Below are 57,460 nucleotides of genomic sequence, written 5' to 3'. Positions count from 1 at the left end.
CCAGTGCCGGTTCTGCGGGGCCGCGTACGCGAACCTGCGCGAACTGCTGCGGCAGCGGGCCGACACGGTGCGGCTGGTGTACCGGCACTTCCCGATCACCAACATGCACCCGTACGCCGAGCAGGCCGCCGAGGCGACCGAGGCGGCCGGCCGGCGCGGGCAGTTCTGGGCGATGCACGACTGGCTCTACGAGCACCAGGACCAGCTCGACCCCGTGCACCTGTCGGTCGGCATGGAGCAGCTCGGCCTGCCCGCCGACGAGGTCGCCGCGGAGGTGGAGCGGCAGGCGCACGGCGACCGGGTGCGGCGGGACTTCGTGGGCGGCATCCGCAGCGGCGTCCACGCCACCCCGACGCTGTTCGTCAACGGCACCCGCCACGACGGCGACTACGACGTCGCGGACCTCCTGGCGGCGGTCGACGCCGCCACCTCCTGACATCCATCCGACCGCCCCGACCCCACCGGACCAACTCCGGAGGCCGGCCTCCGGGCCGCCTCCGGTGGCGCAGTCAGATCAGGTGGAGGTCGCGGGCTCGGCGGACGGCTTCGCGGCGGCGGGTGGCGTCGAGCTTGCGGTAGATGTTGCGTACGTGGGTCTTGACCGTGTTGACCGACAGGGACAACTCGGCCGCGATCTCCACGTTCGACAGGATGCTCTGCAGGTAGCGCAGGATGGTCAGTTCCCGCTCGGTGAGCGGCTCGTCGAGCGCCGCCGCGCCCCGCTCCGCCGGGGCCCGCTCGGCCGGCGTCTCGGTGCCCCGGACCAGGTCGCTGACGGTCGGCCAGTGCGCCGTGCCGGCGTCCAGGTGCGCGGCCAGCAGGTCGCGGACGCCGGGCTCGGCACGGGTGAACGGCCGCCGGAAGCCGTCCGGCCCGCCCAGGTCGAGGGCCCGTTCCAGCAGTCGTCCGGCCCGCCGTTCGTCGCCCGCGAGCCGGGCCAGCGCCGCGTCCAGCACGGCGGCGTCCAGGCGTACGGGCAACGGCCAACCGGCCGCCTCCGCCGAATCCCAGTCGGGCAGCGCGTACCCGGCGGCACGCGGGTCACCGGCGCGCAGCTCGACCCGGGCGAGCGCGACGGCCAGCCACGGAGCGACGGCCGGCGACGCGACGGCCGGCGACGCGACGGCCGTTGACGACGGAGCGACAGCCGGCGACGGAGCGGCGGCCCCCGGCGCGGCGGCGACCCGCGCGGCTGCGGGGCCTACCCGGTCGCCGAGCAGGTCGCGGGCGGCGGTCAGGTCGCCCCGTGCCCCGCGCAGGTCCGCCTCCACGGCCAGCAGCCAGTGCGCCAGTTCGCCGGCCCGGGGCCGGTCGGTCAGCCGCTCCCGCGCCTCGGCCAGCACCCGGTGCCCCTCCGGCAGGTCACCGGCGTCCCGCAGCAGGTACGCCCGGCACAGCGCCGCCACCGCCCCCACCACGGGCTCGCCGCTGGCCGGCCCGGCCAGCGCCAGGTTCGCCTCCGCCTCCCCGGGCTGGTCCCGGTGCAGCGCGACCAGGGCCAGCGCCAGGTACGCGTGGGCGCAGTCCTCCCGGCAGGACCAGCCGTGGCAGGGCGGCATGGCGAGGGCGTCGCGGGCGAGGGTCTCGGCGGCCCGCAGCTCGCCCCGCACGGCGTACAGCAGGGCCGCCCGGCTGGCGCAGACCAGCTCCGTACGCGGCCGTCCGGCCTCCCGGGCCGCCGACAACGACCGGGCGAAGGCGAGGCCGGCTGCGGGCAGGTTCCCGTCCGCCAGGTCGGCCAGGCCGAGCGCGGTGCCGGCCACCGCCCGCACGTCGGCGTCCTCGGCGGCGGCACCGTGCGGCTCCGCCGGCACCTGCGCGGCGAGCAGCCCGTCGGGGGGCCTGCCCGGCGGCGTCGGACGGGTGGCGAGCAGCCGGGCGGCGGCGGCGCGTACCGCCTCGGGGTCGCCGGCCAGCCGGGCCAGGGTGAGTTCCAGCGCGCTGACCAGCCGCCGGAACCGGTCCCGGCGCGGCGCCGGCAGCGTCCGGGCGGCCTCGACCGCGCCGCGCAGGTACCCGGCGGCGGTGGTGGCGTCGCCGGCCCGGGCCCGCTCGGCGGCGCAGGCCAGCCCGAGTTCCGGATCGCGGCGTACGGCCTCCGGCGGCGGGGGCGCGGGCGCCCGGCCGGCGGGCGTCTCCCGGTCGTACGGGACCAGCTCCGGCCAGCGGGCCACGAAGAGCGCGGCGGCCCGGTCGTGGTCGCCGCCGGAGAGCGCGTGTCGCAGCCCCTCCGCGGGTCGCCCGTTGTCGGCGTACCAGTCGGCGGCGCGCAGGTGCAGCTCACGCAGCTCGTCCGCGGGCAGCCGGCCCAGCTCGGCGTGCAGCAGGTCAGCCAGGATCGGGGGGCACCGGTACCAGGGCGGGCGGCTGTCGTCGCGGTGCAGCAGCCCGCCGTCACCGGCCAGGCCGGCCAGCGCCTGCCCGGCGTCGGTACGGCCGGTCAGCGCGTCGGCCAGGCCGGCACAGACGGCGTCCGCGACGGCGGAGCGGCGCAGCACGTCCCGCGTGTCGGGGTCGAGCCCGGCGAGCACCTCCTCGCGCAGGTAGCCGGCCACGTCCGGCTGGTCGCCGCCGAACTGCTCGACCCAGCGGGCCGGGTCCGGCTGCGCGCGCAACGCCAGCGCGGCGAAGCGCAGCACCGCCGGCCAGCCCCCGGTGCGGGCCCGCAGCCGGCGCACCCCGGCTGCCGGCAGCGCCACCCCGTGTGCGGTCAGCAGGTCGGCGACCTCGTCACCGCTGAAGGCCAGCGCGTCGGGACCGACCTCGGTCAGCTCCCCGGCCAGCCGCAGCCGGTGCACGGCCAGGGGCATCCCGGCGCGGGCGCCGACCACCAGCCGCAGCCGCTGCCCGGTGTGGCGGAGCAGGAACTCCAGGCCGGTCAACGCCGCCGGGTCGGTGATCCGGTGCAGGTCGTCCAGGACCAGCAGCACCGGCCGCTCCCGGGCGGCCAGGGCGGCGGCCAGCAGCTCCAACTGGTCGGGGCGGGGCGGCCGGTCGGGCACGGGCGGGCACGGCACGTCGTCGGCGGGTTCCGTGGCCGCGCGCAGCGCCGCCGCGAGGTAGGACCAGAGCCGGTCGCCGTCGTCGCCGGCCTCCACGGAGACCCAGGCCGCCCGGGGCCGGTCGGGTTCCGTCGGAGCGCCCGCCGCCGCGCCGAAGTCGCCCGGTGCGGCACCGGCCGGTGCACCGTCCCGGGCCCCCTCGGCGGCGGTGGTCACCGGCCCCTGCCCGACCCGGCCCCGGTGCGGGCCGGCCTCGCCGGCCGCCCGGAACCAGGAGGCGAGCAGCGTCGTCTTGCCCCATCCCGCCGGGGCGCGGACCAGGGTGACCGGCCCGGCGGTCCCCTCGTCCAGCGCCCGCAGCAGCCGGGGGCGCAGCACCAGCGGCTCCGGCGACGGGGCGGGGCGCAGCCGCGACGCCAGGAGCGGCACGCCGGCCGGCCCGCCCACGACCGCGACGACTCCCGTGTCCCGTACGTCCTCCGGCATCCGGCCCGCCCTCCACCGATGCGTCCACTCCCCCAGGTCCCGCGGGCGGCGGTTACCCGGCGCGGGCCCGTTCACCCCTTCGGGGCGACCCGGCTTCACCCCGCCCCGGGCCACCCTGGGCGTACGTGGGCGACCGGCCGCGCGCACCGGTGCGCGTCCGGTGGGGAAGGCGACGGGAGGCGGGCCGAGGTGGCTGGGCGGGGACGGATGGGACGCCTCGCGGGAACGGCCGGGGTGGCGCTCGCCCTCGCGACGGCGGGCCGGGTACTGGCCGTACGGCGGCGCGGGTCGGCCTGGCCCCGCGCGGCCGGCGCCGATCCGCGCCCGGGACGTTGGCAGGTGGTGACCGTCGACCGCGCCCCCGGGGAGGTGCTGCCCGGTGGTCGCTGGCCGGAGCCCCTGCGCCGGCTCGGCGCGGCGGTGCAGGTCGAGCTGCGGCCGGCCCCCGGCTGCCGGGGCACGGAGCTGGCCGCCCGGCCGGTGCCCGGCGCGGCGGCCCCCGCCGGCCTCGCCGCCCACCTGGTCGGCGACGACCCCGGCCTGCTGGTGCGCCGGGCGTTGCGGGAGACCAAACAGCTCGCCGAGACCGGCGAGGTGCTCCGCGCGGACCGCTGGCCGGCCGACCGCGCGCCGGGGTCGCCGCGATGAGGGCGCTGTGCTGGGTGGGCGCGGGCGAGCTTGCGGTACGGCAGGTGCCCGACCCGGAGCTGCGCAACGGCCACGACGTCATCGTGCGGGTCCGCCAGAGCGCCACCTGCGGCGGGGACCTGCCGCTGCTGGCCGGGCGGGTGCCCTTCCTCGCCGTCGGGGACGTGCTCGGGCACGAGTTCCTCGGCGAGGTGGTCGAGGTCGGGCCGCAGGTGCGCCGGCACCGGATCGGCGACCGGGTGGTGGTCTGCGCGTCGGTGGCCTGCGGCAGCTGCTGGTACTGCCGGCGCGACCTGCCCTCCTGCTGCGACAACGGCAGCGCCGACCCGGCCGTCGCCGAGGCGGCGTGGGGCCACCCCACCGGGGGCGCGTTCGGCCAGCCCCGGGCGATGGGCGGCTTCGCCGGCAGCCACGCCGAGTACGTCCGGGTGCCGTACGCCGACGTCGGCGCGTTCACCGTGCCGGAGCCGGTCAGCGACGACCGCGCGCTGTTCGCCTCCGACGCCGCCCCGGCCGGCTGGATGGGCGCCGACCTGGGCCAGGTGCGCCCCGGCGACGTGGTGGCGGTGTGGGGCGCGGGCGCGGTCGGGCAGCTCGCGGCGCGGGCCGCGCGGCTGCTCGGTGCGGAGCGGGTCATCGTCGTAGACGCCGAGGAGGAGCGGCTGCGGATGGCCGAGCGGCACGCCGGCGCGGAGACGATCGACCACCGGTTCGCCGACGTCACCGCCGAGCTGCGCGAGCGCACCGGCGGGCGGGGCGCGGACGTGTGCGTGGAGGCGGTCGGGGCGGCCTGGAACGGGCACGGGCCCCGGTCGCTGGCCGAGCGGTTCAGCGGGGGCGCCGAGCGGCCGGCCGCGGTACGCGAGGCCGTGCACGCCTGCCGCAAGGGCGGCTCGGTCTTCCTGCTCGGCGAGTTCACCGGCTTCGTCGACAGCTTCCCGCTCGGGGCGGTGACCAACAAGGGGCTGACGGTACGGGGCGCGCGGCAGCACGGGCAGCGCTACATCCCGATGCTGCTGGAGCGGATGGCCCGCGACGAGCTGCGTACCGAGCACCTGGCCACCCACCGGCTGCCCCTGGAGCGGGGCGCGCAGGCGTACGCGCTGTTCCGGGACCGGGCCGACGGCTGCGTCCGGGCCGTGCTCAGCCCCGACCTCCGACCCGCCGACGGCTGAGGCACAACCGCTGCGCCCCGCCGCGCCGGGTGGCAGACTCGGCGGATGCGTGAACAGCGGACGTACGACATCGTCCTGTTCGGGGCCACCGGCTTCACCGGGGGGTTGACCGCCGAGTACCTGGCCCGCAACGCCCCGCCCGGGCTGCGGTGGGCGCTCGCGGGTCGCAACCCGGGCAGGCTGGCCGCCGTACGGGACCGGCTGGCCGCGATCGACCCGGAGCTGGCCGGGTTGCCCCTGCTCACCGCCGACGTCACCGATGCCGGCTCGCTGCGGGCGGTCGCCGAGAGCGCCCGGGTGGTGGCCACCACCGTCGGCCCGTACGTGCACCACGGGGAGCCGCTGGTGGCCGCCTGTGCCCGCGCCGGCACCGACTACCTCGACATCACCGGTGAGCCCGAGTTCGTCGACCTGATGTACGCGCGCCACCACGCCGAGGCCGAGCGCACCGGGGCGCGGCTGGTGCACGCCTGCGGGTTCGACTCGATCCCGCACGACCTGGGCGTCTGGTTCACGCTGAAGCACCTTCCGGACGACGGGCCGATCACCGTCGACGGCTTCGTCCGGGCGGGCGGGCGGTTCTCCGCCGGCACGTACCACTCGGCGCTGACCGCGTTCTCCCGTACCGCCGAGGCGTCCCGGGCGGCCCGCGAGCGGCGGCGGGTCGAGCCGCGACCGACCGGGCGGCGGGTACGCGCGGTGCCCGGCCGCCTCGCCCGCTCGAAGGAGCTGGGCATGTGGATCGTGCCGCTGCCGACCATCGACCCGCAGGTGGTCCGCCGCTCGGCCGCCGCCCGCCCGGAGTACGGGCCGGACTTCCGCTACCGGCACTTCGCGGCGGTGAAGCGGCTGCCCACGGTGCTGGCGGGTGGGGTCGGGCTGGGCGGCCTGATGGCCCTGGTGAAGCTGCCGCCGACGCGGCGCTGGCTGTTCGGCCGGCTCGCCTCCGGGCAGGGGCCGACGCCGCAGCAGCGGGCGAAGTCCTGGTTCCGGGTCCGGTTCGTCGGCACGGGCGGCGGGCGGCGGGTGCTGACCGAGGTGGCTGGCGGCGACCCCGGTTACGACGAGACGGCGAAGATGCTCGCCGAGTCGGCGCTCTGCCTGGCCGGCGACGACCTGCCCGCCACGGCGGGGCAGGTCACCCCCGTGACGGCGATGGGCGACGCGCTGCTGGACCGGCTGGTGCGGGCGGGCCTGACCTTCCGGGTGCTGGACACCCCGCGCTGAACGGGGCCCGCGTCGGCGGGTTGACCCTCGACCAGGTTGAGACGACAGGATCACCGTCGTGGAGAGCGACCTGCGCAGCATCGGCGAGCTGGCCCGGGCCAGCGGGCTGACGGTGAGCGCCCTACGGTTCTACGACTCGGCGGGGGTGCTGATCCCGGCCCTGGTGGACCCGGTGACCGGCTACCGCTGGTACACCGGCGACCAGGTGGCGCCGGCCCGGCTGGTGGCCGGGCTGCGCCGGGTCGGCATGCCGGTGACCGAGATCGCCGCCGCGCTGCGGGTCGAGCCGGCACAGGTGCACCGCCTGCTCGACGCGCACCTGCGCCGGCTGGAGGACGGCCTCGCCGACGCCCGCCGCGAGCTCTCCCGGATCCGTACGCTGATCGATTCCGAGGAGCCCGTCATGACCACCTGTCTCGTGATGTCCCGTGCCGACCTGGCGGCGGCCGTGGACGCCGTCCGCTTCGCGGTCGGCACCGACCCCGACCTGCCGGCGATGGCCGGCGTGCTCTTCGAGTCCGACGCGGCCGGCGTGTGGCTGGTGGCGACCGACCGCTACCGGCTGGCGGTGGCGCGGGCAGCCGCGCGGGTCGACGGGCCGGCGGTGCGGGTGCTCGCCCCGGTCACCTTCGTCGACGAGCTGCGTGCCCTGCTCGACGGCGGCGTGGGGCGCACGACCGAGGCGCGGCTCACGGTGACCGCCGGCACGATCTCGTTCGCCACCGCCGGCCACGCGCTCGACGCCGCCGCCATGCCGTACGACTTCCCGGACCACCGCCGACTGGTACGCATGGCACCCGACGGGCCGGCGCACCGGCTGACGATCGACACCGCTGCCCTGCGAACGGCCCTGACCAGCGCCGATGCCCCCGTCGTCACTCGCCGGCACGACGGCGCCCCGCTGGCGGTGACGGTGCTCGGCCCGGACGGCCGGGGCGGGGTGCGGCTGCTCGGGGCGGACGAACTGACCCGGCAGGAGGACACGTTCCGGATCGGGGTCAACGGCGGCTACCTGCTCCAGGCGCTCGACGCGGCCGGCCGGGGCCAGCTGCTGCTGGAGTTGGACGGCCCGATCGCGCCGTTGGCGGTGCGCCGCCCCGACGACGCCGACGCCTTCTCCATCCTGATGCCGATCCAGCTCTGACCCTGCCTCCGGCCCTCGCCAGGTGTAAGGAAGGGTCCCTTCCTAACGCTATGCGTTAGGAAGGGACCCTTCCTTACACCTCTCCGGCGGCGGGGCTGATGGAGACCGGGCCGGGCGCGACCGGGCCGCGACGGTAGCATCGGTGGGTCCACCCGACGTCCGGACGGAGCGTACGCAGCAGCATGCTCGACATGGAGTTGATCCGGAAGGATCGCGAGGCGGTGGCGACCGCGCTGGCGAAGCGACTGGATCCCGCCGAGGTCAACCGCGCCCTGGACGAGATCCAGCGGCTCGACCAGGAACGCCGCGCCCTGATCAGTGGGATCGACGGCGAGCGGCAGCGTCGCAAGGCCGAGGCGCGCGCGTACGCGGCGGCGAAGCGCGCCGGCACCGAGCCGGAGGTCTCCGCACCGGAGGCCGGCCGCAAGCAGCTCGCCGAGCTGGAGTCCGAACTGGACGAGGTGCAGGCGCGGCTGCGCGGCGTGATGAGCGAGCTGCCCAACCTCCCCGCCGACGACGTGGTGCCCGGCGGCAAGGAGGCCAACCGCATCGTCCGGGTCTTCGGCGAGCCGCCGACGATCGAGAAGGTCCGCGACCACGTCGAGCTGAGCCGGATGCTGGGCCTGGTCGACCACGAGCGCGGGGTCAAGCTCGGTGGCTCCGGCTTCTGGATGTACACGGGCATGGGCGCCCGGCTGGAGTGGGCGCTGCTCAACTTCTTCGTCGACGAGCACATCCGGGCCGGCTACGAGTTCCTGCTCCCGCCGCACCTGCTGCTGGACACCGCCGGTTTCGCCGCCGGGCAGTTCCCGAAGTTCTACGACGACGTCTACCACCTGGACCGGGAGTCCGCCCCGCGCGGGCAGTTCCTGCTGCCCACCTCGGAGACGGCGATCCTCGGGGCGTACCAGGACGAGATCCTGGAGACGGCGAAGCTGCCGCTGAAGGCGTTCGCCTACACCCCCTGCTACCGCCGCGAGGCGGCCGGCTCCCACTCGGACGAGCGGGGCACCGTCCGGGGCCACCAGTTCAACAAGGTGGAGATCTTCCAGTTCTGCCTGCCGGATCAGGCCGACGCCGCGCTGGAGGAGATGCTCCTGCACGCGGAGGGTCTGGTCGAGAAGCTGGGCCTGCACTACCAGCGCAGCCTGCTGTCGGCCGGTGACGCCAGCGCGTCGATGAGGAAGACCCTCGACATCGAGGTGTGGATGCCGAGCACCGGCAAGTACAAGGAGGTGTCGTCGGTCTCCTGGGCCGGCGACTACCAGGCGCGTCGGGCGGCCATCCGCTACCGCGAGCCGGGCGGCAAGCAGACCCGTTTCGTGCACACCCTCAACGGGTCGGCGCTGGCCACCAGCCGGCTCTTCCCGGCCATCCTGGAGCAGTTCCAGCAGCCCGACGGCTCGGTACTGGTCCCCGAGGTCCTCCAGGCCCGCCTGGGCACCGACCGCCTGACCCCCCGCTGACCCGCCGCCCTCCCCCGCCCCTCAGGGGGCGGGGGTGAGGCGCAGCGCGAGTTCGGGGCAGACCTGCACCGCCTTGCGCGTGCCCTCGCGCAGCCACGTCGGCACGGGCTGTGCCGTCCGCCGCCGCGCGGCGCTGCCGAGACCGGGTCGGCGGACACGGGCTCGACGGACACCGGCCCGGCGGACACCGGGTCGCTGGGCTGCCAGCGACGGGGGGCTGTCCCAGGGCTCCTCGGCCTCCTCGCGGCGGTGGGGCGGTGCGCAGTGGCGCCGCTCCGCGTCCCGCTCGGCCCGGTCGTGGCGAGCGGGCTCCCCGGCGTACCGGCGGCCGGTCGGGGTGGGTTCCTCCTCCCGGCCCGGCCGGGGCCTGGTTCATCGCGGCGGCCTGGTGCTGCTCGCGGCTGCGCCAGCCCCATCATCACGGTGAGGCTCAGCGCCACCAGGGTGACGACCCCGGCGAAGAACTCCGTGAAGAAGAAGCCGTACGCGTACGCCGTCGAGCCGACGCCGGTCAGCATGGTGGCGGCCCACAGCGCGGCGAGCGCGGACGCGGACAGCAGGACCACCGCGGACCGGGACCGGGTGCGGGCCCCCCGGCTGGTGCTGGTGGTCCGGACGGTGGGCGGCTTCTGGTTCCGTTGTGCCCGGGCCATCTGCTCCTCGATCGTCTCGCGGCGGCGCACCGCCGGCCGGCCCTGTTCGCCATCGAGTACGGACCGACGCGCGCTCGGATCACCGCCGCGCGGAAATTCCTCGCACCGGCGTCGAAGCGGCAGGCCCGCGCGTGATCCTCAGAGGTCAGTGGCACCGAACCTCGGTCGGCGCCTGGGGCATCGTCGGATTGCCGGGATCGGCACCGTCCATTGCCCGAATCATGCTCCGAGAGGTAGATGTCGATCATGACTTATGCTGTTGGCCGAGGCAACGAGGGCGTGCCGAACGGGCTCATCCTGTTGGTTGGACCGCCCGCCTCGGGCAAGTCTTCCTTCGCCCGCGCCTGGGTCGAGCGCGGTCAGCTGGACCGGGATGGGGTCGTCTCCTGTGACTCCATCCGCAGCGAGTTGGTCGGAAACCGCGTCGACGTCAGCGACGATCCGGTGGTCTTCGACGAGATGGACCGACGCGTCGCGGCGCGGCTGGAAGCAGCCCTTCCCGTGGTGGTCGATGCCACCAACGTCATACCCGACGCGCGAATCAGGATGATCTTCTGGGCCAGACGGTACGGCCGCCCGGTCACGGCGTTGCGGTTCCGGGTGGCCGTCGAGATCCTGGTCCACCGAAACGCAGAGCGGCTCGGCCATGCACGCGTGCCCCTTGACGATGTTCTGCGCTACGCAACGGTCGCGGCACTGCACACGGACCGCGCCCAACTGTTCGATGAAGGGATCACCGTTGTCGTCGACGTGCCCGGTGAGGCCGAAGGCATGAGCCCGGCTCAAGCCGCGGAGATGATCCGACTCACGGCGTAGGGCAGACCCGTTGCGGTCTGTGCCTGGGGCGCGCATCCGCTCAGGCATCGGCTGGACGTCGCCAGGGCTTCGACATCGCCCGGCGGTACCAGTTGCTGTTCAGGAAGACGGACCGGGCCCGTCCCGACAACATCCACGGATGCCCATGCATTGACAGCGCTTGCAAGCCGCTTGTAACCTTTCGGCAATTTTCAATCTGTTCTGCAAGATCCCGGCACCGCCGGGCCCTCCCCCGGCGTCGCCACCACCCGTCCCCACACCCCCGTCAGGAGTCCTCCCATGCAGAGACGTCGACGGTTGTCGGCGATCCTCGCCCTCGGCGTGATCGCCGGCCTGGTCGTCCCCACCGCCGCTACGGCACCCCCGGCCGCCGCGGCCCCGGCAGGCGGCAAGAAGGTCATCGCCAACCTGTTCGAGTGGAACTGGTCATCGGTGGCCACCGAGTGCCGCACCAACCTCGGCCCGAAGGGCTACGGATGGGTGCAGGTCTCGCCCCCACAGGAGCACGTGCGGGGTTCCCAGTGGTGGGTGGCCTACCAGCCCGTCAGCTACCGCATCGAGTCCCGCAAGGGCACCCGCGCCCAGTTCAAGTCCATGGTCGACGCCTGCCACGCGGCCGGCGTCAAGGTGGTCGTCGACGCGGTGATCAACCACATGTCCGGGCAGGACAACGGCGGCACCGGCTGGGCCGGCTCGTCGTACGGGCACTACAACTACCCCGGCATCTACCAGTCGCAGGACTTCCACTACTGCGGCCGCCCCGGCAACGAGATCACCAACTACAACGACCGGTGGGAGGTGCAGAACTGCGAGCTGGTCAACCTGGCCGACCTGAAGACCGGGTCGGACTACGTCCGCACGAGGATCGCAGGCTACCTCAACGACCTGCTCTCGCTCGGCGTCGACGGCTTCCGGATGGACGCCAGCAAGCACATGCCGGCCGCCGACATCGCCGCCATCAAGGGCAAGCTGTCCCGCTCGGCCTACATCGTGCAGGAGGTCATCCACGGCGCCGGTGAGCCGATCCAGCCGGGCGAGTACACCGGCAACGGCGACGTGCACGAGTTCCGCTACGGCAAGGACCTGGCCCGGGTCTTCCGCTCCGAGAAGCTCGCCTACCTGCGCAACTTCGGCGAGGGCTGGGGGCACCTGCCCAGCGGCTCCGCCGCCGTCTTCGTGGACAACCACGACACCCAGCGCGACGTCGGCGGGGTGCTGACCTACCGCGACCGGGGCATCTACGCGCTGGCCAACGCGTTCATGCTCGCCTGGCCGTACGGCTCCCCGACGGTGATGTCGAGCTACACGTTCAGCCAGCGCGACCAGGGCCCGCCCTCGGACAGCTCCGGGCGGACCCTCAACGCCACCTGCTACTCCGGCTGGGAGTGCGAGCACCGCTGGCCGGTCATCGCCAACATGGTCGGCTTCCGCAACGCCACCGAGGGCGCCGGCGTCGTCAACTGGTACGACAACGGCAACAACCACATCGCCTTCGGCCGGGCCGGCAAGGGCTTCGTCACGATCAACGACGAGGACTACGCGGTGAACGGTCGGTCGTACCAGAGCGGGCTGCCGGCCGGCCGCTACTGCGACGTCATCCACGGCACGTTCAGCAACGGCACGTGCAGCGGGCCGGTGATCACCGTGGACGGCGGCGGCTGGTTCGCCGCGAACGTGCCCGCCCACGACGCGATCGCCATCCACGTGGGCGCCCGGCTGAGCTGACGGTCCCGCGTCGCGACCCCGTCCCGGCCGACATTCCGGCTGGGACGGGGTTCCGTCGCTCTTCAGCCGTTACAGTTCATTTGTGCGCTTTGACCGAATGAACCGGCGACACGTCCGGACGCTGGCCGCCCTCGGCGTACCCCTGCTCCTGCTGGCCGGCGGGGCGACGGGCTGGGCGTTGACCCCCGGGGCCACGCCCACCGCGCCACCGGTCGCCGCACCCTCCGCGCCCACCCGCGCGGACCCGACCAGCGCGGCGCCGGAGCGGGTGCCCGTCGCCGCGCCCGCGCCGGACCACCTGCCGGTGGTCGACTACGGCCCGGCGCCCACCGGCTTCCCGGCCGACCCGGACACCCTGGACGCCACGCCGCTGACCGAGGGCCTGCGCCCGACCCGCCGCATCGCCGCCTACACCGCCCCCGGCGGCCGGCCGCTGGCCTTCCTCGAGCCCACCATCAGCGGCGTCGAGCTGACCATGCCGATCGCCCAACGGCGGGCCGGCTGGGCGGCGGTGCTGCTGCCCTCGGCCAACCGCACCCTCGCCTGGCTACCGCCCGGCGGCCACACCACCGTGGCGCTGCCCGACCAGCTCGTGGTCGAGCGCAAGTCGCACCGCCTCACCTGGTACCGCGCCGGCCGGGCCGTCCGCAGCTGGCAGGTCAGCCTCGGCCAGCGCGGCCAGGAGACCCCGCTGGGCCGGACCTTCATCCTCGGCCGCACTCCGCCGCCGGAGCGCGTGTACGGGGGCGTCGACATCTTCGCCCTCGGCTCGGTGCCCGACGCCCCCGACTCGGTGCCGGCGGGCCTGCGCGGCGCGCACATCGGCGTGCACAGCTGGTACCACGACGGCGAGCTGGGCGAGAACACCACCAACGGCTGCATCCGGCTGACGAAGAGCGGGCAACGGGAGCTGTTGGCCGAGCTCCGCCCCGGCACCGAGGTGGTGGTGGTCGACGAACTGCCCGCCCCACCCCCGACGGCCTGACCAAGCGCGGACCCGAGGACGGACACGGACCGGCCTTGCGCCGACGGACCAGACTGGGGCGCCCGTCACCCAGGAGGCACCGTGCGTCACCAGTCCCGCTTTCTCAGACGCCTCGGCGTGACCGCAGCCGCCGCCACGGCCGTGATCACGCTCATGCCACAGGCGGCCGTCGCCGCAGTCGTCCTCGACGACGGCGTCGTGCTCCGGTCCACCACCGGCGCCGACCATCTGGTCACCACCGACCGGCCCGCCTGGGCGGCAGCGGCCGTCCACTCGAACTCGAACTACAACATCAGCCTCTTCGACCAGTGGGGTGGATGGCTCACCTCCAGTTACGGCTACGGCTTCAACCGGTCGGAATTCGTCGCCGTCAACTCGCACGTGTCGCCCCTGACGTCGTACGAGGCACGCACCAGCACGAGCTACGGACCCGCCGTCGCCCACACCCAGTGGCGGCAGTCCCACACGACGACGACGTTGCCCTACCCGGCCAACGACGGGGTGACCGGCCCGTCCGATCCGGATCTGGCCTTCGCCGCGCTGGGCAGCACCCAGGTGGTCAGTGTCTCGGACATCCACCTCAAGGCCGGCGAGGCGTTCTGGGTCGACACCGCCCCCGACACTCTGTTCTTCCTGCTGGAGAGCAACCCGTACGACAGCACGACCCGGCTGCGTAACCGGCATCAGCACGCCACAGCCGGGGTGGTGCGCACCGCCCAGGGCTGCACGCTCTACCGCGCGAACCACAGCGGCGTCCACGGCCTGCTGATGGTCGCGGACGCCGCACCGGTGACGACCACCCCGCCGGGCGGAACGGCGGTCGCCCTGCACCGGTACGACCCCGCCCGCCCCTACACCTGCCCGCAGCGCAACTTCCCGGGCCCCACGCCCCCGGGCGTCTGATCGGCCGGCGGCCCCTGTGCGGGTGTCCCATCGGCGCACCCGCACAGGGTCTCCGCCGCCCGTCGCGCGGGCGGGCCGGTCAGAACTGCTCGACCCAGTACGGGGCGACGTCCATCCAGCCGTTGGCGCCCGCGCCGTACTTCCGGCCGCTGCTGGCGGTGCTCAGGGTGTACCAGGCGTCCACGAAGTCCGGGTCGTCGGTGTACCAGGAGGTGGGGATGGCGTCCAGGATCGCGTTGACCAGCGGGGTGTACGCGCCGCCGTCCACGATCACCAGCAGGGCGCCCGCGATCGCCTTGACCAGCGACGAGTAGTTGGTGTCCCCGTCGTCCTCCATCATCACCACGTCGGCCAGGTTGTACTTGTACGACGAGAAGTGCACCAGCAGCTGGTTCGGGTAGTACGTCTTGTCGTCGTGGTCCAGGTACGGCATCTGCACCAGGTCGACCTTGACCTTGCCGTCCAGCCCGAACCCGGCCACCAGGTTGTAGATCTCGGCATCGCCCTTGATCCAGGGCTCCTCGTCGTCGCTCAGCCGGACGGCGTTGACCTTGGTGGCCCAGTAGCCGGCCGAGGCGCTCACCCCGTCGGCGGCGGCACGGTCAGCGGGCCGCGCCGGAGCCGGCCGGCCGATGCCCCGCGCGCCCAACTCCTGGCGCATCAGCGCCAGCCCCGCGGAGAGCGCCCGCTCGGTGTCCACCTCCACCACGAGCACCGGCCGCTGCGGCACCCGCGCGGCGTCCAGCACCACCGTGGCACCGGAGCGGTCGTACGCGCTCACGCTGGTCGCCGAGTCGTCGGTCGGGGTGGCGGCCACCAGCGGCGCCTCGCCGCGGGCCAGCGCGGCGCGCATGTCCGGGTGGGCCAGCCGCAACCGCAGCAGCGAGCCGGTGCCGCCCGGCAGGCCCTTGGCGACCAGCAACCGCTGGTTGGCGGCGCGGAGGTCGCCGGCAAGCCGGGCGTCGACGCCGGCGGCGAGCAGGTCGACCGGGCCGTTCGCGGCGGCGACGCCCAGCCGGGTCAGCCCCGCCCGGTCGGTGCGGGCCACCTGGCGGGCCACGCCGTCGGTGATGGCGAACACCGGGCTGGCGACGGCCGCCGACGCCGGTGCGGGGTGGTCGGGCCGGGCGTACGCCGGGGTGGCGACCGTCGCGACCAGGGTGCTGGTCGCGATGCCGAGCGACAGGACGGCGCGGCGGAAGGTACGTCGGTTCACATGGACTCCTCTGCGTCTCCCGGCCATCGGCTCGTGGCGCGGCCGGAAGATTGACGACGATACCCATATAGATATAGGTCCATCAGTGAGCCGTCAACGTCACCGCGTGACCGACCGCACGCCGAGAGTCGACGACCGGACGCCAGCAGAATCCCCCACCTCATGCGGGTCGAGCCCGCACCGGGACGGTAACGGGACCGCGAGCACCAACAAGATCGCGAGAGGGCGGTTCCCACCGGCACCAGCCGCCGGCCTGGCATGCACGTGGCTGTCGCGGGTAGTACCTGAACATGAGGGCGAGTTTCCGGCTCGGCCGGATTGCGGGCGTACCGGTCGGGGTCAACTGGAGCGTCCTGGTCATCTTCGTGCTGATCGCCTGGGCGCTGGCGGCCAACCAGTTCCCCCGGGCCTACCCGGGCCAGCCCGTGGCCGCGTACGTCCTGGCGGGGCTCGCCGCGGCGGTGGTCTTCTTCCTCGGCCTGCTCGCCCACGAGGTCTCGCACGCGATCGTCGCCAAACGCAACGGGCTGGAGGTCGGCGGCATCACCCTCTGGCTCTTCGGCGGGGTGGCCGAGCTGCGTGGTGAGGCCCGCGACCCGGGCGCGGAACTGCGCATCGCCGGCGTCGGCCCACTGGTCAGTCTGCTGATCGGGCTCTTCTTCGGCGCGATCGCGGTGGTGCTCGCCCTGGCCGGGGTGGAGGGGCTGCTGCTGGGCTCGCTGGCCTGGCTGGCCGGCATCAACGTGCTGCTGGCGGTCTTCAACTCGCTGCCGGCGGCCCCGCTGGACGGCGGTCGGCTGCTGCGCGCGGCGGTCTGGAAGGCGACTGGCGACCGGACGAAGGCCTCGGTCGTCGCCGCCCGGGCCGGCCGGGTGCTCGGCGCGGTGCTGATCGGCCTGGGGCTGTGGCAGTTCCTGGCCGGCGTCGGCTTCGGCGGGCTCTGGCTCGCCCTGATCGGCTGGTTCCTGATCGGCGCCGCCGGCATGGAGGAGCGGCAGGCCCGGATGGGCAGCGCGCTGCGGGGCGTCCGGGTGGCCGACGTGATGACGCCGCAGCCGCAGACCGCGTCGGGGCAGCTGACGGTGGGCGACTTCGTCGACCACTACCTGTTCGCGTACCGGCACACGGCGCTGCCGCTGACCGAGGACGACCGGCCCGTCGGCCTGGTCACCCTCGACCGGGTGCGCGGCATCCCGGCGGACCGCCGGGATGCCACCACGCTGGCCGAGGTCGCCTGCCGCGCCGACGAGCTGGTGCTCGCCCGGCCGGACGAGCCGCTCAACGAGCTGCTCCCCCGGCTCAGCGAGTGCGCCGACGGCCGGGCCCTGGTGGTGGCCGACGGCCGGCTCGTCGGGATCGTCTCGCCGAGCGACATCAGCCGGGCGGTGCAGCGCGGCAGCCTCCGGGAACAGCTGGAGAGCGGCCGGCCCGGCCGTCAGTCGCGGGGGACGTAGCGGTCGAGCAGGTCGGTGCGGAACGTGCCGGCCGGGTCGAGCCGGCGCGTCAGGTCGAGGAAGTCGGCGTACCGGGGCCAGGCCGCGGCGACCGCCGCCGGGGCGAGACCGAAGACCTTCCCCCAGTGCGGGCGCGGCACGAACGGCGCGAGCCGCTCCTCCACCGCCGCCACCACCGGCAGCACCGCCGCCGCGTCGGCGGTCCAGGTGAAGTGGATGGCGAGGCTGTCCCGCCCGTGGTTCGGGCTGAGCCACAGCTCGTCGCCGGCCACCGCCCGCAGCTCGCAGACCTGGAGCACCGGCGCGATCAGGTGCGCCACCGGGTCCAGCGCCGCCAGCGCCGCCGCCGCCGAGGCACGCGCCACGTGGTACTCCGACTGCAACTCCTCTCCGCTGCTGGGGGTGAACCCGAGCCGGAAGTGCGGCAGCCGTTCGTGCCACGGGCCCGGCTCGCCGAGCTGCGGGGTGCAGTTGCGCGCCGGCATGCCGGGCACCGGGTGCCGAGGCGCGTCGGCCGGCGCCGTGTCGAGCCAGTCCGCCGGCAGTGGGGCCGCGTCCGCGCGCTGCTTGACCCACACCTCCCGCAGCCGCGGCGACCGCCAGTCGGTGAAGACGCTGACGCTGTACGCCGAGGCGAAAGCCGCGTCCAGCGCCGCGCGGGGCAGGCCGAGGCGGACGTGCTGGCGGATCTCGAAGGTCGGCACCACGTCGAGGGTGACCCGGGTGACGACGCCCAGCGCGCCCAGCGAGACGACCATTCCGGCGAAGGTGTCCCCGTCGGCCGCCCGGTCCACCGTCAGCAGGTCGCCGCCGGCGGTGACCAGTTCCAGCCCGGCGACCGCGCTGGCCAGGTTGCCGATCGTCTCGCCCGAGCCGTGGGTGCCGGTGGCGACCGCCCCGGCGACCGAGATGTGCGGCAGCGAGGCCAGGTTGGCCAGCGCGTACCCGCGCGCGTGCAGCCAGGACGCGAGGTCCCCGTACCGCATGACGGCCGGCACGGTGACGGCCCGGCGGTCCGGGTCGAGCGCGACGGCCGCGGGCAGCCCGGCCAGCGAGACGAGGTCGCCGGTGGTGTCGCCGAGGCGGTTGAACGAGTGCCCGGTGCCCACGACGCGCAGGCGTTCGCTGCCCGCCACCAGCCGGCGCAGCTCGTCGAGGGTGGCGGGCCGGTGGTGGCGGGCGGCGGCGTAGCGGACGTTGCCCGCCCAGTTGGTGACGGGCCCGGGCCCGGCGGCGGTCACGGGACGCGGCGGCCGGCGGGCCGCTCATCGGTCGGCACGCCGCCGAGCGCGTCGACGAAGCGGTGCCCGGCGTGCCGGGTGAGCGCCGCCGCCACCTCGGCGGGCTCCTCCCGGACCCGGGCCAGGTCCAGCAACTCCACCGCGGCCCGGCCGTCGACCGGACGGCGCGCGTCGGCGGGGAGCCCGGCCAGCGTGCCCGGTACGGGCACCAGCAGCAGTCGCGGCGTGGCCGGCAGCCCCTTCCGGGCCGGCGGCCGGGCCAGCGCCAACGCCCCCCGGGTGCGGTGCAGTTCCACGTCGTACCCCCGTTCGACACCAGCTTCGTCGGGACGCATCATCCGACGGGTAGCGGCGGGGCGGAACCGGTCGATCGGGCACGCTTACCCCGCCGTGATCGGGGAACGCCACGGCGATGAGCACCTACCGCGAACCCACCATCCGCAGAGCCTTCGCCCGCCGGGGGACGGAGCCCGGCCCCACCGGCACCAGGCCGCAGGTCTCGGGCGCGCCACCGGCCGGAGCCTACCCGGCGGGCACCACCACGCCCGGTCCCCGGCCGACGCCGACGCCCCCGCCCACGCCACGCCCGGTGCCCCACCCGGGGCCGCCACCCCGTCCGGGCGGCGCCTGACGCCCGCCGGGCTGGGCGGCCGACCGGCTCAGAGCTGGGGCTTCACCTCGGCCGCGACCAGCTCCAGGTGGTCGAGGTCGGCCAGGTCGAGCACCTGCAGGTAGAGCCGCTCGCTGCCGATCTCGGCGTACCGGCCGATCTTGTCGACGACCTCGGCGGGGGTGCCCGCGAGGCCGTTCTCGCGCAGTTCGTCCGGTTCCCGGCCGATCATGGCGGCCCGCCGGGCCACCTCGGCGTCGTCCCGCCCGCAGCAGAGCACCAGCGCGTTGGACCAGCACAGCTCGCCCGGGTCCCGGCCGATCTCCGCGCAGGCGGCCCGGACCCGGTCGAACTGGGCGACGGAGTCCCCGACCGAGGCGAACGGCAGGTTGAACTCGTCGGCGTACCGGGCGGCGAGGCGGGGCGTGCGCTTCGGGCCCATGCCACCGAGCAGGATCGGCGGACGCGGATCCTGCACCGGCTTCGGCAGCGCCGGCGAGTCGCTGACCGGGTAGTACGTCCCGGCGAAGTCGAAGGTCTCGCCGGGTGGCGTCGCCCAGAGCCCCGTGACGACGGCGAGCTGCTCCGCCAGCCGGTCGAAGCGCTCCCCCAGCGACGGGAACGGGATCCCGTACGCGGTGTGCTCCTCGGCGTACCAGCCGGTGCCGATGCCCAGCTCGACCCGGCCGCCGCTCATCTGGTCGACCTGGGCGACGGTGATGGCCAGCGGGCCCGGCAGCCGGAAGGTGGCGGCGGTCATCAGCGTGCCCAGCCGGATCCGCCGGGTGTCCCGGGCCAGGCCGGCGAGGGTCGTCCACGCGTCCGTCGGGCCGGGGTCACCGCTCACCGCGCCCATCTTCAGGTAGTGGTCGGAACGGAAGAAGGCGCCGTAGCCGGCCTCCTCCGCGCAGCGGGCCACGGCGAGCAGGTCGTCGTACCTCGCGCCCTGCTGGGGTTCGGTGAAGATCCGCAGTTCCATGCTTCGAGCATAGGGAGCGGGTGGGGCCGGCGCGCCGGTCCGCCTTCTTCCGGGGTGGCGGCACCCGGCGGTGCCCGCCACGCGAAGTGGCGGGCATCCGATAGCGGCGTTCCTGGCCCCCGGTCGTCGACCGGTCCAGAGTGGAGGCCGAACGACGAGTCGAGGAGGACCCCCATGGAGGACCAGCACCGGGACCGGCTGACCGGGGCGGTGGACGCGCTGCTCCCGGAGGTGTCCCGCCGGGCCGGCGAGATCGAGGCGGCCCGGGGGCTCCCCACCGACCTGCTCGACTCGCTGAAGGCCGCCGGCTGCTTCCGGATGTTCGTTCCCCGCAGCCACGGCGGGTACGACGCGGACCTGCGCACCGGGCTGCGGGTGCTGGAGTCGCTGGCCCGCGCCGACGGCTCCACCGGGTGGACCGTGATGATCGGCTCCGAGACCCCGCACCTGCTGGCGATGCTGTCCCGCGACCGGTTCGACAAGGTCTACGCCGACGGGCCGGACGTGGTGGTCGGGGGCGGGTTCGCCCCGCAGGGGCACGCCGAGCCGGTCGACGGGGGCTTTCGGGTCACCGGCCGGTGGGCGTTCGCGAGCGGCGCCCGACACGCCGACTGGATCTTCGGCAACTGTTTGCTGACCGAGGGCGGCGTGCCGCTGCCCGGGCCGGCGGGGGCGCCGCCGGCCGTGCGCTCCATGCTCTTCCCGGCCTCCCGGGTCACCGTCCACGACACCTGGCACGTGCTGGGCCTGCGCGGCACCGGCAGCCACGACGTCGAGGTGGCGGACGCCTTCTGCCCGACGGAGGAGAGCTTCGACCTGTTCACCGGGGTGCCCTGCGTACCGGGACCGGGCTTCGTGGCGCCGCTGGTCCACTTCGCCCTGCACCTCGGCGCGGTGGCCGTCGGCATCGCGCAGGGCGCGCTGGACGACATGGTCGCGCTACTCGAGGGCGGCCGGCAGCGGCTCTACGCCCGGCAGTCGCTCGCCGACTCGCCGGCCTTCCGCCTCCAACTCGGCCGCGCCGACCTGGACGTACGGGCGGCCCGCGCGCTGCTGCGGGACCTGGCCGACGACCTCTGGGCGGCCTGCGCCACCGACCCGGCGGCGATCCCCGCGCTGCACCCACGGATCTCGGCCGCGCTGCCCTGGGTGACGGAGCGGGCCGCCGCCGCGGTCGACACCTGCTACCGGGCGGCCGGCGGCGGGGCGGCCCGGGACTCGTCGCCGCTCCAGCGCCGGTTCCGCGACATCCACACGTTCGGCCAGCACGCGGCGGCGGCCGAGGGCTGGCTCGCCAACAACGGCGCACGGGTGCTCGGCCGGCCGGTGGAACTGGCCTACTGACGCCGCGACGGGTGCTCGGCCGGCGTCGGTTCGCGCCCGACGCCGGCCGGACCTCCTAGACGTACGGGTGGGTGGCGTACGCCGCCCTCAGCGCGGCCAGCCCCGTCGACTTCGGCGACAGGGTGCCCCAGCCGGAGTTGAAGTAGTTGGTCCGCGCGATCCGGGGGCCCCGCTCGGCGTTGAGCTGGGCGATGGCGGCCGGCACGGTGGTGATCCAGGCCGCCTGGTTCGGCACCTCCGCCACCCGTACGCCCCACTCGGCGATGATCACCGGGCGGGAGAGGGCGACGGGGCCGAGGTCGGCCACCGCCCAGTCCTTCGTCCGGCGGAACCGGGCCAGCGCCGTGTGGGTGGGACTGGTGGCGTAGGCGTTCCACTGGAGGAAGTCGAGCTTGGCCATCAACGCCTCCGGGTGGGTGCGCTGGTAGCAGGCCCGGTCGAAGCCGCCCACCCCCACCGAGAACGTCGTGCCGGCGGGCAGTTGGCGAGCCTTGAACCAGTTCACGACGTACGTCATGGCCTGCACCGCGCGGGCGTCCGACTGCGCCCAGGTGTAGGTGACGCCGGACTCGGTGGTGCCGAACTCGTGGTCGGTGTCCAACTCGGAGGCGAGCTGGATGTTCACCCCGAAGCCCAGGGTCCGGTACTGGGACAGGGCGCGGGCGAACAGCCCGTCGCAGAGCCCGGCCAGGACCTGGCTGTAGCCGTACGCCCGGGGCCAGGTCGTGCCGGGTCGCTGCTGGATGGTCATCGCGGGCGCCGGGACGGTGTGGGTGACGCCGTCCACGGTGAAGGTCTGCGGCCCGGCGTTGGGCGCGCCGTAGTGCTTCAGCTCCAGCACCATGTTCATCTGCACCCCGGCCCTGCCGAGCGTGATCAGCCACGGTCGTCGATAGCCGGGGAAGATGTAGCCGTCGGCGAAGCTGCGGTACTGGGTCAGCGAGCGGAAGTTCCCGCCGGCCATGTCGGCCGTCGGGTCCGCGCCGCCGGAGAGGTAGTAGCCGCCGAGCACCGGCGGCGCGATCGTGTAGTCGGCGGTGGCGGTGGCGGTGCGCCCGCCCTTGTCGCGCACGCTGACGGTGACCCGGGGCATCACGCCACCGCCCGGTAGACGGCGACCGAACCGTTGTCCGACGCCCTGGTCCAGGTGCAGCCGGAGTCGTCGGTGACGGTGAGGGCGAGCGGGTCGATGACGGCGGTGACCGTGACCGGCGCGCTGCTGTTGCCCTGCGCGTCGGTGACCACGATCGTGACGGTCACCGGTCTGGTGTCGGCGTCGCCGTAGGTGACCGTCAGGATCATCTGGTCGCCGGGTGAGTAGGTGGCGGCGTTCAGGGAAGCGGTGGCGGTGGGAGCGGCCATGGCCGGCTCCTCTCGTGCTCGGCCGCCGGCCCCGGGGATGCCCGGGGACGGAGGCTGCCGAGCGGGGCCTCACGGTACTGGCGACCGGCGCTGTGCCACGCCGGTGCCGTCGCGGGGCCGGGCTCGGTGATGGCGGTGTCGGCGGGGACGATGCTGTCCCCGCCGGGCCCGAGGGATGGGATGTGGCCCGCCATCCAAACGCCTCTCACCTGCTACAACAGTGCGTCGGGAGAGCGGCCGGCGTCCTGTCCACCATCGGACGGACTCCTCCTCGTCAGACGTATTGCGTAATCTCAGGTGATATGCCGGGTGAGCACTGTTCGTCTTCTGTCCCGCGGTTCGATGCCGCCCGCTACGCGATCCGGCCGGGCGGAGGGCTCGGGCGGCCCACTCCGGGCCCCCGCGCGACGTGCCGGGCGGCGGACCCGGCGCGGGACGGGACGGCGGTGGGCCCGGGGTCGGCCGTACAGTGTGCCGACCGTTCGACCGAGGAGGGGTTCGTTGACCCAGCCACCACCGGCGTCGGGCCCTCCGGGTATCGGCGACACGCCTCGCGGCACCGACGCCGACGATCCCGGCGACGCGACGCCGTACCTGCTCGTCATGCCGCCCCCCGAGGGCGCTCCGCCCCCGATGGTGTGGCCCGGGGCGCAGGGCACGCCCGCCTGGGCGATCCCCGTCAACATCCCGGCCGGGACGCTCGGGTACGCGGTGTTCATCCCGCTGGTGCCGGCCGCCCCGGACCGTCCGGCGGCGACCCCGGTCGCCTCGGACCCTCCGACGTCGGCCCCGGTCGTCCCCGTCGCCGGGTCGGCAGCGGCGACCGCCGGGCCGCAACCGACAGCCGTCGGCGAGCCGGGAAGGACCATCCCGACGCAGAGCGCCCCAACGGCGGCGGCGGACGCCGACCCACCGGCTGCCGCGCCGTCGCCTGACGCCGCCGACGCGGCACCGACCGGCTCCGTCCCCGGCCCGCCCACCACGAACGGGCCGACCACGAACGGGCCCACCACCGAGGCGACGCCCACCGCCACGCCGCCCGCGCCCGCCACGGAGCCCGAACCCGCCACGCCGCCCGCCGGACGCGCGCCGGGGACCATCGTCCAGCAGCCCGCCTCCGCGCCGCTGCCGGCGCCGTACCGGGTCGGGGTGCCGTCCGGCGTACCGACGCCGTACCGCGGGTACCAGCCGGTTCCGCACCCGCCGTCGTTCCTCGACACCCGCTGGCCGGGGCCGGCACCCGCCCGGGACCGGGCCGTACCGGCCGCGGTCCTCGCCGGAGCGCTGGGACTGGCGTTCCTCGTACCGCTCACCCGCACCGGGATCGGCTGGTTCCTCGGCTGGCTCGCCCTGACCGTCGCGGTGGTCCTCGCGGTCCGGCGGACGGGCGCGGAGCTGCCGTCTGCCGACCGGCGGATCCGCGCCGGCTGGGCGGCGGCGGCCCTGGCGCTGCTGTCGGTCCTGGCCTTCCGCAACGCCTGGTGGCTGGTGACGTTCTGCGTGCTCGGCGCGCTCGGCTGCGCGACGCTCGCGATCGTCGGCGGCCGGCTCGTCCGCTCGATCCTGTTCAGCCTGGTGGCGGCGCCGTTCGCGGCGTTCCGAGGGCTGCCGTGGGTGCGCGGTCACCTGCACGCCCCGGCGAACCCGGGTCTGGTCCGCCGCGTCGTCGGGTCGGCGGCGGCCACCCTCGCCGCGCTGATCGTCTTCGGCGCCCTGCTGTCCTCGGCCGACGGCGCCTTCTCCGTGCTGCTCGGCGAGGTCATTCCCGAGGTCAACGTCGGCACGGTGTTCCGCTGGGCCTTTCTCGCCGCCGTCGGCGGACTCTGCGCCGTCGCCGCCGTCTACACGATGGCCGCGCCGCCCGACCTGTCCACGGTGGACCGGCCCGGCACGCGCCGCCTCGGCGTCGTGGAGTGGGCTCCCGTCATCAGCGCCCTCACGCTGCTCTTCGGCGGCTTCGTGGCGGTGCAGTTCACCGTCCTGTTCGGCGGGCAGCGGCACGTGCTGCGCACCGCCGGCCTCAGCTACGCCGAGTACGCGCGCAGCGGGTTCTGGCAGCTCGTCGTCGTCACCATGCTGACGCTGGCGGTGCTCGGCGGTGTGGCCCGCTGGGCGCGGCGGGACCGGGCCGTCGAGCGCCACCTGCTGCGGATCCTGCTGGGCCTGCTCAGCACGCTCAGCTTCGTCATCGTGGTGTCGGCGCTGTCGCGGATGTACACGTACCAGAAGGTCTACAGCTTCACCGGTGAGCGGCTCTTCGTGATGGCGTTCGAGCTGCTGCTCGGCACCGTGTTCCTGATGATCCTGGTGGCCGGGCTCCGCTGGCGCGGGGCCTGGATCCCCGGCACGACGGTGGCACTCGCCGTGGTGATGCTGCTGAGCCTGGCCGTGCTCAACCCGGAGGACTACGCCGCCCGCCGCAACATCGCCCGGTACGAACAGACGGGGAAGATCGACGCCTGGTACCTGCGGGCGCTCTCGGCGGACGCGACGCCGGCCCTGGCCGGCCTGCCCGACCCGGTGCGCCGCTGCACGCTGAGCTGGATCGCCGACGACCTCGACGAGCCGGACCCCTGGTACGCCTGGAACCTGGGCCGGGTCCGGGCACGCGCGGCGCTCGACCGGGCCGGGCCGGGCGCGGTCGGCGGCCAGCGCGACTGCAGGGCCGCCGACCAGTTCGACCTGCCGAAACGCCGCCGCTGACCGAGCCGCCGCCCCCGGGCCCGGTCCGGGGGCGGCGGGTGCGCCGGTTGGCGGGTGCCCGGTCGGCGGGTGCGCCGGGCGGCGTGGCCGGGCGGCGTGGTCCGAGCAGCCGGTGTTCAGGCCGGCGCCGTGCCCCGGACGGCCCAGGCCCGGGCGGTGAGCCGGACCGACCCGTCCGGGGCCACGGGCAGGCGGGCCGCCAGCAGGGCGCGCAGGCGGGCGCGGTGCGCCGCGCTGAGGGAGGCGACGTACGTCGGGGCGGGGCCCTGCCCGCCCAGGAACGGCCGCCAGTAGTCGTCGAGGTCCGCGAACACCGTGGGCACGTCGACGGGCCGGACCGCCACGGCCGTCAGGCCCGCGTCCGTCCACAGCCCGCGCAGGGACTCCGGGTCGCACACGGCGAACCGGCGCCCCTCGTCCCGTTCGGCCACGGCCGGGTCGAGCAGGGCGGCGGCGTCCCAGAAGTGGCGCAGCAGCGCCATGCCGCCGGCGTAGTCCCACACGTAGGCGGCGGCCACCCCGCCCGGCCGGGTGACCCGGGCGAACTCGCGGGCGGCGCGCGCCGGCTCGGGCACGAAGTTGACCGCCAGGCCGCTGACGACGACGTCGACGCAGCGGTCGGGCACCAGCAACGCCCGGGCGTCGCCGACCTGGAAGGCCGCCCGGGTGTCGCGCACCGTCGAGTGGGCGTACGCCACGAAGCCCGGTGAGCTGTCGACGCCCGCGACGTACGCCGGGTCGGCCAGCGCCAGCACGGTCGACGTGAGCGCGCCCGTGCCACAGCCCACGTCCAGCCAGCGGCGGCCGGGCGGCACGTCCAGCCAGCGCAGGAACTCCCCCGCGACGGGGCGGCTCCACCGGCCCACGTACGCCTCGTAGGCCCTGCCGTCCGCCCAGACCGGGTGAGTCATGCGCAAACCATACGACGCAGGTCGCCTGCCACGCCCCGACCGCCGGGGCCGGTTCGCACCGGTGCGACTCGATCAGCCAGACTCGGTCGTACCCCTGCCCGCCCCGACAGCTCCGCGAGCGCACCCCGCACCCCTCGTCCGATGGCTGGAGCGCATGTCCCACCCCCTCCTCGTCTGGTTGGTCGGCGGCGTCCTGCTGGTGGGCGCGGGCTTCGTGACGGCCCTGCTGCCCCGGTGGCGGGCGCGGGAGCGGGAGCACCGGACCGCCTGGTCCGCCGCCCGCGCGGCGATCGACAGCGCAACCGTCAGCCGGGACGCGGCGGTCACCCGGGTGCCGGCGGCCGAGCGGCTGCTGGTACGCGCCGAGTCGATCGCCGCCGGACGTGGTGGGACCGCCGCCGCCCGGGCGGCGGCGAAGCACGCGAGGGAGGCCGACCGGCTGTGGCGGACGCACCAGTGACCACCCGCCGGCACCTCCGCCACGAACTGCTGCGCTGGGCGCTGCTCGGCGTCGCCGTGGTCGTCCTGGTGGTCTTCCTGCTCGCCCAGCGGCAGAGCGTCGACGTCAGCTACGGCCGGTCGCCGGCCGCCACGGCCCGCATCGACGAGGGCTCGGCCGGCGAGTTGAGCGACGCGAGCGTGCCCTCGGTGGCCGAGATGACCGCGCTGGTGGCCGCCGACCCGGTGGTGCGGCTGCCCGGCTCGACGGCGCGCTGGAACGAGCAGCGGGTCCGCGAGGCCGCCGGCGACCGTCCCGTCCGGATCCTGGTCGCGCCGCCCGGGCTCGACAAGGCCGAACGCGACCGGGTGCGAAAGGTGGAGAACGCGACCATCCGGGTGATCGGCACCGAGGTCAGCGGCGGCATCTACCAGGCCGTGGCCGACACCCTGCCCGGCTGGCGGGCCCAGTTCGCCACCGCCGACGTGACGAACCTGCTGGTGGCGCTGCTCGCCGGGCTGCGGGACGCGCCCGACCCGCCCGAGCACGACGAGCTGCGGTGGCGTACGCCGACCGACCGGGAGCTGGCCGCCGTCGCCGCCGACCTGCGGGCCACCGGCCTGCACCTCGCAGCCGGGGCCACGCTGACCGACGTCCCCGGCGACGCCGCGCGCAACGCCTTCGGCGACGGCGCCCGGTACGTGGCGTTCCCCGCGCAGCCGTTCGGCGAGCCGGTGCCCCGGTACGGGCCGGCCCTGGCCGAGCTGTTCCCGGGCACGCCGATCGTGGTGATGTACGGCCTCTGGATCGAGTACCACGGCCCGGCTGCGGACGACTTCGCGGAGCTGGCCGGGGCGAGCTTCTACGCCCAGTTCGGCGCCCGGCTGAGCCGGTACGACTACCCGCAGGGCACGGTGCTCGCGGCCTGGCTGAACCGGGTCACCGACCTGCGCTACTCGGGGCTGTTCGACCGTCCGCTGCCGTACCGGCCGATCGATCCGCTCCGGGTGGCGCTGCCGGCCCTGCCGTGGGTCTTCGCGGGCTGCGTGGCGACGTTCCTGATCCTCTCGGTCCGCTCGCTGCGCCGGCCGGACGGCGTGGGGGTCCGGCGGGGCGACCCGGGGCGGGGCGGCACGCCCGCCCGGTTGGCGGGTCTCACCGCCCTCGCCGTCGAGATGTCCCTGCTCACCGACGCCCGCAGCGACCCGGCGCTGACCCGGGGCATCGTCAAGCTCCAGGCGGCCCGCGCCGCGCTGGACGAGGAACTGCCGGGCCCCCACGTGCGTACGCTGCTGGACGAGGCCGCCGACGAGCTGGACGACGCCGCCCGGACGCTGGGGGTCGCCAGCTACCGCCCGGACCTCTACCTTCGGGGCAGGTTGTCGTGAACCAGTCCGTACGGCGTCGCCTCGGTGCCCTGTTCGGCACGCCCTTCGGCGTCGCCGTCCTGGCCTGCCTGGCGCTGGCCGGCTGGGCGTTGTGGACCGGCGGGGCGCTGGACGGGCCGGCCGCCCGTCAGGTGCGCGCCTCGTCCGTGTACGTCGCGCCGGGTGTCGAGCTGGACCGGGCGGCGGCCGAACGGGTCATCGGCAACCGCAGGCTGGTCGTGCTGCTGCTGGCACCGGGCGCCGACCTCAGGCAGGGTTGCCGCCAGGTCGAGCGCGCCGCCGACGGGACCGTCGTGCTGGTGATGAGCCGCGACTCCGACGGGTACGACACCTACGGGTGCGCGCTGCTGCCCGGGCGCGACGACGAGAACTTCGGTCGGGCCGCCGTGGCGGAGATGACCGTCAGCCGGGGCGTCGACACCTTCGCCGGGCGCCCCCTGGAGGCGCTGAAGGTCGTCACCGTCAACTACGACCTGCTGGTGAGGGCCGGCACCGTCCCCGACGGCGCGCGGACGATCAGCCCGTCGCTGCCCCGCTTCCTGCTCGCCGCCGCCGCGATCGTGGCCGTCGTCGCCGGGGCGTCGGTGCTCTACGCCGGTGGCCGCCGCGCGGGCCGGCTCGCGGACGCCCGGCGTCACCGCCGCGACGAGAACGCCGACGCCCGCAGCGCGCTCGGCGCCGCCGCGGCCGTGCTGGCCCAGCAGATCATCGACCTCGACCAGCGGTACGCCCGGGCGCGACGCCAGGCGTACGTCAGCGACGGCGAGGAGGCGTTCGGCAGGAAGTACCTGGCGCTGACGTCGGACTACGCCGCGCTGCTCGACCGCGTCGCGGCGGTGGACGCGGACGACGACGAGGCCGTACGCGGGCTCGTCGAGCGGGTCGACACGTTGAGCCGGCGGGCGTCGACGATCACCGGGCAGCCGGCGCGGAACGGGGGCCGCCGGAAGGACGCCCGGAGCGGCGGCGCCCCGCCCTCCGGCGGCTGACCGGACAGTCGCCGACGCGAAGGACGGGCCGGGTCGTGCGGACCGCCGACACGGCCCGCCGCGACCTGCACCGGCGACAACGCGACCAGCTCCGCCGGCGCATCGCCGCAGCCGAGGCCTCCCTGGCGATCATCGAACACGCGGCCGGGCGACATCGTTCAGCGTTGCCCGTCATGGCATCTTGTTTCCTCGGACGGCGACCACGGGTCGAGAGGCATCTCGTAGACGAGCCGGTACCTGCCGCCAGGGACCACGATGTCGGCGGTCTCGACGGCGTTCTGGCCGGCGTAGTAGTTGCGCTCGACAGAGATCACCCACATCCCGCCGCGTCTGTCGAGTTCGAGGGCATCGGCCTCTTCGGGCATCGCCGGTCGGGTGATGACCTCCTCGACGAAGCGGTCGATTGCCACGCCGATGGAGTCCATGCGGGCGACCACTCCGATGATCGGCCCTTGCTCGGGGTACTCGACGGGCGTGCCGCCCGTGATGGCCGACGGCTCGTACGAGTCGGCGAGCTGGATCGGCGTTCCGTCGGCGAGGTACCGGTACCTGGTGTGCATGACCATGTCGCCGGGCTGGATGCCGAGTCGTTCGGCGATGAGGGCCGACGCCGGGATCTTGTGGCTGTCCGCCTCCCAAGCCGGTCGCATGCCTACGGCCTCGCTGTCCCGGGCGAACGGTGACGTGCTGCCGATGCGCTTGCGCATGTCCCGGGAGTGGGCGCGGCGCACGAGCCGCGTCCGGTTGCGGACGTAGTTGCCGGAACCCAGCTCACCGGCGAGGATCCGCGACCGCAGGTCGTCCACGACGCGCTGATAGTTCGGCGGTTCCTTGCTGGTCATCGGAGACCCCTTCAACGTGACGCACGTACTCGCGTCAGTCGACCATGCGCCTGGAGGCGCAGCAAACGGCGTAAGGGATCTGCGATGCAGCGTGCTTCCCTCACCGCGACACCAGGCCAAGAGGCCCGATCAGGTCACCCGCACCTACCGGTACGCCGAGGCCACTCCCCTGATCGCGGTCAACGGCGGCTCCCTGGCCACGGTCATGGTCCCCATCGACGGCAGTTGTGCCACACAGCCACCTCGGCGCCCATGCGGTCATGGCGGCACATCCCCCTGCTCGACATGGCGCCTACGGAAGCGCTGCGCCCCGCCTCGGACGGCGGACAGTCGGCAACGCACGTAGCCAACAACTCGGCATTCGGCGGCGGCACAGGGCGAAGCGTCTCGTGATCTCCGAAGTCCTTTCCATCGTGTTCGCCGGCCTGGTGCCGGGGTTCCTGCTCGGGCTGCTCGCGTTCAGAGTGAAGTCCCGGTGGTGTCCGCGCTGCGGGGAGTCCACCGAGGCCATGCGGCCGGCGGAGCGGGAGCGGTGACCGGGCCGGGCCGGCGCAGCGGCAACGAGCTGCCGATCGGGCGGCGGGTGGCGCAGTTGCGGGCTCGTCGGGGAATGAGTCAGCAGGTCTTCGCCGACCGGATCCGCAAGTCGAAGAGCTGGGTGGACAAGGTGGAGCGCGGGGTGCGTACCCTCGACCGGCTTTCGGTGATCGAGACAGTCGCCGGGGCCCTCGGCGTCGCCCCGGGCGTCCTGCTCGTCGGGAAGGTCCAGCGGACCCCGGCCACCGACGCCGGCGGCGCCGTGGAGGGGGTACGGGCGGCGCTGGCCCGCTACGACCTGCCCGGCTCCGGCAACGACGGCCAGCCGGCGTCGCCGTCGGTGCAGGAGCTTGACCACCAGGCGGGGTACGCGTGGGCGGCGTACCGCAACGGCCATCACCCCCAGGTGTTACGGATGCTGCCCGACCTGCTCGGCGACAGCCGCCACACCTGCCACCCCCAGCCGGGGGACGCATTCGCCGCCGACCTGCTGGTGCGGGTGTACCGGCTCGCCGCCCAGGTGCTGGTCAAGCTCGGCGAGGCCGACCTGGCCTGGCTGGCGGCCGACCGGGCGATGAGCGTACGGCTCGCCTTGCCGCCGTTCACGACGAGCGCCACCATCGCGACCACGACGGCGTCGGGTTCGGTCCCACCACCGTCGAACTCGCCCGCGCCCTGACCGCCATGCGCCTCGGCGACCACCGGCGGGCCGTCGCCATCCACCGCGAAGCCACCGGCGGCAGCGCCTGGCACCTGCTCCCCGCCGAGCACCGGGCCGCCCACCTGATCGACATCGCGCGCGCCCACCTGGACCTCGGCGACCCCCGCGTCGCCGGCCGGGCCCTGGTCACCGCCGACGCCATCGCCCCCGCCGAGATCCGCCTGCGCCCCGACGCCCGCACCGCGCTGACCGCCGTGCTCCGCGCCGGCTCCCCCGCCGCCGACGTCACCCGCCTGGCCGCCACCGTGGGCGTGGCCGGACAGCCCTGACACCGCAGCGCCGGCGATGTCGCGGACGCCTGCGCTCCGCAGGGCCCCGGGGCGGTGGGGCAGGTCGACCCGCTATCCGGCGTACGCGCGGACCTGTCCCCACACCGTGACCCCGACCTGGGCGCCGGCGGTCAGGCCGGTGCCCTCGTCGAGGGTCCGCGCGGCCAGCACGGTGCCGTCGTCGAGCCGCAGCGTGGTCAGCGCGTCGTGCCCGTGGAAGTCCTGCCGTACCACCGTGGCCGGCGCCCCACCGACCGTGGCGAGCCGGATCTGCTCCGGGCGGACGAGGACGGTCGCCGCGCCCCCGGTGGAGGGCCCGCGCAGCGGCAGTCGGCCCAGCGGGGTGACGGCCACGTCGTCGTCGACCGTGCCCGGGAGCAGCACCGCGTCGCCCACGAACCGGGCCACCCACGGGTCTGCGGGGTCCCGGTAGACCTCGGCGGGCGTGCCGCACTGCACGATCACCCCGGCGTCCATGACCGCGACGGCGTCCGCCATCGACAGTGCCTCGCCCTGGTCGTGGGTCACCAGCACGCCGGTGGCGCCGTCGGCCCGCAGCGCCTGCCGCACGTCGGCCCGCAACTCGGTGCGCAGTTTCGCGTCCAGGGCGCTGAAGGGCTCGTCCAGCAGCACCAGCGGCGGCCGGGGTGCCAGCGCACGGGCCACCGCGACCCGCTGCTGCTGACCGCCGGAGAGCTGGTGCGGCATCCGCGCGCCGTACCCGGCGAGGCCGACCAGGTCGAGCACCTCCTCCACCCGGCCCGAGCGCCGGGCCGCCCGATCCAGCCCGTAGCCGACGTTGTCCGCGACGGACAGGTGCGGGAACAGCGCTCCCTCCTGCGGGACGACGGCGACGCGGCGACGGTGCGGCGGGACATGCACCCCGTTTCCGACGACCGTGCGGCCGGCGACGCTGACGGTGCCCCGGTCGGCCCGCTCGAACCCGGCGACGCAGCGCAACAGGGTGGTCTTGCCGCAGCCGGACGGGCCCAGTACGGCCAGGAGCATGCCGCGGCGGACGTCGAGGTCGACGCCGGCGAGTGCGGGCACGGCCCCGTACGACTTGGCCAGGCCAGCCACCGTCAACATGCTCTCGGTCATCGGGTGCCTCCGGGATCGGTGAGTCCGGTGCGGGCCGCGAGCAGCCAGGTGGGCACGGCGGCGAGCACTACGAGGATGGCCGCGTACGGCGCCGCGGCGGCGTACGCGGCGGTCGAGGTGTGCGTCCACAGCTCGGTGGCCAGGGTGTCCATCCCCGTGGGCCGCAGCAGCAGCGTGGCCGGGAGTTCCTTCATGCAGGTGAGGAACGTCAGCGCCGCGCCGGCGCCGATGCCGGGCAGGGTCAGCGGCAGGGTGACCGTGCGGAACACCGCGAACGGTCCCCGACCCAGCGACCGGGCGGCCTCCTCGACGGCGGGCGGGCTCTGCGCGGCGGCGGACGCGACCGCGCCCACCGCGAGGGGCAGGAACAGCGTCGCGTACGCGAGCGCCAGCAGCCATCGGCTCTGGTAGAGCGGGTACGCCACGTTGACGGCGAAGAAGACCAGGGACAGGCCGATCACCACGCCGGGCAGGGCGTGCGCGACGTAGGTGAGCCGTTCCAGCAGGGTGGTCACCGGGCCGGGGGCGCGGGCGGCGAGCAGCCCCAGCGGCAGGGCCAGCAGCATGGTGAACGCTGCGCCGGCGAGCGACACCGACAGCGACCCGCCGGCGGCCGCCGCGATCTCGGCCAGCGAGCCGGGGCGGGACACCCCGGCGGCGAGCCAGCGGGCCAGCCCGACTGCCGGTACGCCGAGGGCCAGCGCCAGGACCGCGAGCAGGGCGGTCACGGCCGGCCACCGCCACCGGCCCAGCCCCAACCGGACGGGTGGCCGGACAGCGGTGCTGGCGTACCGGGCGTCGCGGGTGCGGGTGGTCAGCTCGGCGCCGATCAGCAGCACCGTGAGGACGACCAGGACCGTGGAGAGCACCAACGCGCCGGTGCGGTCGAAGCCGAGGTTGAACGCGGTGAAGATGGCCCGGGTGAAGGTGTCGACCTGGACGAGGGAGACCGCACCGAAATCGGAAAGCACGTACAGGGCGACCAGCAGCGCACCGGCGGCGACGGCCGGCCGGATCTGGCGCAGGGTGACCCCGAGCAGGGTTGCCCAGGGACCGCGGCCCAGGGACCGGGACACCTCCTCCTGCCCGGGGTCGGCGCGGGTGAGCGCGGCGACGGCCGGCAGGAAGACGTACGGGTAGGAACAGACGGTGAGCAGCAACGCCGCCGCCCAGAAGCCGGCGAACCCGTCCACGGTGGCGATCCAGGCGAACCCGGCGACGTACGTGGGCACGGCCAGCGGCAGCGCGGCGACGACGCCGAACGCGCGACGGCCGGGCAGGTCGGTGCGGGCGACGAGTAACGCGGCGCCGACCCCGAGGACCGTGCACGCGGCGGTGACCACGGCGGCCAGGGCCAGGCTGCGGCCGGCGAGCACGGCGAGCCGCTCCGTGAGCAGTTCGGTGGTGAGCCGGTCCCAGCCCGCCTCGCCGGCCCGTACTGCCAGATAGACCAGGGGCAGCAGCGCGACCGCGACGGCGGCGGCCGACGCGACGGTCAGGCCGGGCCGGGGCAGCACGCGGCGCGGTGACCGTCGGGCCCGCATGCGGGCCCGGCGGTCACCAGCGAGGACCCCGTTCAGGCCAGCCCCGATTCCTTGATCATCGCGACCGTCGCGTCGAGCGTGTCGAGGTCGTTCAGGTCGATCTTCGGCGCGTCGAGCGCGGCCAGTTGCGGCAGGCCCGGCGCGGCCGGGATGCCCGCGGCCAGCGGGTACTCGAACGTCTGGGTCGCGAAATAGGTCTGCGCCTCGGCGCCGAGCAGGTGGTCGACCAGGGCACGGGCGTCCGGGTCGGAGCCGGCCCGCTTGAGCAGGCCGATGCCGGCGGCGTTGACCAGCCCGCCGGTGTCTCCGTCGGGGAAGAAGTGCAGCCGCGCCTTGAGCGTCGCCGGGTCGCCGCCGCGCTCCTTGGCCATCTCGTAGACGTAGTAGTGGTTGACCAGCCCGGCCGCGATCTTGCCAGCGTCGATGTCGGCGACGATCTGCACGTTGTTGTCGCGGATCTGCGGCTCGTTGGCCTTCAGCCCGGTCAGGAACTCCTTCGCCCTGGCGTCGCCGTGCTGCACCCGCAGCGCGGTGACGAACGCCTGGAACGAGCCATTGGTGGGGGCCACACCGATCTTGCCCTTCCACCGGGGGTCGGTCAGCTCGAACACCGACTTGGGCAACTGGTCCTGGGTGACCTGGTCGGCGTTGTAGGCGAGCACCCGCGACCGACCGCTGACGCCGACCCATTGCCCGCCGCTGGCCCGGTACGCCGCCGGCACCCGGTCCAGCACCTCCTGCGGCAGGGTGGCGAGCTGACCGGCTTTGGTGACGGCGCCGAGCGCGCCCGCGTCCTGCGCCAAGAAGGCGTCGGCCGGGCTGCGCTCGCCCTCTTCCAGCAGCTGGGCCGCCATCTGCGCCGTGGTGCCGTAGCGGACGTCGACCTTGATCCCGGACGACTTCTCGAACTTCTCCAGCACCGGCTTCACCAGGGTCTCGCTGCGGCCGCTGTAGATGGTCAGCCGCTTGTCGCCCGGCTTGCCCGGGTCACTCTCGTCGCCGCCGCCGCAGGCCGTCAGCGAGAGGAGGCCGGCCAGGGTGGCGGTCAGGATGACACTCAGACGCTTCTGCACAGGCAAGGCTTACCTTAGCTGAGGGCTCTCGCGCAAGTCCGCGCCGACCAGGTCACCCTGGCCTTCCCAGTGAGGTGAGCCGTCCCTAACCTGTGCCCCATGCGCGTGCTCCCCGCCGTCGAGCCGGTACCGTTCGCCGCCGCCCTGGCCGGCCACGGCGACCGTCCCGCCGTGATCACCGCAGACGGTCGGCTCAGCTACCGGGACCTGGCCCGCCGGGTCGACGAGCTGGCCGCCCGCCTCGGCCCGCACCGGCGGCTGGTCCTGCTGGCGGGGGCCAACCAGCTCGACGAACTGGTCGCCTACCTCGCCGCCCTCGTGGGTGGCCACCCGCTGCTGCTGGCACCCGGCGACAACGCCGCGGCGACCGACGCGCTGATCCGGTCGTACGACCCGGACGTGGTGCTGCGCCGCGTCGGCGGGACGCTGACGGTGGACGAGCGCCGCCCGGACAGCCGGCACGAGCTGCACCCGGAGCTGGCCCTCCTGCTGAGCACCTCCGGTTCGACCGGCTCGCCGAAGCTCGTCCGGCTGTCGCGGGCGAACCTTCAGGCCAACGCCGAGGCCATCGCCGGCTACCTGGGCATCCGCGACACCGACCGGGCGGCCACCAGCCTGCCGCTGCACTACTGCTACGGGCTGTCGGTGGTCAACAGCCACCTGCTGCGCGGAGCCGCGCTCCTGCTCACCGACCTGTCGGTCGCCGACGGCCGGTTCTGGGAGCTGTTCCGGGCGGCCCGGGGCACCGCCCTGGCCGGCGTGCCGTACACGTTCGAGCTGCTGGACCGGGTGGGCTTCGCCGAGATGCGGCTGCCGCACCTGCGCTACGTCACGCAGGCCGGCGGCCGGCTCGACCCCGAGCGGGTGACCCGCTACGCGGCCCTCGGGCGCCGGCACGGCTGGGACCTGTACGTCATGTACGGCCAGACGGAGGCCACCGCCCGGATGGCGTACCTGCCGCCGCAGCTGGCCGCCACCCGCCCCGAGGCGATCGGCGTCCCCGTGCCCGGCGGCGCGTTCCGGCTCTCTCCACTGCCCGACCGGCCGGAGCCGGACACCGGCGAGCTGGTCTACACCGGCCCGAACGTCATGCTCGGCTACGCCGAGGCGCCCGCCGACCTGGCCCTCGGCCGCACCGTCGAGGAGCTACGCACGGGCGATGTGGCCCGCCGCGCGCCGGACGGCCTGTGGGAGATCGTGGGACGCGTCGGCGGTTTCGCCAAGGTCTTCGGGCTCCGCGTCGACCTGGCGCGGGTGGAGGAACGGCTGCGCGCGGCCGGCGTGTCGGCGTGCTGCGCGGGCACTGACCGGGAGTTGGTCGTGGGAGCCGAGGCACCGGCCGAGGCAGACCAGGTCCGGCAGCTCGCCGCCGCGGCGGCCGGCCTGCCACAACGGACCGTGCGGGTACACGTGCTGGCCGAGCTGCCCCGGCTCGGCAACGGCAAGCCCGACCGGCTCGCCCTGCTCGCGCTCTCCACCGACTTGCCGCCCGCCGCCGGGGCCGACCTGTGCCGGCTGTACGAGCGGGTGCTCGACGTCGCCGGCGTCACCCCCGACGACAGCTTCGTCTCCCTCGGCGGCGACTCCCTGTCGTACGTGGAGATGTCCGTCCGGCTGGAGGAGGTCCTGGGCGGGCTGCCCGCCGACTGGCACACCACCGCGATCCGGGACCTGCGCCGGCCCGCGCCCGACGCGCCGCGCCGCCGCGCCGCCGTGCTGGAGACGAGCGTGGCGCTGCGGGCGATGGCCATCGTCGTGATCGTCGGCTCGCACATCCCCCTGTTCACCGTCAAGGGTGGCGCCCACCTGCTGCTCGCGGTCGCCGGGTTCAACTTCGCCCGGTTCCAGCTGACCGACGCGCCCCGCCGGGACCGGCTGCGCGCCGCCGGACGCGCGGTCGCCCGGGTGGTGCTGCCGGCCGTGCTCTGGATAGCCGCGGCCGGCGCGGTCACCGGCGACTACACGATCACCAACGTGCTGCTGCTCAACAGCATCCTCGGGCCGCACGACGGGCCCACCGAGTGGCACTTCTGGTTCGTCGAGGGGCTGGTCTACGTCCTGCTCGCCGCGGTCGCGCTGCTGGCCGTGCCCGCGGTGGACCGGCTGGAGCGGCGGATGCCGTTCGCGCTGCCGTTCGCCCTCGCCGCGCTCGGCCTCGTCACCCGGTACGACCTGCCGGGGCTGGCCGGGTACGGCCACGTCCCGTCCGCCGTCGTGGTGTTCTGGCTGTTCGCCCTCGGCTGGGCTGCCGCCCGGGCCGGCACCACCGCACAGCGTGTCGCGGTCACGGCCGCCGCCCTGCTCACGGTGCCCGGGTTCTTCGGACAGCCGGCGCGGGAGGCGCTGGTCGTCGCCGGGTTCGCCCTGCTGGTCTGGGTCCCCAGGCTGCCGAGCCTGCGGGCCATCAACCGGGCGGCGGCGCTGCTGGCCGGAAGCTCCCTGTACGTCTACCTCACCCACTGGCAGGTGATGCCGCTGGTCGCCCCCTGGTCGCGCGGCGCGGCGCTGGTCGCCTCCCTGGCCGTCGGGATCGGCTGCGCGGCGCTCGCCCGACTGGCGGCCCGGCGGCTGTCGGCAGCCGTACGCCGCACCCGGGCACCGGCTGCCGAGAGGTGACCGGGCGCGGCACCCACTCCCGGGACGCTGGCACCGCGGCGGGCAAGCCCGAGGTGCAAGGTGACGGTACGGGCAGAGCCGATCGCGGACCGGTACGACTGGTCGACGGATCGACTCCGGCGCTACTTGTCGTGGCCGGTCGGCAGGCTCAGCGCGTGCCGCGTGAGCGCGTCCCGCAGCAGGTCGGCGAACGTCTCGACGTCGCCGTTCGCGGCATCGACCTGCTGGGCATCCAGCACGAGGATCGGGCCGGTGTCCGTGTGGGCGATGACACAGGGAGTGACGCCTTGGCTGACGTCGCTGATGGCGGGGTCGCGTTCGTTGAGGTGCACCAGGTGGAAGGACACGCCGAGACCGGCCACGAAGCTGTCCCACTGCCGCTTGCGGTACAGCGGCCCGTGGGTGACGTCGCACAGCCCGCAGTGCACCCTGCCCAGCAGCTTCCCAGCTACGTAGGCCAGCTCGCCGCGAATGCCGCCATCGGCGTGGTACACCCCGGTGAGGCCGCGCACCGTGCTGGCGTGATCGGTCATGGACGCCATTGTCGCCCACCGTCGCTGGCGGCTGCCCAGGGCCGCGGTGAGTGCGGCGAGCCGGGTGTGCACGTCGGCGGGGTCTGCGCCGCGAGCCGGCGTACGTTCTCCGGTTGCGACAGCGGGACGCCCGCACCGCGGAGTGCGGTGCGGGCGTCCCGTCGATCGGTCAGGGGTTGCTGTAGCCGAGGGAGTAGCTGCCGGAGCCGCTGTAGGCGTGCACCCGCCAGCGGTAGTAGCCGGCCGTGCCGTTGTAGGAGACGGTCTCGTCGGCCGCAGCCGTGGCACCCTGCGCCACCACGCTCCAACCGCTGCCGTTCCACTTCTGCAGGTAGAGGTCGAAGTCGGTACCGGTCGGGCCGTCGAGGCAGCCCTTGTGGGTGCCGGAGGTCGACGAGTAGTAGTAGCTGCCGTTCGGCTGGTAGGCGCTGCCGCCGCTGGACAGCGAACCGGTCACGGAGAACTCGTAGCCGCTGCAGCCGGTCGGCGGCGGGGGCGGGTTGCCGCCGCCGCTGGTCACCAGCGTCCGGCCGTACGCGGAGAGGATCTCGTTGACCGGCTGGAAGTAGGTGGTGCCGCCGGAGGTGCAGTTGCCGGAGCCGCCGGAGGTGACGCCCTGCGCCTGCTGGCCGCTGAGCCAGGACCCGCCGGAGTCACCCGGCTCGGCGCACGCGTTGGTGCGGGTCAGGCCGGAGACGGAGCCCTCCGCGTAGTTCACCGTCTGGTTGTAGGCCTGCACGGTGCCGCAGCGCCAGCCGGTGGTCGAGCCGGAGCGGCAGATGGCCGAGCCGATCGCGGCCACGGTGGAGCCGGCGACGGTCACGTTGCCGCCGGCGTAGTTGTTGACCCAGGGCTGCGGGGTCCAGTTGGAGTTGACCGCCACCCAGGCGTAGTCGTTGCCGGGGAACGAGGAGCCCTGGAAGCTGCCCTGCGCGGCACGGTTGAAGCCGGTCGTGGCGGCACCGGTGTTGCCGCAGTGCCCGGCGGTGACGAAGCCGCCGTTGACGGAGAAGCCGACCGAGCAGCGGCCACCGCCGATGTAGTAGGCGTCGCCGCCGCGTACGTCGTAGAGCAGCCGGGGCTGTTCGGTGGTGCTGACCACCCGTACCGCCGAGGCGTCGACGCCGCTGGCCTTGACGAAGGACTTGGCGGCAGCGTTGCCGCCCCGTGCCTGCACCACGACGGTGTTGGACTTGACGTCGACGTACCAGCCGGGCACCGAGGCCGCCGGCGCCTTGGCGGCCGCTGCGTCCAGGCCGGCCTTGACCGCGTCGAGCTTCTTCCCGCTGCGGTCCACCAGCTTGGGGGTGGCACCGGCGGCGGTCACCTCGGCGGCCTTGACGCTGTCGGTGACGGCCACGACCAGCGACTTCGCGTCCGGCGCCAGCCAGGCGCCGGCGAAGGTGGGGCCGAGCCGCTTACGCAGCGCCAGTTCGGTACGGCTCGCGGCGTCGTCGGAGGTGATCCTGGCGCGAGCCGCGGCGGCGGTCAGGCCCAGGTCACGTTGCATGGCGGCGAGCATCTCGGGCGAGGCTGCCTCCCCGGCCGGTGCGACCGGTGTCGGGCCGGCGGGCTTCGCGCTGGCGGGACCGGCGATGGCGATGGCAGCCAGCCCGGCTGGCAACAGCACCGCTGTCGCCGCGCCGGCAAGGACTCGTTTCATCCAGGTCTCCTTCGGGGTTGCGGAGCTGCGGGTGCGTCCGGATGGTGCTGAGCACCGACAGGTGGCGGTAACGTAGAACACCATTCGTCGATGCCGATAGATAACCTTTGACTCATACCGCCGCGTCTGGCACTATGCGCACCCGTCCGACCACGCCCCGTCATCGCCACGGAGACGGGCAGCGCGGGACGAACCTGATGCCGCCGCTCGGCGCGGCGGGCGGTCCGCGGCGCCACCGCCGCACCACTCCGACGGCGCCAGGAAAGGTTTTCAACGGCCCCGGATGCCGGCGACGAATTTCGTCCCCACCGGACGGAGCCTCGACTAACGTCGATGTTGATTCCTACCATGAACCGGTCCGCACCCAGCACTGACGACCACCAGGAGTCACCTCGATGAAACGTGCCCTTTCGATGCTCGCGGCGGCCCTCCTCGGAGTGTCCGTCCTGGCAACTCCTGCGCAGGCGGCCCCGGCGGCTCGCCCCGCCCAGGTCACGCAGTCCGCTCCGACGGCTCAGGCCGCTCCCACCGGCTGCGTCACCTGGATCGAGTGGGTCCACCAGGGCAGCAGCCACTACTACGGCCGGGGCAACGTCCAGTGCGACACCGGCCGTTACAAGGTCAAGATCCAGTGTCGCAACATGCAGACCGGCGTGGGGTACGTGGTCTACGGCAGCCTGGCGGTCAACGCCCCGAGCACGGCCACCACCACCTGCTACAGCGGCAACGTCGCGGAGGCCGTCTTCGCCGTGCAGGATCCGCCGGCGACCGGCGTCACCGGCTGCGCGCCGTGGATCGAGTGGGTCCACCAGGGCAGCAGCCACTACTACGGGCGCGGACGGGTGCAGTGCGACACCGGTTCGTACAAGGTCAAGATCCAGTGCCGCAACCTTCAGACCGGCGTGGGATACATCGTCACCGGCACCCAGGTCGTCACCGCTCCCAACGTCGCCACCACCACCTGCTACAGCGGCAACGTCGCGGAGACGGTTTTCGCCGTACCGCAGTGACGGGGTGACCGGGAGGCCGGCTGCCGCCCCGGAGAGCCACCAGCGCCCCGTCCGGCCAGGGCCGGACGGGGCGCTCGGAGAACCAGCCGCCTCTTCCCGCGAAGGCCCGGACGGGTGACCGGATGAGGCAGGACACACAGGACCGAGATCGTCACCGGCGAAGGCGAGCCCGTGCGGTGATCAGGTCGACCGGGCCGGCGTGGTGAACCCGTCGACGGGGAGCCGCACGGCCCTGATCAGCAGCCACGCGATGAACGACAGTTCCGCGACCGCCGCAGCGGTCATGACGAATGGCGAGATGTCCGCGCCGAAGTCGGGGGCGAGAAAGCGCGCGAACACGTCCACGAGGTGGCCGAGGCACCCGACCATCAGCAGGACGCCCAACACCTTCGGGAAGTAGCCCGACCTGACCACCAGGTAGCCCAACGGCAGCAGCCACAGGCCGAAGTACGTCTGCGCGATGATGTACCCGTCGTGTTGCATATCGGCGAACAACATAGTCAGCTGGTCGCGCTCGGCCGGCTCGAAGGCGCCGGCGTAGTCCTGGCCGGTGGCGATCGTCAGCGCCGCCTTCTGGTTGAGCAGGTTCAGGCTCTGGATCGCGACGCTGACCGCGACGAAGGTGACCATAGCGGCGGCAGCCAATTGGTCGACGTGCTTGAGCAGCAGGTACAGGGCCATGCTCGTCAGCAGAAAGGCGGTGGCCCCCATCAACTCGCTGACGAGGCCGACGCGGAAGAGAGTGGCCGAGGTGCCGATGCCGTCGACTGTGGCCGCAGCATCCCCCGATTCGACGGCGCGCGCGTTAACCAGCCCGGCGAAGATGGTCAACACGGCGACGATCAGATAGAGGAACCCCGCGACTCTCGCGAGCGTCGTCGGTGCGGTCACGGCCTGGCCCCTTCCTGCCTGGACGCTCACGCCGGCCCGACGACGTGGGCGAGGGCCGACGGGGTCAGCCGGCCAACTATGGCCGGGGCCTCGTGGACGAGGGCGTCGTTCTCCACCGCTTCGACCATGAAACGGGCGTAGTCCACGCGACGGGTCAGGTTGCTCGCGAGGACAGGGTCACCCACGTGCCGGCTCCACACCGGCAGGCCCTGGCTGTCGCCCTCCTCCAGGTCGCTGCCACGCACGACCGTCCACCTGGTGTCACTGGCAAAGATCCTCCGGCACGCCGCCACCTGGTCGTCCACGTCCACGACGCGGGCCAGCTTCGCCAGCCGTCCGAACACGGCCGCGTACAGCTTGAATCTCCGGGTGTACAGGTCCCTACTGCCGTCGCGGGTGATGTGCCAGCCGCAGGAGAACACCAGACGGGCGCCCGGACGTGCGTGGTCGAGCACCGCCTCTGCCGTACCGGAGGCGTAGTGGTTGACCCCCCACGGCACCAACACCGTGAGCACGGCGTCGCATCCGTCCACCGCTCGCGCGACGACCGCACGGTCGTCGGTCGATCCGGGGACGATCCTGATCCGTCCCTCGAACTCGGCGAGCTTGTGCACGCTCTGCGCTCGGCACACACCCACGACCTCATACCCGCGATCCAACGCGTGCTGCACCATGTACCGCCCGAGCTTCCCGGACGCACCGATGACGCACAGCCTCTTCCCTGCTCCCGGCTTCCTTGCTCCGTCCACACCGAGCGGTTCCATGGCACCCCTCCTCTGCTCGCCGCCAGTTCAGCCTTACGCCGTAAGGCTGAACCTTGCGGTGTAAGGTTGTCAAGCGACTCAACACGCCGGACAGGAGGACGCTCGTGACCACGCAGCCAGCTGGCACGCCTGCACCCCGTCGCAACCCGCTGAGCAAGGAGTTGGTGCTTCGCACAGCGGTCACACTGGCGGACGAGGCCGGCACCGGTGCGCCGAGCATGCGCAGGCTCGCCGAGCGGCTCGGCGTCGAATCCATGTCGCTCTACCATCACTTCCGCAACAAGGACGTGATCCTCGACGGGATGGTCGATCTCGTCTTCGCCGAGATCGAGCTGCCATCGGACGACGTCGAATGGCGGGCCGCGATGCGCCAGCGGGCGGTCTCGATGCGCGGTGCACTGATCCGCCACCCGTGGGCGATCAGCCTGATGGATTCACGGTCGAGTCCCGGCCACGCGACGCTGCGCCACCACGACGCGGTCATCGGCTGCCTACGGTCAGGGGGCTTCTCGATCGCTGGTGCGGCACACGCGCTGTCGCTGCTGGACAGCTACATCTACGGGTTCACGCTCCAGGAGCTCAGCCTGCCCTTCAGGTCACCTGTGGAGCTCGAGGACGTGGCGGGCCCGATCCTGGAACAGATACCCCGCGACAAGTTCCCCCACCTCACCGAGATGATCGTCGACCGCGCGCTGAAACCCGGCTACGCATACACCGAGGAGTTCGGTATCGGACTCGACCTGATCCTCGACGGACTGCAACGGCAGCGCGAAAGCTGGCCGTAACCGAGATGAGCAGGGCTCTTCCGTTGGGGCCGCCTGACGAGGCACTGGATCTCGGTCAGCCACAGCCCACCGTGACAGTCTCGCGGGCCGTTGCGACGTGCCCAGCGGACTGGTTCGCATGACAGGTCCACCGTGGTGGGCCGGAGGTACCACCATGCGAATCAACCGGCGACCATCACCGGTGACCTGTTGCCGCTGCGTTTGCGCAGTTCCCGCACGGCATTGAAGGGCCGATGACGGACCTACGAGTTGTCGAACACGTCGTCGAGCACGAGTCTTGCCCGGCCCGGGACCTCCTCCTCCGGGAAGATTTCCGTGCACAGGGCAAGGACCTGCTCCGCGCTGATCAACCCGAGTTGGTCGACCAGGAAGCGGATGGGTTCGAGTCGCTGCCCGGTGACGACGAGGCCGAGCTCGTCGAGGCGGCAGAAGGTGGCCAGATCAGCGCAGGCGAAGCCCGCAGCAGAGGTAGCGTCGTGCAGGTGGTTTCCAGATGCCTTGAGCGTTCAGCGTCCTCTGCAGGACGGCGGCCACCGGGTGCGTGAGCGGCCAGGCCACGTCTCCGGACGGGGCACCCGGATTGCCGAACAGTTCCCGTGAGGCGGCGGTGAGCGCGCTCACCGGGTTTCAGTCGGCCAGGAAGCGCAGCCAACCCGGCATGCCGTCGGTCGGGACGAACGCGTTCGACAGCATCGTGAACGGCAGGCCCACGGCACCATCGCGTCGGCGACCTGGTCGTTCCTCACCGCCAGGCCCACGTGCACTGTATGCCGAGGCGAGGCCGGCCCAGCAGCGTCGTTGGCTCAGTCCTGAGCTCAGTGGCGGAACGTGCCAACAAGGCGACCATCCGACCGCAAGATCATGCGACATGCGCCCGGCTTGTGCCCGTTGATCTTGCGAGAACGATCGCCTGTTCAGAGGCGGTATTGGTGGGCCGGAGGTACCTACATGCGAACCACAACGCCACGATCGCCGGAGACCCGCTACCGCTGACTTTGCCGAGCTCATGGGCATCGGGCGGTGCCCGATGAACCCGGCCCGCCAGTCCGACCCGCCGGTACGGTTCACCGATGCGACCCCGACACCGCCACCTGACAGTAGCGCGGCAGGCACGTCGCGGGCCCTCACGGGGGTGTGTCTTCGCGGTGAACTGCGGCCACCCGAACGCGGGTCAGCGGACGACGCCGTTGCGGTACGCCCAGATCACGATGTTGACGCGATCCCGGACGCCCAGTTTGGCCAGCACCCGACCGACGTGGGTCTTCACCGTGACCTCGGCCAGGTGCAACCGCTGGGCGATCTCGGCGTTGCTCGCTCCCGCCACGATCAGGTCGAAGACGTCGCGTTCCCGGGCGGTGAACCCGACGGCCGCCGTGGTGTCGCGGATCGACGGGGAACTGGCGTGCCCGCCGACCAGGCGCCGGGTGGTCGAGGGTGCGATGACCGATCCGCCACGGTGGACCGTACGGATGGCCGCGGTCAGCCCTTCGGCGGTCGCGTCCTTCAGCAGATAGCCGCTGGCTCCGGCGTTCAGGATCCGGGTCGCGTAGTCGTCGGTGTCGTACGTGGTCAGCGCCACGATCTTCGGGGTGGGCCCGGGAGCCGCGAGAATGGTGCGGGTGGCGATGATCCCGTCGGTGTCCGGCATGCGGATGTCCATCAGGATGACGTCCGGGCAGTGCTCGGCCGCGAGGGCGACGGCTTCCTTGCCGGTCGCGGCGGTGGCGAGCACACGCATGTCGGGGGCCGAGTTGACGACCAGGGCGAACCCGGTGCGGACCAGATCCTGGTCGTCGGCGATGAGCACCGTGATGGGCGGCTGGGTCATTGTGGCACTCCCCCCTGAACCAGCGGCCATGTGGTGGTGACCGCGAACTCCGACCCGGCGGTGAGAGTGCAGGCCCCGTTGAACAACGAGCACCGCTGCCGGATACCGGACACGCCCCGCCCTTCCACCGGCGCGCTGCCGCCGGGCCCCACCGACGGGCTGGTCACGGTGACGGTGAGCACCTCCGGCGTCCAGCACATGCGCAGGTGCGCCTGTTGCCGGGGGGCGTGCTTGATGACGTTGGTGAGCGATTCCTGGATCACCCGGTAGACGGCGAGGTCCATGCCCGGTCCGAGCGGCTGTTCGCTGCCGTCCCTGGTGACGGTCACCCGCAGACCGGCGGCGGCGACGCTGGTCAGCAGGGCCGGCAGCTCGCGCAGCCCTTTGGCGTCCAGGTCGTCGTCGCGGTCGACGGCGGTAAGCAGGCGTTTGACGTCGGCGAGCGCCTCACGACCCGTGCCCGCGATCCGGTCGAACAGCGGACCGGCGACCACGGCGTCGGCGCGGGCGGCGACCCGACCGCCCTCGGCCTGGGCGATGATCGAGGCCAGCGAGTGCGCGATGATGTCGTGCATCTCCCGGCTGATCCGGCTCCGCTCCTCATGGACCGCAAGTTGGGCGCGCATGGCGCTGTCCTGTTCGGCGAGCCGCCGGCGGCGCTCGGCGTGGTCGACGGCGCTGCGCTGCTGGCGTTGCATCAGCCCGGTCGACCACGCGGCGAGCGACGTCGCCATGATCAGCACACCGGGCAGCCCGGCGCCGAGCCGACGGTCGTGCAGGGCGTAACCGGCGACCACGAGAGCACCGGCCGCGCCGAGCAGCAGACCGGCGTGCCGCAGCCGGTCCGTCGCGTACGCGGCGACCGCGTGGATGGCGACGAGGCCGACGAGGTCGCCGGGGAACAGGAAGCTGTGCGCCACCAGCAGGTGCGTGCCCGAGATGACCGCCACCAGAGCGAGCATGGTCAGCGGCGCGACGCGGCGGATCGCCAGGGGCACCGCGACCAGTGCCGACCAGTACCAGTCGGGCAGACCGGCGAGACCGAGCAGCAGACAACCGACCACGACGGCGAGGGCGAGGCCGGCGTCGACCGCCAACGTCTGCTTCGTCTCGGTCCGCACTCCCCCAGCGTAGGCAGCGGAGGGCGGCAGCGGAATCACGGCTTTCTGAGCGATACCGAAGGCTTGATACCAAGGTATCGGTCGAGGAGGAAACTCGATGCCGGGGACGGATGTGCACGGCCGGGGGCCTCCCTACCGTCAATGAGGTGACGACGCAGACGACGTATGCCGACATGGTGAGCTGCCGGGGCGTCCGCAAGACGTACGGGACCGGCGAGTCCACGGTGCGGGCGGTGGACGGCGTCTCCGCCGACTTCGCCGCCAGCGAGTTCACCGCCATCATGGGCCCGTCCGGCTCCGGCAAGACCACCCTGATGCATCTGCTGGCAGGCCTAGACACGCCCACTGAGGGCACGATCAGCGTCGCCGGCACGTCGTTGGTGGGGCTCGACGACCGCTCGCTGACCGACCTGCGGCGAGACCGGATCGGGTTCGTCTTCCAGGCGTTCAACCTGCTGCCCACGCTGACCGCCCGGCAGAACATCACGCTGCCGCTGCGGCTCGCCGGCCGGCCCGTCGACGCCGCACAACTGCGGGTCATCACCGACGCGCTGCAGATCGGCGACCGCCTCGATCACCGTCCGGCCGAGTTGTCCGGTGGCCAGCAGCAGCGCGTCGCGGTGGCCCGGGCCCTGCTGGCCCAGCCCTCCGTCGTCTTCGCCGACGAGCCGACCGGCGCGCTCGACATCGCCACCGGCAGGGCCCTGCTGGGCGGCCTCCGTGACGCGGCGCAGCAGTACGGTCAGACGATCATCATGGTGACCCATGATCCGGGAGCGGCGACGTACGCCGACCGGGTCCTGGTGATGGCCGACGGCCGCATCCACGACGAGCTGCGTCGCCCTTCACGGGACACCATCCTCGCCTCGCTGGCCTCGGTGACGGTGTGATCATGATCTTCGCACTGGCCTGGGCGCAGGTCCGCACCTATCCGGCGCGGTTGCTGGCGATCATCGCTGCGGTGCTGCTGGCGACGGGCTTCCTCGCCGCCACGGCCACCTTCGCCGCCACCTCGGGTGAGGGGTTGCGGCTCACCGCCGCGGCACCATTGACCACGGCCGACATCGTTCTCGACGCCGAGAGTTCGGTACGCGACCCGGGCTGGTACCGGGCCGTGGCGGACGTTCCCGGCGTCCGCACCGTCGACCCCCAGTTCGCGCGTACGGTCAACGTCTTCGGCGGCGACCGGCGCGGTTCGGCCAACGTACAGAGCATCGCCGCCACGCCCGAAATCCGCTGGTTCCACCTGGATCACGGGTCCTGGCCCAACGGCACGGGGCAGGTCGTCGCGGATCAGCGGACCCTCGACGACCTGGGCGTCAGCGTCGGCGGCCAGCTGACCTTCCGGCAGGGCGACAAGCAGCCGGTGACCGTCACCGTGACGGGCTCGACCGATCTCGGATTCCGGCCGTTGACCGGATCGTCGTTCCGCTTCTACGCCGACCCGTCGTTCTTCGCCGGGGACGTACCGCCCGCGGCGCTGGCCACGGTCGACGACCCGGACCACCTCGCGGCCACCATCGACGCGGTCGACCGCGCGCTGCCGCCGGGCGCCTCGGCGATGAGCGCCGCTGCGGCCGCCGACCAGGCCGCAGCGCGCTTCGCCGGGGGCAACACCCAGCTGGTCGTGCTGATGATGGCCTTCGCCGCGGTGGCCCTCCTGGCCTCCGTCCTGGTCATCGCCAACACCTTCCACGTGGTGATCGTCCAGCGGGTTCGGCAGATCGCACTGTTGCGGCTCGTCGGCGGCCACCGGGGCCAGGCGAGCCGGGTGCTGCTGGCCGAGGCCACCATCGCTGGCGCGGTCGGCGCGACAGCGGGAGCCGCGGCGGGTGTCGCCGTCGGCTACCTCGGCGCCGACCTGCTCGACATCAGCGGTGGTGGCCTGCGGGTGAACCCCCTGGCTTTGGTGGGCAGCGTGCTGGTGGGAGTGCTGGCCACGCTGGCCGCCGCCTGGTTCCCGGCGCGACGCGCCACCCGGGTCCCGCCGGTCCGTGCCCTACAGGAGGCCGCCGAACCGCCCGCGGGCGCGGTCCGCGGTGGGCGTCGTCTGGTCGTCGGCGCGGTGGTCACGGTCGTCGCCGCCGCAGTGCTGGCCGTGGCCGGGATCGGCGCCTCGCTGCCGCTGGCACTCGTCGGTGGGCTGCTGCTGGCGGTCGGTCTGTTGATCGCCCTGCCCCGGCTGATCGCGGTGCTGCTCCCTTCGGTCACCTGGCTCCTGGAGCGCTTCGGCGTGGCCGCCGGCCTGGCGGGGAGCAGCCTCAGCCAGAACGCTCGCCGGACCGCCGCGGCGGCGATGGCGGTGGTGGTGGGTTCGGCCCTGATCGCCTGTCTGGCCGTGGCGGCCACCACGGGACGGGCCACCATCGACGCCGACCTTGAGGCCCGATACCCGGTGGCCGTGAGCGCACGCACCGACGGCGGGCCCATCAGTGGGGACACTGTCCGGCGCCTCGCTGCGGTGCCGGAGCTGTCCGTCGCGTCCACCGTGGCCACCGTGGACGCCCGATTCTCCGACGGCGGCAAGGCGACCCCCGCCCAGCTCGCGGCCCTGCCCACCGCGCTGGCGGGCACTCTGGCTCCCGAACTCGCCGCGTCCGCCGGCCCGCCGACCGTCCTGCTGCCCGCCGCCTATCTCGCCGCACGCGGCCTGTCGGACGGCAGCCCGGTTAGCGTCGGCGTGGGTAACCGGACTCTGCAGTTCATCGCGCACGCGAGCCGGCTGGCCGACACCACGGGTCAGCTCCTGGGGGTGACCTCCGCCGACGCGCTCACGGCCCAGGGTGTGGCGGCGGTCCCCACGACCGTCTGGGCAGTGGCGCGTCCCGGATTCGACCGCGCCCTCCTGGCCGATCGGGTGAACGCCGTCGCAGCCAGCGACCCCGCCGTGGAACTGGGCGGCGGTATCACGGAGGGCAGCGACATCGCCGACGTGCTCGCCATCCTGCTCGGACTCTCGCTCGCGATGCTCGGCGTGACCGTGATCATCGCACTGCTCGGCATAGCGAACCTGCTGGGATTGTCGGTCATCGAGCGTACCCAGGAGATGGCGCTGCTGCGTGCGCTCGGCACCCGGCGCGGGCGGCTGCGGGCAATGCTCGCCATCGAGGCGGTGACCATCACGCTGGTCGGTGCCGCCGCCGGCGTCGTGATCGGCGTTCCGGTGGGCCTGGTCGGGGTCACCGCCACGGTCGGCGCCACAGCCACACCTGTCATCCGGCTGCCCTGGGGGCAACTGGGTCTGCTGCTGCTCGCGGCCGTGGTGACCGGGGTGCTGGCCAGCGTGGCGCCGGCCCGACGAGCGACGCGGATCTCTCCCGCTCAGGGCCTGACCCACTAGCCGCACTCTCCAGCCCTGGTGACGCTCTGATCACCATAAGTGAATACAAGCATTGTTTTGATCCGATGAGTCGAATAACATGACGGTGTGTCGCCATTTAAGCAACACGATCCATTTCGGTTCACAATGCGTGCGGGGGCAACGGTGTGACGGACGTGCTGGTGGTAGGCGATGAAGTCCTGGTGAGTATCGGCCTCAAGATGATCCTGGAGACCGCTGGAGGTTTCGTCGTGGCGACATCGGCCGGCCGGCACGCCCGGTCGGTAGCAGAGGAATGCCGGCCCGCGGTCGCGCTCGTCGACGCGCAGACCGCGAAACCGGATGGCCTGGCGGTCCTGGGCCAACTTTGTACGCTCACCCCACCGCCGGCGGTCGCAATGCTGGCCGCATTGGCGCCCTCCGAGTCGGTCGTCGATGCACTGCGGGCCGGGTCGTCCGGTTTCCTGCTTAAGGACAGCCAGCCGGAGCAGTTGGTCGTCGCGGTGCAGGCGCTCGCCACCGGCGCTACTGTGCTGGCACCCGAAGCCTGGTCGAGCGTTCTGCGGACAAGCTTCCGCGGCGTGCCATTTCCCGGGTCGTCGGTGGAGGACAGTGTCCGGCAACTCTCGCAGCGGGAGCAGGAGATCCTGAGGTTGCTCGGCCTCGGACTGACCAACGCGGGAATCAGCCGGAAGCTGTTCCTCAGCGACTCAACCGTCAAGGAATACGTCAGCAGCATCCTGAACAAACTCGGAGTGGCCAATCGGGTGCAGGCGGCGGTGCGTGCCTACGCCGCTGGCCTGACGGCCGACGAGTTGGCCCCGCCGTCCCACCTCGCTTGCGGGGTCGTGCACCGATGAGTCGATTCACTCGGCCTGGCCGACCCCCGCCAATAGCGCGAACTCGGCAGCCAACAACTCGTACGAGCGCCGACGCACGGTCACTCCCGGGCAGTTGGTGGTGAGGATGACCTCGGGCACGTCGTACACCGTCTGGAGCCGCCGGATCTCCGCCCGTACCTCCGGTGCCGTGCCCGAGATCTGTAGAAACGGCCGCTTCTCACGCAGCACGCGATCCTCGGCGGTCAGCGTGTACCGGCCGACATCAGTCAGGCTCGGCACGCCACCGCGGTAGTCATCGGTCAACTGCACCTGGGCACGCCAACCGGTGGTGCAAGACATCCAGAAGCAGGTGGCCAACTCCTCCGCCTGCTCCGCCGTGTCGGCGCAGAGTACTCGTAGTGCGAGCATCGCCTGCGGTTCGGCCGACCACGGTGACGGCCGGAACGCCTCGCGGTAGGCGGCGATCGCCTCGGGACTTTCCTCGGCGGCGATGAACTGGGCGAAGCAGAACGGCAGGCCCAGCATGCCCGCCATCCGGGCGCTACCCACCCCGGAACCGAGCATCCACGGCACGGGTGGCTGTGCCACCTCCGGGGTCACCGAGACCCGGCTGACGGCACGGGGATCCCCGAGGAAACCCAGCAGGCGGCCGATCTGCTGGAGGAACGCCTCGTCCGTGGCCAGAGCGTACGGATTGAGCAGCTCCGCCATGGCCACTGGACCACCGGCTCCCCGGCCGAATCCGAGGTCGATCCGACCCGGGTACAGCGCCGCCAGGATCCGGAACGTCTCCGCCACCTTCAAAGGGCTGTAGTAGGGCAGCAGGACACCGCCGCTGCCCACCCGGATGCGCGTCGTGACCGCCGCGACGGCGGCCGCGACCACCTCCGGCGACGCGCAGGCGTTCGCGGCACTGCCATGGTGCTCGGCGATCCAGAAGCGCTGGTACCCGAAGGACTCCACCGCCCTGGCGAGTTCGATGGAGTCCCGTACCGACTTCGCCGGGCTGCCATCGCGGAACACCGGAACCTGATCCAGAATGCTGAGCATGCCAGTATCCCTTCAGCCAAGGAGTTGACGGGTCGCGAATTCGCGGTAAAGCTGATCGTTGATCATCAGCTCCTCGTGTCGTCCAGCAGCCACCGCGCGACCCGAGTCGATCACCACTATCTGCTCCGCTCTGGCCACGGTGGCCAGGCGATGCGCGACGACCAGCAACGTACGACCGGCGGCTAGGGTCGCCAGCGTGGTCTGCAGCGCGTGCTCGTTGCGCGCGTCCAGATGGGCGGTCGGTTCGTCGAACAGCAGCAGCGGAGCCGCGGTCAGTAGGGTCCGGGCTACCGCCAACCGTTGTCGTTCCCCGCCGGAGAACAGAACGCCGCCGTCGCCGACCGGCGCATCCAGGCCCGCCGGGCTACGGGCCAGCGTCTCCTCCAGGTTCACCGCAGCGGTGACCCGCCGGATCGCCGACTCCGCGGCGTCCGGCGCGGCCAGTGTGAGGTTGTCCCGCACCGTCCCGGCCAGCAGGGGCGCCTCCTGCTCCACGTATCCCAGCACCCCCCGCAGCTCGACCAGTTTGTAATCGCGGATGTCCCGACCGTGCAGGCGGATCGACCCATCGGAGATCTCGTACAGCCGGGCGATCAATGCCAGAATCGTTGACTTCCCCGCACCTGAAGGACCGACCAGGGCGGTGGTGCCCCCGTCGGGGACCCGGAAGCTCACCTCCCGCAGCACCTCGGCACCCTTCGGATAGTGGAACGAGACCCGATCGAACTCCAGCAGTGGCTGCGCCCGGTGACAACGGACCGGCGGGACCGGCCGTGCCGGCATCATCCGATCCTCGTCCTGCAGCTCGAGAATCTCCTGGATCCGTGACACCGCCCCCAGGCCGCTCTGGATCTGCGCCACCGCATCTCCGACCTGCGCCAACGGCAGGGCCAGCGTGAACAGGAACAGCGTGAACGCCACCAGGTCGCCGACTGACATGGCGTCCTGGGCGACGCGATAGCCACCGACTCCGATCACCGCGACGAAGGAGCCCTGCAACGCCAGCCGGACGACCGGCCCAATCTGAGCGGTCACCAGGGCCAGCCGTACACCCGCCGCACGTGCCCGGTCGGCCGCTCGCACCACCTGGGCTGTCTCACGTCGGGTCGCATTGGCCACGCGGATGGTCCGGATGGCGCCCAGGACACGGGTCACGGCGGCGGTCAGCCCGCCGACCTCCACCTGGACGTTCTCACTGAGAGTACGCAGACGCCGACCCAGCAGACGCACCACCACCGCCCCGACCGCCACCGGGAGCAGGCTGACCCCGAGCAGCACCGGGTCGATCAGAGCCATGGCAACCACCGATCCCGCGACCAGCAGCAACCCGCTGACCAGGTCCACCACGCCGGCGGTGACGGCCGAGCGCAACTGGGTGGTGTCCGCGCCCACCCGGGACACCAGATCACCGGTCTGTCGCTCGTCGTAGACACTGACCGGCAACCGAAGCAGATGCTCGATCAGGGTGCGGCGGGCGGTGAACACCACCGCCTCACCGGTGCGCTGCAACAGGAACTGCTGCACCGCGCCCAGGCCCGCTCCGGCCACCATGACCAGCAGCACCGCGACTGCGACCGCGCCGTACGGCTCGGACGCCTGGACCGCCGTCAGCACCCGACGGATCAGGAACGGCTGGCCGAGCTGGAGGACTACCCCGATCAGCGCCAGGACGCAGACCGCGGCCAACGCGCCGCGATGCTCGGCCACGCATTGGCGCAGCAGGTGGCGCGATCGCTCGCCGCGCACCGGCTCACCGAGCGTCGCGGTCACGGGGGCTCTCGAGCCAGCACACGGCAGGGACGTCCTGCGGCCAGGCCAACCGCAGCAGGCCCAGGCAGGCGCCAGCGGAGCCGAGCATCAGACCGGGCATCTGGATGCCTCCGGTGAGGCCGCAGCGCACGCCGCCGTCCCGGATATCACGGACCACCCCACCGGCGAACGCGTCGTGCCCGGTCGGCCCGGCTCCGGTCCGCTCTGCCAGGTCAAGCAGGGCGAGGGCTCCGAAGTCACCGTGACAGAGGCTGTGATTGAGCCCGAATCCGTGAGTGGACACCAGGGCCACGGCGGCCGACGCCTCCCGTGCCAACTGGTCGTCCCGATGGTGCCGCTGGATCAACAGGCGGGAAAGTCCGATGCCGGCGGCGCCGTGGCACCACAAGGCGGGATACCCCTCGGAGGCGGCCATCTCCGGGCGCAGGTCGCGCCATGCCCCGACAGAAGGCACGTACAGACGGCGGTCGAAGTCGATCGCCCGACCCGCCAGCTCACGCAGTGCTCCGTCGCCGAACTCCTCCGCCAGCGCGTACAACGGCCACGCTATGCCCGCCGAGCCGTGGGAGAACCCGCCGAGCATCACTCCGGTACGAGTCGCGTACCAGCCGGCCGTGCCCTCGACGTCGACCGCCGATCCGGCCAGCCGTTGACCGCAGATGCCCGCGATGTCACGCAGGGCCGGCATGCCGTGTCGGCGGTACAGGGACAGCGACACCACGGCACAGCCGGCGAGCCCGGCGATCAGATCGGGGCACTCCTCCCGCGTGGCGCACTCGCGCAGCCAGGGCAGCGCGTCCGCGACCGCGTCCAGGTAGGTGGGATCCCCCGTGGCGTGGGCGACGTGGTCGAGCGTGTAGAGCAGCCCGGCGATGCCGCTGTACGCGCCGACGGTTTCCACGATGCGGTGCTCGGCCAGGTATCGGAGATACCCGACCACCGGCCGGGCCGCGCGGTGGGCCAGGTCCAGATACCGCTCGTCCTCCAACTGCCGCGCGGCGTACGCGAAGGTGAGCGCCATGCCGGCGACCCCGTCGTAGAGACCGGTCGACAGCGGCTTGTAGCTGTATGTCTCCTGCTCGATGCCCTCAATGCTGACCCCGATCCAGCTGACGTCGTCAACACCCAGCACAGCCTCGTCTGCCAGCTGACGCGCGATCAAACCGGCCAGATCGGCAACTGTCCGCTGATCGACATCCGCCGTCGGCGTGGGCGGCAACACCTGGCGAACCGCGGATGGGGGCGCCGGCATCGTGCCCATCGAGTCCCGGATGATACGTACCTGCGCGGCCCGGTGCACGGCTCCGAACCGGCCCAGTCGGTCGGCGAGCACGGTGGCGCCGGGCGCCGCGAAGAACTCGGGAGCGAGAACGCCGCCGGCCGTGCCGATCTGCCGGGTCCCGGCAACCGTACGGAAACAGGGGATGTCGCCGTCGAGCAGTTGACGCTTCTCCGACTCGAGGAGCGGGACGAGGTCGGGCCGGGCTGCGGCTGCGGTCCACAGTTTGTCGAGCAACCGATCCCGGTCCCGCGCGTCGCGAAGATAGTCGGGGTGGTAGCTCTCGGTCAGGAACACGCTGTAGCGACGAGTCGGGCGGGCGAGGTAGCGGACCTCCACGTCGCGGAAGCCGGCGAGCAGCCGGTCGAAAACCTCGCGATGTGCGGTCATGATGTCGTACGCCTCGACGAAACCGGCAACGACGTCCTCGGTGTGCTCCCGGGGATCGACGTCCACCCCGACCAGCGTCGGGCGGTTCTGCGCGCCGAGCATCGTCGCCTCGACGGCCTCCACCCGTGCCATGTCGGTGTACAGGTCAACGATCATGGGCACCGGTCGGGGCGCGGTCTGGGGTTCCCCGCCGCCGATGGCGCTCACGTCGACGCTCTGCCGCTGCCGGCCTCCGAAGGCCCGCGCGGGAAGGATCCCGATCGCCAGCACACTCTGGTTGAGCAGATCGACGGCGCGGCCGTACGCGTCCTGCGGAGCACCGGCGGGATTGCCGGGCTGCAGCAACGTCTCCAGGTCGATCGGGCTGAACGACGAGCCAGCCGCGATCACGTTCTCCATGTGCATGTCCACGGCGCCCAGCAGCAGCATGACCGCCAGCACCGAGCCCGCGGCGCGATAGAAACGGGTCAGCTCGCTGGAATCGGCACAGGGCTGCGGGCAGATGAACTCGCACCAGCCGTGGGTGCCGCGGTCGAGCACCCGCGGGGCCATCACGGCGGGCGAGACGCCGAGCCGGTTGAGCTCAGCCACCGTGTCGGCGTACGCGCGCTCGGCGGAGACCGACCGCGGCTTGTAGACGAGGTCGGTGCCATCGGCGAAGGTCAGCTGAGCCACCGAGCGTCCGCCGTTGTGCGGGTCGCCCAAGTCTAGCCGGACAGCGGTCACCTCGCCGGCCGTCGGCGGGAGCAGGCCGGCGTCGCGCAACGGCTCCTCGTCCGCGGCCAACCGCTCCCACAGCTCGGCGACGTGGCTGACCCACCCGCGTCCAGCCTCCACCAGGCAGCGGCCGAGCACCGGGTATTCGTCGAAGAGAGCATTCAGTTTTCCGGCGTCCGTGAGCAGCACCCGGTCGTAGTGGTCGTAGCGCTGCTGCGGGGTGTCGCCGGTCAGCTGTCCCTGAACCCGAGCGACATTGAGTTCCAGCAGCAGGGTCCGCGTGCAGATGGTGAGGAGTCGGTTCGCCAGGCCCTCCAGCAACGGCCGGCGCAGCCGGACCGCGCGCGCCAGACCGGTTGCGGGTGGCAGTCGGTCCCGTAGCCGCTGCTCGTAGTAAGCGAGGAAGCGGTTGAGCAGACCGGCGAAGGGCAGGCGTTCAAAACCCTGGGACCACAGTTTCGTGGACAAGGGCAGCCCAGCGACGTCCGCGGCGTCGGTGTCCAGGACGGCAGCCAGTTCCGTCGCCCAGTCCAGCACGCCTTCGCGAACCTCGAATTCGCCGCCCGCGAGCAGTTGGCCGAAGTCGATGGAGGTCAGTCCCATTTCGCGCAGGCGAAGGGCGAACACGCGCTCGTCGAGAAAGGCGGACTCGCGCCATGCCTCGATCAGCCGAACTACCGACCGGGCCGGCTCCGTCTGCGCCTCATGCGCCGCCACATTAGCCGAGCGCTCGTGCAGATAAGCACTCATTCGGGAGGAGGAGATGGTGGTCTTGTTGACGGACGACATGGCTCTCCTGCGGAAAGAGGGGCGCCGGGGCGGCTGTTGCACGCCCCGGCGCCACGGCGAGCGTTACCGGCAGGCGCAGACGACCGTGCCGCACTCGATGGTGAGGGTGCAGACCCAGCCGCTGCTCGCGGCGTAGATGGTGCGGTCCTCGCGCAACTCCTCGACGCTCAGCTCCCCGAAGCCGGTGCCGGCCGGGTGGTCGATCGTCGACTCCCGGAGCTCGGCGTCCTTCCAGGACTTCACGATGACAGCAGCAGACATGGTGGCGTTCCTTTCGGTTGACTCTCCCGGCGGTCGACGGGAGTTATCGACAAACCGCGACCACGGCGCCATGGCCTCGATTTCGTCCGAAGGAACCGGAGGTATGGGGTCACCACCTCCGGCATCAGCACCACCATTAGAAAGACGCGGATCGGCCGCCGCCTACCCGCAACCAGGGTGGCCGATGATGCTGCCCGGCCGGGCCCACGCCGGCCCTTCTTCCGCCGACAACAGCCTTCTTGCGGGTTGACAAGCATCGACCAGGACAGCTCAAGGAGGTGGTCTCGCACCCTGCCACGCCGGTGCCGGTCGCGTCGTTGACCAGGCTCTCTCCCGCAGGGCTGGTGACGACCCGGCGGGGTAGCCCACCCGCCGGCCTCGGCCGGGCACCCGACCGCGCTGCTGCGAACCCAGGGCGGACGGAGAGGCGTCGGTCCGGACGTCGACGCGGCTCGTCCGGGTCTCCCCGACAGCACTATCGACCAGGGGAATTGCCTGGTGGGACGGGCGGGACTCGAACCCGCGACCGAGGGATTATGAGATCAAGATGGGCGATCCGATGGCCTGGGCACCGGGGCCTCTACCAGCGGAAACACCTCTCGACATCTCTCACCACTCCCCTACCTCCCGTCGACCTCTTGCGGACTGGATGCGGACCGCCAGGACCAGGCGACGGCCTGGGGATTAGAAGAAGATCGTGGATGGCTGGTCAGGTGCCTGCGCCCCTGGTCATCCCGTCCGTAGCTGTCGGCCCGGAACGTGTCAAGGATTTGAGGCCAGCGGGAGTTATGCGGCCTGAGGTTCCGGCTCTGGCTTGTTGATCCACACGTGGTCGGGTAGATCGAGGATCTTCGGCAGGAGCCGGCTGGTGCCGAAGCG

At 73.2% G+C, this 57,460-nt stretch carries 47 protein-coding genes (1 of these 47 cut by a window edge); 25 read left to right on the top strand and 22 right to left on the bottom strand.

Translation table 11 applies throughout. The annotated features are described in order from the left end of the window. A protein-coding gene (locus KBX06_RS22270) for a DsbA family protein (protein ID WP_210838248.1) crosses the window boundary here: on the top strand, positions 1-436 show its 3' portion. It extends 110 nt beyond the left edge of the window; the window shows 436 of its 546 coding nt (coding positions 111-546); its start codon lies beyond the left edge, outside the window; the stop codon is at positions 434-436. A 73-nt stretch (positions 437-509) separates the two neighbouring features. On the opposite strand, the gene KBX06_RS22265 is transcribed toward KBX06_RS22270, so the two are convergent. Further along, a complete protein-coding gene (locus KBX06_RS22265; protein ID WP_374225668.1) occupies positions 510-3,563 on the bottom strand; it encodes a LuxR C-terminal-related transcriptional regulator in 3,054 nt (1,017 codons plus the stop codon). Positions 3,564-3,695: 132 nt separating this feature from the next. On the opposite strand from KBX06_RS22265, the gene KBX06_RS22260 reads away from it, so the two are divergent. The 9 genes from KBX06_RS22260 to KBX06_RS22220 all read left to right on the top strand — a co-directional run bounded on the left by KBX06_RS22260 (position 3,696) and on the right by KBX06_RS22220 (position 14,230). Then, a complete protein-coding gene (locus tag KBX06_RS22260) occupies positions 3,696-4,136 on the top strand; it encodes a hypothetical protein (protein WP_210838244.1) in 441 nt (146 codons plus the stop codon). Beyond that, on the top strand, positions 4,133-5,311 hold the full coding sequence (locus tag KBX06_RS22255; RefSeq protein WP_210838242.1) for an alcohol dehydrogenase catalytic domain-containing protein: 1,179 nt from the start codon (positions 4,133-4,135) through the stop codon (positions 5,309-5,311). Before KBX06_RS22260 ends, KBX06_RS22255 begins: the two co-directional genes overlap by 4 nt. A gap of 45 nt (positions 5,312-5,356) precedes the next feature. Then, entirely contained in the window at positions 5,357-6,538 is a 1,182-nt protein-coding gene (locus tag KBX06_RS22250) for a trans-acting enoyl reductase family protein (RefSeq protein ID WP_210838240.1), read from the top strand. A 70-nt stretch (positions 6,539-6,608) separates the two neighbouring features. Continuing rightward, positions 6,609-7,682, top strand: coding sequence for a MerR family DNA-binding transcriptional regulator (locus KBX06_RS22245; protein WP_210838380.1), 1,074 nt, complete (start codon positions 6,609-6,611; stop codon positions 7,680-7,682). A gap of 182 nt (positions 7,683-7,864) precedes the next feature. Further along, positions 7,865-9,148: a serine--tRNA ligase gene (gene serS, locus KBX06_RS22240; RefSeq protein WP_210838238.1), complete on the top strand. Its 1,284-nt coding sequence runs from the start codon at positions 7,865-7,867 to the stop codon at positions 9,146-9,148. An 890-nt stretch (positions 9,149-10,038) separates the two neighbouring features. After that, on the top strand, positions 10,039-10,617 hold the full coding sequence (locus KBX06_RS22235; RefSeq protein ID WP_210838236.1) for an ATP-binding protein: 579 nt from the start codon (positions 10,039-10,041) through the stop codon (positions 10,615-10,617). A 279-nt stretch (positions 10,618-10,896) separates the two neighbouring features. Further along, positions 10,897-12,342, top strand: coding sequence for an alpha-amylase family protein (locus KBX06_RS22230; protein ID WP_210838234.1), 1,446 nt, complete (start codon positions 10,897-10,899; stop codon positions 12,340-12,342). A gap of 82 nt (positions 12,343-12,424) precedes the next feature. Beyond that, complete coding sequence (locus KBX06_RS22225) at positions 12,425-13,327, top strand: L,D-transpeptidase (protein ID WP_307854720.1); 903 nt, start codon at positions 12,425-12,427, stop codon at positions 13,325-13,327. A gap of 81 nt (positions 13,328-13,408) precedes the next feature. Further along, positions 13,409-14,230: a hypothetical protein gene (locus tag KBX06_RS22220; protein ID WP_210838232.1), complete on the top strand. Its 822-nt coding sequence runs from the start codon at positions 13,409-13,411 to the stop codon at positions 14,228-14,230. 79 nt (positions 14,231-14,309) lie between these two features. Here KBX06_RS22220 and KBX06_RS22215 read toward each other — a convergent pair whose 3' ends face one another. Continuing rightward, positions 14,310-15,446, bottom strand: a complete 1,137-nt coding sequence (locus KBX06_RS22215; protein WP_307854719.1) for a DUF3103 family protein — start codon at positions 15,444-15,446, stop codon at positions 14,310-14,312. 290 nt (positions 15,447-15,736) lie between these two features. Between KBX06_RS22215 and KBX06_RS22210 the strand changes: the two genes are divergently transcribed. Further along, positions 15,737-16,900 (top strand): site-2 protease family protein, encoded by a 1,164-nt coding sequence (locus KBX06_RS22210; RefSeq protein ID WP_210838228.1) that lies wholly within the window; start codon positions 15,737-15,739, stop codon positions 16,898-16,900. Here the strand turns inward: KBX06_RS22210 and KBX06_RS22205 are convergent. The 3 genes from KBX06_RS22205 to KBX06_RS22195 all read right to left on the bottom strand — a co-directional run bounded on the left by KBX06_RS22205 (position 16,882) and on the right by KBX06_RS22195 (position 19,730). Further along, positions 16,882-18,141: an FAD-binding protein gene (locus tag KBX06_RS22205; RefSeq protein WP_210838226.1), complete on the bottom strand. Its 1,260-nt coding sequence runs from the start codon at positions 18,139-18,141 to the stop codon at positions 16,882-16,884. The genes KBX06_RS22210 and KBX06_RS22205 overlap by 19 nt on opposite strands. Continuing rightward, positions 18,138-18,476, bottom strand: coding sequence for a hypothetical protein (locus KBX06_RS22200; RefSeq protein ID WP_210838224.1), 339 nt, complete (start codon positions 18,474-18,476; stop codon positions 18,138-18,140). Before KBX06_RS22200 ends, KBX06_RS22205 begins: the two co-directional genes overlap by 4 nt. A 324-nt stretch (positions 18,477-18,800) precedes the next feature. Then, a complete protein-coding gene (locus tag KBX06_RS22195) occupies positions 18,801-19,730 on the bottom strand; it encodes an LLM class F420-dependent oxidoreductase (protein ID WP_210838221.1) in 930 nt (309 codons plus the stop codon). Between the two features lie 174 nt (positions 19,731-19,904). Between KBX06_RS22195 and KBX06_RS22190 the strand changes: the two genes are divergently transcribed. Next, the gene (locus KBX06_RS22190) at positions 19,905-21,074 is read left to right on the top strand and encodes an acyl-CoA dehydrogenase family protein (protein ID WP_210838218.1); all 1,170 of its coding nucleotides are present in this window, start codon (positions 19,905-19,907) and stop codon (positions 21,072-21,074) included. Positions 21,075-21,129: 55 nt separating this feature from the next. On the opposite strand, the gene KBX06_RS22185 is transcribed toward KBX06_RS22190, so the two are convergent. Both KBX06_RS22185 and KBX06_RS22180 read right to left on the bottom strand, forming a co-directional pair. Further along, positions 21,130-22,167 carry a hypothetical protein gene (locus tag KBX06_RS22185; RefSeq protein WP_210838215.1) on the bottom strand — a complete coding sequence of 346 codons (1,038 nt, stop codon included), beginning with the start codon at positions 22,165-22,167 and terminating at the stop codon, positions 21,130-21,132. Continuing rightward, positions 22,167-22,436 carry a hypothetical protein gene (locus KBX06_RS22180; RefSeq protein WP_210838212.1) on the bottom strand — a complete coding sequence of 90 codons (270 nt, stop codon included), beginning with the start codon at positions 22,434-22,436 and terminating at the stop codon, positions 22,167-22,169. Before KBX06_RS22180 ends, KBX06_RS22185 begins: the two co-directional genes overlap by 1 nt. Before the next feature lie 501 nt (positions 22,437-22,937). Here KBX06_RS22180 and KBX06_RS22175 point away from each other — a divergent pair. Then, positions 22,938-25,139 carry a DUF4153 domain-containing protein gene (locus tag KBX06_RS22175; RefSeq protein ID WP_247686455.1) on the top strand — a complete coding sequence of 734 codons (2,202 nt, stop codon included), beginning with the start codon at positions 22,938-22,940 and terminating at the stop codon, positions 25,137-25,139. 116 nt (positions 25,140-25,255) lie between these two features. On the opposite strand, the gene KBX06_RS22170 is transcribed toward KBX06_RS22175, so the two are convergent. After that, positions 25,256-26,050: a class I SAM-dependent methyltransferase gene (locus KBX06_RS22170; RefSeq protein ID WP_210838209.1), complete on the bottom strand. Its 795-nt coding sequence runs from the start codon at positions 26,048-26,050 to the stop codon at positions 25,256-25,258. A gap of 154 nt (positions 26,051-26,204) precedes the next feature. On the opposite strand from KBX06_RS22170, the gene KBX06_RS22165 reads away from it, so the two are divergent. Genes KBX06_RS22165 through KBX06_RS22155 form a run of 3 tightly spaced genes read left to right on the top strand, consistent with a single transcriptional unit; the run spans position 26,205 to position 28,866 of the window. Further along, positions 26,205-26,510, top strand: a complete 306-nt coding sequence (locus tag KBX06_RS22165) for a DUF6403 family protein (protein ID WP_210838207.1) — start codon at positions 26,205-26,207, stop codon at positions 26,508-26,510. Further along, positions 26,492-27,877, top strand: coding sequence for a hypothetical protein (locus KBX06_RS22160; protein WP_307854718.1), 1,386 nt, complete (start codon positions 26,492-26,494; stop codon positions 27,875-27,877). Before KBX06_RS22165 ends, KBX06_RS22160 begins: the two co-directional genes overlap by 19 nt. Then, the gene (locus KBX06_RS22155; protein ID WP_210838204.1) at positions 27,874-28,866 is read left to right on the top strand and encodes a hypothetical protein; all 993 of its coding nucleotides are present in this window, start codon (positions 27,874-27,876) and stop codon (positions 28,864-28,866) included. Before KBX06_RS22160 ends, KBX06_RS22155 begins: the two co-directional genes overlap by 4 nt. 158 nt (positions 28,867-29,024) lie before the next feature. Here KBX06_RS22155 and KBX06_RS22150 read toward each other — a convergent pair whose 3' ends face one another. After that, positions 29,025-29,708 (bottom strand): GntR family transcriptional regulator, encoded by a 684-nt coding sequence (locus tag KBX06_RS22150; RefSeq protein ID WP_210838201.1) that lies wholly within the window; start codon positions 29,706-29,708, stop codon positions 29,025-29,027. A 389-nt stretch (positions 29,709-30,097) separates the two neighbouring features. Here KBX06_RS22150 and KBX06_RS22145 point away from each other — a divergent pair, with 389 nt between their 5' ends. The 3 genes from KBX06_RS22145 to KBX06_RS28020 are packed head-to-tail and all read left to right on the top strand — an operon-like array spanning position 30,098 to position 31,235. After that, entirely contained in the window at positions 30,098-30,244 is a 147-nt protein-coding gene (locus KBX06_RS22145; protein ID WP_210838391.1) for a hypothetical protein, read from the top strand. Continuing rightward, positions 30,241-30,924: a helix-turn-helix domain-containing protein gene (locus KBX06_RS22140; RefSeq protein WP_307854717.1), complete on the top strand. Its 684-nt coding sequence runs from the start codon at positions 30,241-30,243 to the stop codon at positions 30,922-30,924. The genes KBX06_RS22145 and KBX06_RS22140 overlap by 4 nt, the downstream gene beginning before the upstream one ends. Before the next feature lie 5 nt (positions 30,925-30,929). Further along, entirely contained in the window at positions 30,930-31,235 is a 306-nt protein-coding gene (locus KBX06_RS28020; protein WP_247686454.1) for a hypothetical protein, read from the top strand. Positions 31,236-31,307: 72 nt separating this feature from the next. Here KBX06_RS28020 and KBX06_RS22135 read toward each other — a convergent pair whose 3' ends face one another. Genes KBX06_RS22135 through KBX06_RS22125 form a run of 3 tightly spaced genes read right to left on the bottom strand, consistent with a single transcriptional unit; the run spans position 31,308 to position 34,959 of the window. Continuing rightward, positions 31,308-32,336 carry an ABC transporter ATP-binding protein gene (locus tag KBX06_RS22135; protein WP_210838198.1) on the bottom strand — a complete coding sequence of 343 codons (1,029 nt, stop codon included), beginning with the start codon at positions 32,334-32,336 and terminating at the stop codon, positions 31,308-31,310. Next, complete coding sequence (locus tag KBX06_RS22130) at positions 32,333-33,880, bottom strand: iron ABC transporter permease (RefSeq protein ID WP_210838195.1); 1,548 nt, start codon at positions 33,878-33,880, stop codon at positions 32,333-32,335. Before KBX06_RS22130 ends, KBX06_RS22135 begins: the two co-directional genes overlap by 4 nt. A gap of 32 nt (positions 33,881-33,912) precedes the next feature. Next, entirely contained in the window at positions 33,913-34,959 is a 1,047-nt protein-coding gene (locus KBX06_RS22125; RefSeq protein WP_210838192.1) for an iron ABC transporter substrate-binding protein, read from the bottom strand. Between the two features lie 93 nt (positions 34,960-35,052). On the opposite strand from KBX06_RS22125, the gene KBX06_RS22120 reads away from it, so the two are divergent. Beyond that, entirely contained in the window at positions 35,053-37,569 is a 2,517-nt protein-coding gene (locus KBX06_RS22120; protein ID WP_210838189.1) for an AMP-binding protein, read from the top strand. Between the two features lie 122 nt (positions 37,570-37,691). On the opposite strand, the gene KBX06_RS22115 is transcribed toward KBX06_RS22120, so the two are convergent. Together KBX06_RS22115 and KBX06_RS22110 are read right to left on the bottom strand one after the other, a co-directional pair. Beyond that, complete coding sequence (locus KBX06_RS22115) at positions 37,692-38,102, bottom strand: hypothetical protein (protein WP_210838187.1); 411 nt, start codon at positions 38,100-38,102, stop codon at positions 37,692-37,694. A 169-nt stretch (positions 38,103-38,271) separates the two neighbouring features. After that, the gene (locus KBX06_RS22110; protein ID WP_307854716.1) at positions 38,272-39,765 is read right to left on the bottom strand and encodes a S1 family peptidase; all 1,494 of its coding nucleotides are present in this window, start codon (positions 39,763-39,765) and stop codon (positions 38,272-38,274) included. Positions 39,766-40,160: 395 nt separating this feature from the next. Here KBX06_RS22110 and KBX06_RS22105 point away from each other — a divergent pair, with 395 nt between their 5' ends. Further along, the gene (locus KBX06_RS22105; RefSeq protein ID WP_210838184.1) at positions 40,161-40,775 is read left to right on the top strand and encodes a hypothetical protein; all 615 of its coding nucleotides are present in this window, start codon (positions 40,161-40,163) and stop codon (positions 40,773-40,775) included. A 180-nt stretch (positions 40,776-40,955) separates the two neighbouring features. On the opposite strand, the gene KBX06_RS22100 is transcribed toward KBX06_RS22105, so the two are convergent. Further along, on the bottom strand, positions 40,956-41,666 hold the full coding sequence (locus tag KBX06_RS22100; protein ID WP_210838182.1) for a DUF4386 domain-containing protein: 711 nt from the start codon (positions 41,664-41,666) through the stop codon (positions 40,956-40,958). 26 nt (positions 41,667-41,692) lie between these two features. Then, a complete protein-coding gene (locus KBX06_RS22095) occupies positions 41,693-42,430 on the bottom strand; it encodes an NAD(P)-dependent oxidoreductase (protein ID WP_210838180.1) in 738 nt (245 codons plus the stop codon). A gap of 104 nt (positions 42,431-42,534) precedes the next feature. On the opposite strand from KBX06_RS22095, the gene KBX06_RS22090 reads away from it, so the two are divergent. After that, positions 42,535-43,215, top strand: coding sequence for a TetR/AcrR family transcriptional regulator (locus KBX06_RS22090; RefSeq protein WP_210838177.1), 681 nt, complete (start codon positions 42,535-42,537; stop codon positions 43,213-43,215). 1,171 nt (positions 43,216-44,386) lie between these two features. Here KBX06_RS22090 and KBX06_RS22085 read toward each other — a convergent pair. Both KBX06_RS22085 and KBX06_RS22080 read right to left on the bottom strand, forming a co-directional pair. Then, positions 44,387-45,043: a response regulator transcription factor gene (locus KBX06_RS22085; RefSeq protein WP_210838175.1), complete on the bottom strand. Its 657-nt coding sequence runs from the start codon at positions 45,041-45,043 to the stop codon at positions 44,387-44,389. Then, positions 45,040-46,164, bottom strand: a complete 1,125-nt coding sequence (locus KBX06_RS22080; protein WP_210838173.1) for a sensor histidine kinase — start codon at positions 46,162-46,164, stop codon at positions 45,040-45,042. Before KBX06_RS22080 ends, KBX06_RS22085 begins: the two co-directional genes overlap by 4 nt. A 110-nt stretch (positions 46,165-46,274) precedes the next feature. Here KBX06_RS22080 and KBX06_RS22075 point away from each other — a divergent pair, with 110 nt between their 5' ends. The 3 genes from KBX06_RS22075 to KBX06_RS22065 all read left to right on the top strand — a co-directional run bounded on the left by KBX06_RS22075 (position 46,275) and on the right by KBX06_RS22065 (position 50,343). Continuing rightward, entirely contained in the window at positions 46,275-47,054 is a 780-nt protein-coding gene (locus tag KBX06_RS22075; RefSeq protein ID WP_247686453.1) for an ABC transporter ATP-binding protein, read from the top strand. Further along, on the top strand, positions 47,051-49,504 hold the full coding sequence (locus KBX06_RS22070) for an FtsX-like permease family protein (RefSeq protein ID WP_210838168.1): 2,454 nt from the start codon (positions 47,051-47,053) through the stop codon (positions 49,502-49,504). Before KBX06_RS22075 ends, KBX06_RS22070 begins: the two co-directional genes overlap by 4 nt. Positions 49,505-49,650: 146 nt before the next feature. Beyond that, positions 49,651-50,343 carry a response regulator transcription factor gene (locus tag KBX06_RS22065; RefSeq protein WP_210838166.1) on the top strand — a complete coding sequence of 231 codons (693 nt, stop codon included), beginning with the start codon at positions 49,651-49,653 and terminating at the stop codon, positions 50,341-50,343. Between the two features lie 6 nt (positions 50,344-50,349). Here KBX06_RS22065 and KBX06_RS22060 read toward each other — a convergent pair whose 3' ends face one another. The 4 genes from KBX06_RS22060 to KBX06_RS22045 form a co-directional block, all read right to left on the bottom strand. Then, on the bottom strand, positions 50,350-51,375 hold the full coding sequence (locus KBX06_RS22060; protein WP_210838164.1) for an MsnO8 family LLM class oxidoreductase: 1,026 nt from the start codon (positions 51,373-51,375) through the stop codon (positions 50,350-50,352). Between the two features lie 12 nt (positions 51,376-51,387). Then, positions 51,388-53,145: an ABC transporter ATP-binding protein gene (locus KBX06_RS22055; RefSeq protein ID WP_210838159.1), complete on the bottom strand. Its 1,758-nt coding sequence runs from the start codon at positions 53,143-53,145 to the stop codon at positions 51,388-51,390. Next, positions 53,126-56,320, bottom strand: coding sequence for a type 2 lanthipeptide synthetase LanM family protein (locus KBX06_RS22050; protein ID WP_210838157.1), 3,195 nt, complete (start codon positions 56,318-56,320; stop codon positions 53,126-53,128). Before KBX06_RS22050 ends, KBX06_RS22055 begins: the two co-directional genes overlap by 20 nt. A 63-nt stretch (positions 56,321-56,383) precedes the next feature. Beyond that, positions 56,384-56,581, bottom strand: a complete 198-nt coding sequence (locus KBX06_RS22045) for a hypothetical protein (protein ID WP_210838155.1) — start codon at positions 56,579-56,581, stop codon at positions 56,384-56,386. Positions 56,582-57,460 lie beyond the last annotated feature (879 nt).

The organism is Micromonospora sp. C31, from assembly GCF_018070575.1.
GTDB lineage: Bacteria > Actinomycetota > Actinomycetes > Mycobacteriales > Micromonosporaceae > Micromonospora.
This window is presented reverse-complemented; position numbering and strand designations above follow the sequence as displayed.

Excerpts from the sequence above, each read along its gene's own strand:
- KBX06_RS22135 (WP_210838198.1), bottom strand. The coding sequence starts at position 32,336 with ATGACCGAGAGCATGTTGACGGTGGCTGGCCTGGCCAAGTCGTACGGG.
- KBX06_RS22105 (WP_210838184.1), top strand. The coding sequence starts at position 40,161 with ATGAAACGTGCCCTTTCGATGCTCGCGGCGGCCCTCCTCGGAGTGTCC.
- KBX06_RS22230 (WP_210838234.1), top strand. The coding sequence starts at position 10,897 with ATGCAGAGACGTCGACGGTTGTCGGCGATCCTCGCCCTCGGCGTGATC.
- KBX06_RS22165 (WP_210838207.1), top strand. The coding sequence starts at position 26,205 with ATGTCCCACCCCCTCCTCGTCTGGTTGGTCGGCGGCGTCCTGCTGGTG.
- KBX06_RS22075 (WP_247686453.1), top strand. The coding sequence starts at position 46,275 with ATGTGCACGGCCGGGGGCCTCCCTACCGTCAATGAGGTGACGACGCAG.
- KBX06_RS22195 (WP_210838221.1), bottom strand. The coding sequence starts at position 19,730 with ATGGAACTGCGGATCTTCACCGAACCCCAGCAGGGCGCGAGGTACGAC.
- KBX06_RS28020 (WP_247686454.1), top strand. The coding sequence starts at position 30,930 with ATGCGCCTCGGCGACCACCGGCGGGCCGTCGCCATCCACCGCGAAGCC.
- KBX06_RS22095 (WP_210838180.1), bottom strand. The coding sequence starts at position 42,430 with ATGGAACCGCTCGGTGTGGACGGAGCAAGGAAGCCGGGAGCAGGGAAG.
- KBX06_RS22150 (WP_210838201.1), bottom strand. The coding sequence starts at position 29,708 with ATGACCAGCAAGGAACCGCCGAACTATCAGCGCGTCGTGGACGACCTG.
- KBX06_RS22210 (WP_210838228.1), top strand. The coding sequence starts at position 15,737 with ATGAGGGCGAGTTTCCGGCTCGGCCGGATTGCGGGCGTACCGGTCGGG.
- KBX06_RS22130 (WP_210838195.1), bottom strand. The coding sequence starts at position 33,880 with ATGCGGGCCCGACGGTCACCGCGCCGCGTGCTGCCCCGGCCCGGCCTG.
- KBX06_RS22115 (WP_210838187.1), bottom strand. The coding sequence starts at position 38,102 with ATGACCGATCACGCCAGCACGGTGCGCGGCCTCACCGGGGTGTACCAC.
- KBX06_RS22235 (WP_210838236.1), top strand. The coding sequence starts at position 10,039 with ATGTCGATCATGACTTATGCTGTTGGCCGAGGCAACGAGGGCGTGCCG.
- KBX06_RS22180 (WP_210838212.1), bottom strand. The coding sequence starts at position 22,436 with ATGGCCGCTCCCACCGCCACCGCTTCCCTGAACGCCGCCACCTACTCA.
- KBX06_RS22190 (WP_210838218.1), top strand. The coding sequence starts at position 19,905 with ATGGAGGACCAGCACCGGGACCGGCTGACCGGGGCGGTGGACGCGCTG.
- KBX06_RS22085 (WP_210838175.1), bottom strand. The coding sequence starts at position 45,043 with ATGACCCAGCCGCCCATCACGGTGCTCATCGCCGACGACCAGGATCTG.
- KBX06_RS22110 (WP_307854716.1), bottom strand. The coding sequence starts at position 39,765 with ATGAAACGAGTCCTTGCCGGCGCGGCGACAGCGGTGCTGTTGCCAGCC.
- KBX06_RS22120 (WP_210838189.1), top strand. The coding sequence starts at position 35,053 with ATGCGCGTGCTCCCCGCCGTCGAGCCGGTACCGTTCGCCGCCGCCCTG.
- KBX06_RS22260 (WP_210838244.1), top strand. The coding sequence starts at position 3,696 with ATGGGACGCCTCGCGGGAACGGCCGGGGTGGCGCTCGCCCTCGCGACG.
- serS (WP_210838238.1), top strand. The coding sequence starts at position 7,865 with ATGCTCGACATGGAGTTGATCCGGAAGGATCGCGAGGCGGTGGCGACC.
- KBX06_RS22170 (WP_210838209.1), bottom strand. The coding sequence starts at position 26,050 with ATGACTCACCCGGTCTGGGCGGACGGCAGGGCCTACGAGGCGTACGTG.
- KBX06_RS22060 (WP_210838164.1), bottom strand. The coding sequence starts at position 51,375 with ATGCTCAGCATTCTGGATCAGGTTCCGGTGTTCCGCGATGGCAGCCCG.
- KBX06_RS22045 (WP_210838155.1), bottom strand. The coding sequence starts at position 56,581 with ATGTCTGCTGCTGTCATCGTGAAGTCCTGGAAGGACGCCGAGCTCCGG.
- KBX06_RS22185 (WP_210838215.1), bottom strand. The coding sequence starts at position 22,167 with ATGCCCCGGGTCACCGTCAGCGTGCGCGACAAGGGCGGGCGCACCGCC.
- KBX06_RS22255 (WP_210838242.1), top strand. The coding sequence starts at position 4,133 with ATGAGGGCGCTGTGCTGGGTGGGCGCGGGCGAGCTTGCGGTACGGCAG.
- KBX06_RS22050 (WP_210838157.1), bottom strand. The coding sequence starts at position 56,320 with ATGTCGTCCGTCAACAAGACCACCATCTCCTCCTCCCGAATGAGTGCT.
- KBX06_RS22200 (WP_210838224.1), bottom strand. The coding sequence starts at position 18,476 with ATGCGTCCCGACGAAGCTGGTGTCGAACGGGGGTACGACGTGGAACTG.
- KBX06_RS22250 (WP_210838240.1), top strand. The coding sequence starts at position 5,357 with ATGCGTGAACAGCGGACGTACGACATCGTCCTGTTCGGGGCCACCGGC.